54 protein-coding genes, 1 tRNA gene and 1 riboswitch (1 of these 56 running past the window's edge) are annotated in these 55,829 nt (G+C 71.6%); of the genes, 33 read left to right on the forward strand and 22 right to left on the reverse strand.

Going from position 1 to position 55,829, the window contains the following annotated elements; all coding sequences use genetic code 11:
* Positions 1–363: 363 nt before the first annotated feature.
* Positions 364–879: a hypothetical protein gene (locus HAV39_RS37560; RefSeq protein ID WP_191843914.1), complete on the forward strand. Its 516-nt coding sequence runs from the start codon at positions 364–366 to the stop codon at positions 877–879.
* 78 nt (positions 880–957) lie between these two features.
* Here HAV39_RS37560 and HAV39_RS37565 read toward each other — a convergent pair whose 3' ends face one another.
* From HAV39_RS37565 to hppD, 5 genes are all read right to left on the reverse strand, one after another.
* A complete protein-coding gene (locus HAV39_RS37565; RefSeq protein ID WP_191843915.1) occupies positions 958–2,220 on the reverse strand; it encodes an outer membrane protein assembly factor BamB family protein in 1,263 nt (420 codons plus the stop codon).
* A 162-nt stretch (positions 2,221–2,382) separates the two neighbouring features.
* A complete protein-coding gene (gene hisC / locus HAV39_RS37570; protein ID WP_191843916.1) occupies positions 2,383–3,450 on the reverse strand; it encodes a histidinol-phosphate transaminase in 1,068 nt (355 codons plus the stop codon).
* Positions 3,447–4,388 (reverse strand): RDD family protein, encoded by a 942-nt coding sequence (locus HAV39_RS37575; protein WP_191843917.1) that lies wholly within the window; start codon positions 4,386–4,388, stop codon positions 3,447–3,449. Before HAV39_RS37575 ends, hisC begins: the two co-directional genes overlap by 4 nt.
* 9 nt (positions 4,389–4,397) lie before the next feature.
* Positions 4,398–5,087 (reverse strand): RDD family protein, encoded by a 690-nt coding sequence (locus tag HAV39_RS37580; RefSeq protein WP_191843918.1) that lies wholly within the window; start codon positions 5,085–5,087, stop codon positions 4,398–4,400.
* Between the two features lie 110 nt (positions 5,088–5,197).
* Positions 5,198–6,367 carry a 4-hydroxyphenylpyruvate dioxygenase gene (hppD, locus tag HAV39_RS37585; RefSeq protein ID WP_191843919.1) on the reverse strand — a complete coding sequence of 390 codons (1,170 nt, stop codon included), beginning with the start codon at positions 6,365–6,367 and terminating at the stop codon, positions 5,198–5,200.
* Positions 6,368–6,549: 182 nt separating this feature from the next.
* Between hppD and HAV39_RS37590 the strand changes: the two genes are divergently transcribed.
* The 6 genes from HAV39_RS37590 to HAV39_RS37615 all read left to right on the forward strand — a co-directional run bounded on the left by HAV39_RS37590 (position 6,550) and on the right by HAV39_RS37615 (position 12,649).
* Positions 6,550–7,041: a sigma-70 family RNA polymerase sigma factor gene (locus HAV39_RS37590; protein ID WP_239120791.1), complete on the forward strand. Its 492-nt coding sequence runs from the start codon at positions 6,550–6,552 to the stop codon at positions 7,039–7,041.
* Positions 7,041–8,249: a hypothetical protein gene (locus tag HAV39_RS37595; protein WP_191843921.1), complete on the forward strand. Its 1,209-nt coding sequence runs from the start codon at positions 7,041–7,043 to the stop codon at positions 8,247–8,249. The genes HAV39_RS37590 and HAV39_RS37595 overlap by 1 nt, the downstream gene beginning before the upstream one ends.
* 12 nt (positions 8,250–8,261) lie before the next feature.
* Positions 8,262–8,741: an Lrp/AsnC family transcriptional regulator gene (locus tag HAV39_RS37600; protein ID WP_239120792.1), complete on the forward strand. Its 480-nt coding sequence runs from the start codon at positions 8,262–8,264 to the stop codon at positions 8,739–8,741.
* 47 nt (positions 8,742–8,788) lie between these two features.
* Positions 8,789–10,108, forward strand: coding sequence for an outer membrane protein assembly factor BamB family protein (locus HAV39_RS37605; RefSeq protein ID WP_191843922.1), 1,320 nt, complete (start codon positions 8,789–8,791; stop codon positions 10,106–10,108).
* A 31-nt stretch (positions 10,109–10,139) separates the two neighbouring features.
* Positions 10,140–11,813, forward strand: coding sequence for a fumarate hydratase (locus HAV39_RS37610; RefSeq protein ID WP_191843923.1), 1,674 nt, complete (start codon positions 10,140–10,142; stop codon positions 11,811–11,813).
* A gap of 314 nt (positions 11,814–12,127) precedes the next feature.
* Positions 12,128–12,649, forward strand: a complete 522-nt coding sequence (locus tag HAV39_RS37615; protein ID WP_191843924.1) for a hypothetical protein — start codon at positions 12,128–12,130, stop codon at positions 12,647–12,649.
* Positions 12,650–12,917: 268 nt separating this feature from the next.
* On the opposite strand, the gene HAV39_RS37620 is transcribed toward HAV39_RS37615, so the two are convergent.
* Complete coding sequence (locus tag HAV39_RS37620; RefSeq protein WP_191843925.1) at positions 12,918–13,535, reverse strand: helix-turn-helix domain-containing protein; 618 nt, start codon at positions 13,533–13,535, stop codon at positions 12,918–12,920.
* A gap of 42 nt (positions 13,536–13,577) precedes the next feature.
* Between HAV39_RS37620 and HAV39_RS37625 the strand changes: the two genes are divergently transcribed.
* The 4 genes from HAV39_RS37625 (at position 13,578) to rlmB (ending at position 17,705) form a co-directional block, all read left to right on the forward strand.
* Positions 13,578–14,294: an HAD family hydrolase gene (locus tag HAV39_RS37625; RefSeq protein WP_191843926.1), complete on the forward strand. Its 717-nt coding sequence runs from the start codon at positions 13,578–13,580 to the stop codon at positions 14,292–14,294.
* 25 nt (positions 14,295–14,319) lie between these two features.
* Positions 14,320–14,985, forward strand: a complete 666-nt coding sequence (locus tag HAV39_RS37630; RefSeq protein WP_191843927.1) for an HAD family hydrolase — start codon at positions 14,320–14,322, stop codon at positions 14,983–14,985.
* A 180-nt stretch (positions 14,986–15,165) separates the two neighbouring features.
* A complete protein-coding gene (gene cysS / locus HAV39_RS37635; RefSeq protein ID WP_191843928.1) occupies positions 15,166–16,581 on the forward strand; it encodes a cysteine--tRNA ligase in 1,416 nt (471 codons plus the stop codon).
* Complete coding sequence (gene rlmB / locus HAV39_RS37640; RefSeq protein ID WP_191843929.1) at positions 16,581–17,705, forward strand: 23S rRNA (guanosine(2251)-2'-O)-methyltransferase RlmB; 1,125 nt, start codon at positions 16,581–16,583, stop codon at positions 17,703–17,705. Before cysS ends, rlmB begins: the two co-directional genes overlap by 1 nt.
* A gap of 120 nt (positions 17,706–17,825) precedes the next feature.
* Here the strand turns inward: rlmB and HAV39_RS37645 are convergent, their stop codons facing one another.
* Positions 17,826–19,217, reverse strand: coding sequence for a class II fumarate hydratase (locus tag HAV39_RS37645; RefSeq protein ID WP_191843930.1), 1,392 nt, complete (start codon positions 19,215–19,217; stop codon positions 17,826–17,828).
* A 105-nt stretch (positions 19,218–19,322) separates the two neighbouring features.
* Positions 19,323–20,414, reverse strand: a complete 1,092-nt coding sequence (locus HAV39_RS37650; RefSeq protein WP_191843931.1) for an ABC transporter ATP-binding protein — start codon at positions 20,412–20,414, stop codon at positions 19,323–19,325.
* Between the two features lie 266 nt (positions 20,415–20,680).
* Here HAV39_RS37650 and HAV39_RS37655 point away from each other — a divergent pair.
* Both HAV39_RS37655 and HAV39_RS37660 read left to right on the forward strand, forming a co-directional pair.
* Positions 20,681–20,753: transfer RNA gene (locus HAV39_RS37655), tRNA-Thr, on the forward strand.
* A 112-nt stretch (positions 20,754–20,865) separates the two neighbouring features.
* On the forward strand, positions 20,866–21,678 hold the full coding sequence (locus HAV39_RS37660; RefSeq protein ID WP_191843932.1) for a hypothetical protein: 813 nt from the start codon (positions 20,866–20,868) through the stop codon (positions 21,676–21,678).
* Positions 21,679–21,690: 12 nt separating this feature from the next.
* Here the strand turns inward: HAV39_RS37660 and HAV39_RS37665 are convergent, their stop codons facing one another.
* A complete protein-coding gene (locus tag HAV39_RS37665) occupies positions 21,691–21,987 on the reverse strand; it encodes a hypothetical protein (RefSeq protein ID WP_191843933.1) in 297 nt (98 codons plus the stop codon).
* A 197-nt stretch (positions 21,988–22,184) separates the two neighbouring features.
* Between HAV39_RS37665 and HAV39_RS37670 the strand changes: the two genes are divergently transcribed.
* On the forward strand, positions 22,185–22,475 hold the full coding sequence (locus HAV39_RS37670) for a hypothetical protein (RefSeq protein WP_191843934.1): 291 nt from the start codon (positions 22,185–22,187) through the stop codon (positions 22,473–22,475).
* A gap of 113 nt (positions 22,476–22,588) precedes the next feature.
* Positions 22,589–23,005: a DUF3224 domain-containing protein gene (locus HAV39_RS37675; RefSeq protein WP_191843935.1), complete on the forward strand. Its 417-nt coding sequence runs from the start codon at positions 22,589–22,591 to the stop codon at positions 23,003–23,005.
* Between the two features lie 233 nt (positions 23,006–23,238).
* Here HAV39_RS37675 and HAV39_RS37680 read toward each other — a convergent pair whose 3' ends face one another.
* The gene (locus HAV39_RS37680) at positions 23,239–25,047 is read right to left on the reverse strand and encodes a hypothetical protein (protein ID WP_191843936.1); all 1,809 of its coding nucleotides are present in this window, start codon (positions 25,045–25,047) and stop codon (positions 23,239–23,241) included.
* A gap of 165 nt (positions 25,048–25,212) precedes the next feature.
* On the opposite strand from HAV39_RS37680, the gene HAV39_RS37685 reads away from it, so the two are divergent.
* Entirely contained in the window at positions 25,213–26,997 is a 1,785-nt protein-coding gene (locus HAV39_RS37685) for a potassium channel family protein (protein ID WP_191843937.1), read from the forward strand.
* Here the strand turns inward: HAV39_RS37685 and HAV39_RS37690 are convergent.
* Complete coding sequence (locus HAV39_RS37690; RefSeq protein WP_191843938.1) at positions 26,909–27,673, reverse strand: phospholipase A2; 765 nt, start codon at positions 27,671–27,673, stop codon at positions 26,909–26,911. The two genes, HAV39_RS37685 and HAV39_RS37690, sit on opposite strands and share 89 nt — an antisense overlap.
* Positions 27,674–27,909: 236 nt before the next feature.
* Entirely contained in the window at positions 27,910–29,202 is a 1,293-nt protein-coding gene (locus tag HAV39_RS37695) for a DUF4032 domain-containing protein (RefSeq protein WP_120317361.1), read from the reverse strand.
* A gap of 122 nt (positions 29,203–29,324) precedes the next feature.
* Here HAV39_RS37695 and HAV39_RS37700 point away from each other — a divergent pair, with 122 nt between their 5' ends.
* From HAV39_RS37700 to HAV39_RS37710, 3 genes are all read left to right on the forward strand, one after another.
* A complete protein-coding gene (locus HAV39_RS37700; protein WP_191843939.1) occupies positions 29,325–30,647 on the forward strand; it encodes a trypsin-like serine peptidase in 1,323 nt (440 codons plus the stop codon).
* Between the two features lie 161 nt (positions 30,648–30,808).
* Positions 30,809–31,483 (forward strand): phosphatase PAP2 family protein, encoded by a 675-nt coding sequence (locus HAV39_RS37705; protein ID WP_191843940.1) that lies wholly within the window; start codon positions 30,809–30,811, stop codon positions 31,481–31,483.
* Positions 31,484–31,612: 129 nt separating this feature from the next.
* Positions 31,613–32,830 (forward strand): APC family permease, encoded by a 1,218-nt coding sequence (locus HAV39_RS37710; RefSeq protein ID WP_191843976.1) that lies wholly within the window; start codon positions 31,613–31,615, stop codon positions 32,828–32,830.
* 3 nt (positions 32,831–32,833) lie between these two features.
* Here HAV39_RS37710 and HAV39_RS37715 read toward each other — a convergent pair whose 3' ends face one another.
* The 7 genes from HAV39_RS37715 to HAV39_RS37745 all read right to left on the reverse strand — a co-directional run bounded on the left by HAV39_RS37715 (position 32,834) and on the right by HAV39_RS37745 (position 38,321).
* Positions 32,834–33,157 (reverse strand): type II toxin-antitoxin system PemK/MazF family toxin, encoded by a 324-nt coding sequence (locus HAV39_RS37715; RefSeq protein WP_191843941.1) that lies wholly within the window; start codon positions 33,155–33,157, stop codon positions 32,834–32,836.
* Positions 33,154–33,486, reverse strand: coding sequence for a hypothetical protein (locus HAV39_RS37720; protein WP_191843942.1), 333 nt, complete (start codon positions 33,484–33,486; stop codon positions 33,154–33,156). Before HAV39_RS37720 ends, HAV39_RS37715 begins: the two co-directional genes overlap by 4 nt.
* A gap of 9 nt (positions 33,487–33,495) precedes the next feature.
* Entirely contained in the window at positions 33,496–34,443 is a 948-nt protein-coding gene (locus HAV39_RS37725) for a 1-aminocyclopropane-1-carboxylate deaminase/D-cysteine desulfhydrase (RefSeq protein WP_191843943.1), read from the reverse strand.
* A 33-nt stretch (positions 34,444–34,476) separates the two neighbouring features.
* On the reverse strand, positions 34,477–35,322 hold the full coding sequence (locus HAV39_RS37730; RefSeq protein WP_191843944.1) for a class II fructose-bisphosphate aldolase: 846 nt from the start codon (positions 35,320–35,322) through the stop codon (positions 34,477–34,479).
* Complete coding sequence (nagA, locus tag HAV39_RS37735; protein WP_191843945.1) at positions 35,322–36,410, reverse strand: N-acetylglucosamine-6-phosphate deacetylase; 1,089 nt, start codon at positions 36,408–36,410, stop codon at positions 35,322–35,324. The genes HAV39_RS37730 and nagA overlap by 1 nt, the downstream gene beginning before the upstream one ends.
* Positions 36,407–37,339 (reverse strand): ROK family protein, encoded by a 933-nt coding sequence (locus HAV39_RS37740; RefSeq protein WP_191843946.1) that lies wholly within the window; start codon positions 37,337–37,339, stop codon positions 36,407–36,409. The genes nagA and HAV39_RS37740 overlap by 4 nt, the downstream gene beginning before the upstream one ends.
* A gap of 106 nt (positions 37,340–37,445) precedes the next feature.
* Entirely contained in the window at positions 37,446–38,321 is an 876-nt protein-coding gene (locus HAV39_RS37745; RefSeq protein WP_191843947.1) for an SIS domain-containing protein, read from the reverse strand.
* A gap of 188 nt (positions 38,322–38,509) precedes the next feature.
* Here HAV39_RS37745 and HAV39_RS37750 point away from each other — a divergent pair, with 188 nt between their 5' ends.
* The 11 genes from HAV39_RS37750 (at position 38,510) to HAV39_RS37800 (ending at position 50,822) form a co-directional block, all read left to right on the forward strand.
* Positions 38,510–39,295, forward strand: coding sequence for a DeoR/GlpR family DNA-binding transcription regulator (locus HAV39_RS37750; protein WP_191843948.1), 786 nt, complete (start codon positions 38,510–38,512; stop codon positions 39,293–39,295).
* Positions 39,296–39,416: 121 nt separating this feature from the next.
* Complete coding sequence (locus tag HAV39_RS37755; protein ID WP_191843949.1) at positions 39,417–40,409, forward strand: ABC transporter ATP-binding protein; 993 nt, start codon at positions 39,417–39,419, stop codon at positions 40,407–40,409.
* 64 nt (positions 40,410–40,473) lie between these two features.
* Complete coding sequence (locus HAV39_RS37760) at positions 40,474–41,460, forward strand: ABC transporter permease subunit (RefSeq protein WP_191843950.1); 987 nt, start codon at positions 40,474–40,476, stop codon at positions 41,458–41,460.
* A 152-nt stretch (positions 41,461–41,612) separates the two neighbouring features.
* Positions 41,613–42,014 carry a DUF3263 domain-containing protein gene (locus HAV39_RS37765; RefSeq protein WP_191843951.1) on the forward strand — a complete coding sequence of 134 codons (402 nt, stop codon included), beginning with the start codon at positions 41,613–41,615 and terminating at the stop codon, positions 42,012–42,014.
* 99 nt (positions 42,015–42,113) lie between these two features.
* The gene (locus tag HAV39_RS37770; protein ID WP_191843952.1) at positions 42,114–44,957 is read left to right on the forward strand and encodes an alpha/beta fold hydrolase; all 2,844 of its coding nucleotides are present in this window, start codon (positions 42,114–42,116) and stop codon (positions 44,955–44,957) included.
* A 132-nt stretch (positions 44,958–45,089) separates the two neighbouring features.
* The gene (locus HAV39_RS37775; protein WP_191843953.1) at positions 45,090–45,986 is read left to right on the forward strand and encodes an ABC transporter permease; all 897 of its coding nucleotides are present in this window, start codon (positions 45,090–45,092) and stop codon (positions 45,984–45,986) included.
* A 190-nt stretch (positions 45,987–46,176) separates the two neighbouring features.
* Complete coding sequence (locus HAV39_RS37780) at positions 46,177–46,458, forward strand: hypothetical protein (RefSeq protein ID WP_191843954.1); 282 nt, start codon at positions 46,177–46,179, stop codon at positions 46,456–46,458.
* Positions 46,448–47,197 (forward strand): hypothetical protein, encoded by a 750-nt coding sequence (locus tag HAV39_RS37785; RefSeq protein ID WP_191843955.1) that lies wholly within the window; start codon positions 46,448–46,450, stop codon positions 47,195–47,197. The genes HAV39_RS37780 and HAV39_RS37785 overlap by 11 nt, the downstream gene beginning before the upstream one ends.
* A 193-nt stretch (positions 47,198–47,390) precedes the next feature.
* A riboswitch (SAM riboswitch) is annotated at positions 47,391–47,504 on the forward strand.
* 10 nt (positions 47,505–47,514) lie between these two features.
* Positions 47,515–48,795: a threonine synthase gene (gene thrC / locus HAV39_RS37790; protein WP_191843956.1), complete on the forward strand. Its 1,281-nt coding sequence runs from the start codon at positions 47,515–47,517 to the stop codon at positions 48,793–48,795.
* A 105-nt stretch (positions 48,796–48,900) separates the two neighbouring features.
* Entirely contained in the window at positions 48,901–49,950 is a 1,050-nt protein-coding gene (locus HAV39_RS37795; protein ID WP_191843957.1) for a GNAT family N-acetyltransferase, read from the forward strand.
* Positions 49,951–50,024: 74 nt separating this feature from the next.
* Positions 50,025–50,822, forward strand: coding sequence for a hypothetical protein (locus tag HAV39_RS37800; protein WP_191843958.1), 798 nt, complete (start codon positions 50,025–50,027; stop codon positions 50,820–50,822).
* A 6-nt stretch (positions 50,823–50,828) separates the two neighbouring features.
* On the opposite strand, the gene HAV39_RS37805 is transcribed toward HAV39_RS37800, so the two are convergent.
* Both HAV39_RS37805 and HAV39_RS37810 read right to left on the reverse strand, forming a co-directional pair.
* The gene (locus HAV39_RS37805; protein ID WP_239120793.1) at positions 50,829–51,560 is read right to left on the reverse strand and encodes a TetR/AcrR family transcriptional regulator; all 732 of its coding nucleotides are present in this window, start codon (positions 51,558–51,560) and stop codon (positions 50,829–50,831) included.
* 21 nt (positions 51,561–51,581) lie between these two features.
* Positions 51,582–52,031: a hypothetical protein gene (locus tag HAV39_RS37810; protein WP_191843959.1), complete on the reverse strand. Its 450-nt coding sequence runs from the start codon at positions 52,029–52,031 to the stop codon at positions 51,582–51,584.
* Positions 52,032–52,141: 110 nt separating this feature from the next.
* On the opposite strand from HAV39_RS37810, the gene paaN reads away from it, so the two are divergent.
* Complete coding sequence (gene paaN, locus HAV39_RS37815; RefSeq protein ID WP_373311814.1) at positions 52,142–53,785, forward strand: phenylacetic acid degradation protein PaaN; 1,644 nt, start codon at positions 52,142–52,144, stop codon at positions 53,783–53,785.
* Positions 53,786–53,884: 99 nt separating this feature from the next.
* On the opposite strand, the gene HAV39_RS37820 is transcribed toward paaN, so the two are convergent.
* Positions 53,885–54,652, reverse strand: a complete 768-nt coding sequence (locus HAV39_RS37820; RefSeq protein ID WP_191843961.1) for a serine hydrolase — start codon at positions 54,650–54,652, stop codon at positions 53,885–53,887.
* A gap of 321 nt (positions 54,653–54,973) precedes the next feature.
* On the opposite strand from HAV39_RS37820, the gene HAV39_RS37825 reads away from it, so the two are divergent.
* Both HAV39_RS37825 and HAV39_RS37830 read left to right on the forward strand, forming a co-directional pair.
* Entirely contained in the window at positions 54,974–55,177 is a 204-nt protein-coding gene (locus HAV39_RS37825) for a cold-shock protein (protein ID WP_033342363.1), read from the forward strand.
* Positions 55,178–55,336: 159 nt separating this feature from the next.
* Positions 55,337–55,829 carry the 5' portion of a hypothetical protein gene (locus tag HAV39_RS37830; RefSeq protein WP_191843962.1) on the forward strand. Its footprint extends 491 nt past the window's final position, so the window shows 493 of its 984 coding nt (coding positions 1–493); its start codon is at positions 55,337–55,339; the stop codon falls past the right edge of the window.

The raw sequence follows: 55,829 nt of genomic DNA on the forward strand, positions 1-55,829 counted from the left end.
GCAACGGGGACGTTGTGGGAGAGTAGGACGCCGCCGGACAAACATCGCTGTTCAAGGCCCACCCCTCACGGGGTGGGCCTTGACGCGTATCCAGACCCTTTTCGGGCCCCTCACGGGGCCCTTTTTCGTGCCCGCTATCCGTGTAGCGCCGGCTGGAGGTGATCGCTGTTTCGTGTCAGAACCTGTGGCTGAACCACGGATCTCGACGCGAAACAGCGATCATCCTTAACCGACAGCGAGGCGCACCCTGCCGGTGGCCGTCTTCGGGACTGGGGCAGAATCTGCGGAACCCGGTGCGCTGCCCGGGAGGCTGGTGTCGGACGGACCGGATCTTCGGCGTCCGACGGGGAGGACCGGGATCTGATGGGCTACGAGCTGCAGGCCGTCATCGGCGCCGAAGCAGTCCTGCGCAGGGTCGCGGCGCAGCAACCTGGTGCGGTCGTCGTCCCGCTCCGGCAGGGATTCGCGCTGATCCCCATGACGGATGAGCTGTTCGACTCCGCGACCGACGGCGGCCGCGGAGACGGCCTGAGGTTCGCCAAGCTTCCCGGCGGCTTCGAACGGGTGCTGGCTGACTGGTCCACCGCCGGCCCGTTGGGATATGTCGAGGCGGGTTACGCCGGCGGTGTGGGTACGCAGCGGGCGGCGTTGTGGGCGGATGGCGACCTGGCCATCGGGCCGATGTTCGTCGACGTGAACGAGCCCTTCCCGGCCATCGGCAGTCCCATCTCGCAGGTGCTGGCGCACCTCGGCGCGACCCGTCGGCGGCGTGACCCCGACGAGTTCGTGGCCGTCGGGCTGGACCGCTGCCGGAACACCGAGGCATGGCTGGCCGTCGACCGCTCCGTGACGCCTGAGGTCGCCAGGTCACGTCGCTGACAAGGTCACCACGTAGCCGTGTCCACGACACGCCGCCGAACCGTGCCCTAAGTTCATGATCAACCCGGTGGGGGGTGGTCAGGAGGCGGCGAGGAGGACGGGGCGGGGGCTGAGGTAGTAGTCGTCGTCGGGAGCGGTGACGGGGGCGCCGGGGATGGTGCGGACGAGGACCAGGTAACGGCCTGAGGTGTGCACCTGGGCGAGGTCGTATGCGGTGTCGGGCTCGTAGTGGAGCTGCAGCGACGCGCGCGACAGTTCTTTGCCTGAGGCGGCGCTGATCGAGACCAGCGTGTGGTCCGGGGCGAGCAGGAGCACCCGGTCGCCGGAGGCCGCCAGCAGCCGCGGCGGTGTGGTGTCCGCGGCCGGTGGCTGCCAGGTCCAGCGCAGCTCACCGGTGTGGGGGTCACGGCCGTCCAGGCGGGTGACCGCGGCCGGATCCGGTGCGGTGGCGGCGATCCCGCCGGCGAGGACCGCACCCGGGGCCGCCAGCGGCGGGGACGGTTCGGCGTCCGGTCCGGTGAGCAGGCGACCCTCCGCGCCGGCCGGTCGGGTGAGGCGTGCGCCCTGGCAGCGGGAGTGGCCGACGGCGCAGGACACCGGCTCGACCGCGGTGACGCCCCCGTCCAGGTCAGGCAGTGCCGTGCCGGTGGCGGCGTCGAAGCGCCGCACGATGCCCGCGCAGGTGTCGTGCACCAGGTACTGCTGAGCCGAGGTGAGGTCGACGCCACGGCAGTCCGCGGCCCCGGGCGCGGCCACCTGCCAGCGCCTGGCCCCGGTGGCCGGGTCGTATGCCGTCACGTTGCCGGGGCCGGCGACGATGACGGCGCTGTCGGTGGTGAACAGGCCCGGCGGCTGGTAGACGGTCGAGGCTCCGGTGCGCCGGCCGGTGTAGGCATCGCCGAAGGTTTCGGCACTCACCTGCCAGGCGATCGTGCCGGTGCGGGCGTCCGTGCCGACGAGTTCGCCGTCCGACCAGGAGCTCACCACGACGGGGTTGCCCCCGCCGACCGCGACCACGCCGACCAGCTGCGCGGGCCAGCGCCGCAGCGACCACAGCGCGCTGCGCTCGTACTTGAAGTTCGGTGGCGCGTCGGCCCAGACCTGGCGCTTGGTGGCGAAGACCCGGATCCGGTCGTCGAGCACGAGCGGGGCGGAGACCAGCACGCCGATCGGACCCGGGGCAGGGATGACCGGCTGGGGGTAGGGCTTGCGTGCCGGCGTCACGACCTCGGCCGGGCCGAGCACGCGCCAGGCCACCAGCCCGGCGGCCCCCAGCAGCGCCACCGAGACTGCGCCGATCACCGCGAGCCGAGCTCCGCGGGGCAGGGTCCGCCACCTCATAGCTGCACCCTATTACGGGGGCCTGGCCGCATTCCGAGGGCGTTCGACCAGGTGGCGGGCGGGCGATTCAGCATGCCGCGGCCATGGCGTCCGTCACCGGAAACCGCCCGGTGCAACGGAAGAGCGCCGCCGGCCCCGGCGGCGCTCTTCCGTGCGTCCGGATCAGACGAAGTACTTCTCCGCGGCGTGCAGCAGCGCGTCGTTCTCCTCGGCGGTGCCGATGGTGACGCGTACGCCGTCGCCCGCGAACGGGCGCACGATGACGCCCTCGGCCTCGCAGGCTTGTGCGAACGGCACCGACCGCTCGCCCAGCGGCAGCCACACGAAGTTGGCCTGGCTGGGCGGCACGCCCGGCAGCAGCTTCGCCAGCGCGATCTGCACCCGGTCGCGCTCGGCGATGACCAGGTCGCAGCGGCGGCGCATCTCCTCCTCGGCGTCCAGCGCCGCCAGCGCCGCGGCCTGGGCGGCCATGCTGGTGGAGAACGGGGTGACCACCTTGCGCACCGCACCGGCCACCTCGGGGTGCGCCACCAGGTAACCGATGCGCAGGCCGGCCAGGCCCCAGGCCTTGCTCAGGGTGCGCAGCACCGCGACGTTGGGCCGGTCGCCGTAGACCTCGACGCCGTCCGGCACCGCCGGATCGGTGACGAACTCCTTGTACGCCTCGTCGAGCACGACGAGCACGTCGTCGGGCACCGCGGCGAGGAACTCGTCCAGCTCGGCCTTGCGCACGCTGGTGCCGGTGGGGTTGTTCGGGTTGCAGACCAGGATCAGCCGGGTGCGGTCGGTGATCGCGGCGGCCATCGCGGCCAGGTCGTGGCCGTGCTCGGCGGTGTTCGCCACGCGCACCGAGGTCGCCGCGGTGGTGGCCGCGATGATCGGGTACGCCTCGAAGGAGCGCCAGGCGTAGAGCAGCTCGTCGCCGGGCAGGCAGGTGGCCCGCACCAGGTGCTCGGCGAGCGCGACGGAGCCGCAGCCGGTCACCACGCGCTCGGCGGGCACGCCCAGACGCTCGGCGAGCCGGTCGCGCAGCGCGACCACGCCCATGTCGGGGTAGCGGTGCACGTTCGCGACGGCGTCGGCGACGGCTTCGACCACGCCGGGCAGCGGCCCGTACGGCACCTCGTTGCTGGCCAGCTTGATCGCGCCGGGCACGGAGCGGCCGGGCACGTAGTTCGGCAGAGCGTTCAGGTCGGGCCTGGTCAGGCCGCGCTCAGATCGTTCGCTCATGGTGTGCCTCTCTTCTCGGTACGGACCGGGTCGGGCAGGCGCACCACGTAGGTGCCCGCCGAACGGTCATGCCAGGCCAAGCGCTGCTGGCGGTCGAACAGGATGAAGACGACGTCAACCATTTGAAGTATGACGAAGCAGGGGCCGCAGCAGGAGAGCAGCAGCAGCGGCATGGCCAGCGGGCTCCAGCGCCGCCAGGCCCGGCCCACGCCGAGCGGGTCGAGGTTCTCGGCCCGTACGACCTTGATGCGGGCGAGTCTCTTGCCCAGCGTCTGCCCGGTGTGCGCGGTCGCGGGCACCTCGTAGGCGAACCACAGCGCGAGCGCGATCAAGATGATCACGAGCAGCAGCGCGTCCATCTGCGCCGGCCGCTCCATGTCGAGCGGCAGCTTGCCGGTCTCCAGGTACTTGTCGCCGATGGACTCGGCGAAGGGGATGTACGCCTTCAGGAACAGGTAGATGAACCAGCCGTTGACCACGGCGTTCAGCAGCACCAGCGCGATCGTGTCGACGATCCGGGCGACCAGCCGGGCCCCGGGGGTGGCCAGGGGCAGGCCGTGCGGGCGGACCGGGGGCTGGGGCACCGGGTGCGGCCAGCCCGGCGGCAGGGGCCGCATGCCAGGGCCACCGGGCGGCATGCCGCCGTGCGGGATGCCGGCCGGCGGGAACACCGGCGGCACGGCGCCGTCCCGGGCACCGCTGACCGGAGGCGTCTGCTGCCCCGGGTGGCCCTGCTGTCCCGGATGTGCCGGGTGGCCCTGCTGCCCCGGGTGCGCCGGCGGCGCGGCGGGCGGCGGGGGCGGGGGCGGCGCGGCGGGCGGCCCGTCCGGCGGTGTCGCGTCGGCGGGCAGGGGCGCGCCGAGCCAGCCCTCGCCGTCCCAGTACCGCTGCGTGCTGGGATCGGCGGGGTCCTTGTACCACCCAGGACTGATCGTCATGACAGCTATTTAACCGACCTTCACCACGACGGTCTGCGCCGCCTTGTCATGCAGGCACTGTTGGAGCGGTTTGTCCCACAGCTGCCAGAACCCGTCGAGGTAGCTGAAGAACGGCACGAAGAGGCCCGCCACCCGCTCCACGGCCCAGCGCTTGGTCAGATCGCCCCGGGTCAGCGCCTGGCCGGGCTGCACCTTGATCACGCGCAGCTTGAGCACCCGCTTGCCGACGGTCTCGCCGCCCTTACGCAGCTGGTACTCGACCAGGTACAGGTAGGTGAGCAGCAGATTGATCAGGAACAGGGCACCGATGAAGGCGAACATGATCCCGAACATGCCGAGGATCTCCGACGGATCGGGTTCGCGGTAGGGGTCGCCGTAGGAGCTGTTCGTCTGCGTCGCCGTCCAGTCCATCACCGCGAACAACCACAGGAACATCAGCGGGAACGTGAAGATCATGCTGACGGCCGAGACGATGACGCTGTCCAGGATGAAGGCGAGCAGGCGCTCGCCGAAGCCGGCCAGCGGCTGCCCGCTGGGGGCGAGCGGGACGGCCACGGGCGACCAGGCACCCGGCGGCGGAGGCGGGGGCACCCAGCCGGTGGGCTGCCCGGCCCACGGACCGGCCGGGCCCTGCGGCGGGACCGGGCCGCGCAGGTGCACCGGGTCGGCCGGCGGCGGGGGCGAAGAGGGGGAGGTCATGCGCGACATCCTTCCATGTCCTCGCAGCCGTCGAGGGTGCGCGCGCAGCAGGGGACAAGGGGCGCCAGCCTCGGCATACGCCTCGGCCGGCGCCCCTGCCCGGGTGGTGGTCAGAGGTTGCCGCGGGTCTCCTGCTCGCGCTCGATCGCCTCGAACAGGGCCTTGAAGTTGCCCTTGCCGAAGCCGAGCGAGCCGTGCCGCTCGATGAGCTCGAAGAAGACCGTCGGGCGGTCCTGCACCGGCTTGGTGAAGATCTGCAGCAGGTAGCCGTCCTCGTCCCGGTCGACCAGGATCTTGCGCTTCTTCAGCTCCTCGATCGGGGCGCGCACGTTGCCGATGCGGGCACGCAGCTCCGGGTCGTCGTAGTACGAGTCGGGGGTGGCCAGGAACTCCACGCCCGCCGCGCGCATCGCGTCGACGGTGGCCAGGATGTCGTTGGTGGCCAGCGCGATGTGCTGCGCGCCCGGGCCGCCGTAGAACTCCAGGTACTCGTCGATCTGCGACTTCTTCTTCGCGATCGCCGGCTCGTTGAGCGGGAACTTCACCTTGCGGGTGCCGTTGGCGACGACCTTGCTCATCAGCGCGCTGTAGTCGGTGGCGATGTCGTCGCCGATGAACTCCGCCATGTTCGTGAAGCCCATGACGCGGTGGTAGAACTCCACCCACTCGTCCATCCGGCCCAGCTCGACGTTGCCGACCACGTGGTCGACGGCCTGGAAGAAGCGCTTGGGCGAGCCCGCGGCGACGGCCGCGGAGCGGTCCACGAGCGGCTCGCGCCCCACGAAGCCCGGCGCGAACGGGCCGGTGTAGCGGGAGCGGTCGAGCAGGGTGTGCCGGGTCTCGCCGTACGTGGCGATCGCGGCGATGCGCACGGTGCCGTGCTCGTCGGTCTCGTCGTACGGCTCCTGCAGGCCGGTCGCGCCGTGCTCCACCGCGTACGCGTACGCGGCGTCCACGTCGGGGACCTCGAGCGCGATGTCGGTGACGCCGTCGCCGTGGCGGGCGTGGTGGTCCGCGCCGGGAGCGGCCGCGTGCACCGCGCCGCGCAGCACGAACCGGGCGCTGCCCGAGGTCAGCACGTACTCGGCGTAGTCACGGTAGCCCTGCTCCGGGCCGCGGTACGCGACCAGCGTCATGCCGAACGCGGTGGAGTAGTAGTGGGCCGCCTGCTTGGCGTTGCCCACGAGGAAGGCGATGTGGTCGACACCCTTCACGGGGAACGGGTCGGTCATCTGCTCCGGCGACGCGTGGGTGGCGGCCGGGTGCGCTACAGCGGTCATGCGCAAAGATTTACCCAGCTCCGTGACCTGGGCAACTGTCTCGTCCATCACTGATCAGATTGCGCAGAACGACCGGTGAACCGGCTGGATGGCTGTACAAAATGAGCAGTTATCAAATCGTTATCAAGCCTTGTCATGCTCGGGCGGCTCCGGAGCGTCTCCCCGGTGACCAGGGGAGAGGCATGGACGACTTTGCAGAGTTCTACCTCAGTGGCAAGGACACGGTGTTCCGCGCGGTGCTCGCCGCGGGCGGCGACCGCGCGGGGGCCGAGGACGCCGTCGCCGAGGCGTACGCCCGCGCGTACGCGCGCTGGGAGACCGTGCGGGAACATCCGAATCCGCTCGCCTGGGTGCTCCGGGTCGCGCTCAACGTACGGCGCTCGGTCTGGCGGCGGCTGCGTCGGGAGGTGCTCGGGGATCCCCCGGAGCAGTCCGCCGCCGGGCTCGAACCCGACGGCGGGTTGCGCCGCGAACTGGCCGGGCTGCCCCGGCGCCAGCGCGAGGTGGTCGCGTTGCGGCTGCTGGCCGACCTGAGCGTCGCCGAGACGGCCGCACTGCTCGGCGTCACCGAGGGGACCGTCAACACCCATCTGCACCGCGCCGTGCAGGCCCTGCGGCACCAGCTGCGACCGGCCCGGCGGGTCGCCCACGAGCCCATCCCGGAGGTGGCGTGATGACCGTCGACGACCTGCGCACCCAGCTCACCGAGGAGTACCGGCCGGAGCGGCTCACCGTGACCGTGGCGGACGTCCGCCGCCGGGCCGAGCGGGGCCGCCGCCGGAGAGCGGCGTGGGCCGCCGCCGGTGTCGCCGCCGCCACGATCGGCGTGCTGGCCTGGCCCCAGGGCGCCATCCCGAGCAGCGCGCCGCTCACCACCCCGCAGCCGAGCGCCGACTCCTGGAGCACCTCGTACGACGAGCAGTGCCGGGCGGGTTGGGCGGCGCACCCGCAGAGCAAGGGGGCACCGCTGCCCCCGCTGCGGTTCGACCTACGGGACAAGGGACGTGGCCTGCGCATCTACACCGACGGCGAGCTCGTGGTGGACTGCGCGCGCCGGGATCTGGGCACCCCGGCGAAGGTCGAGATCCTGTCCGCGCGCGGGCTCGCCGTCTTCTCGACCGCCGTCGACGGCACGCTCGCCGACGCCGGCGACGGACTTCCCCGGTTCGCGGGGCACGACAGCCTCATCGCCAACGGCTACGACAGGGCCGGCTACCTCGTCGGGCGGGCGCCTGCCGGCACGGTCCGGGTCGACGCCGTCGACCCGGACGGCACGGTCCACCAGGCGCGGCTGTCCGGCGGCCTGTTCGTGCTGTGGGCACCGGACGGCGGGTTGACGGAGGCGACGGTGCGCGCCTACACCGCCGACCGGGTGATCGTGGAGACGCCGCCGCACTGGGGCGGCGACCGTACGACCGGCGGGGTCGCCGAGATCTGCGCGGATCTCGCCGCGACGTCCCTGCGGCAGGCGGGGCTGGCCGCCCTGCCGCCGTGGCGGTTCACCTGGTCGGCCGGCGAGCAGAGCGTCCTGCTCTACGCCGGGGGCAGGGACGTGCTCTCCTGCCGGCAATCGGCCTCGTCCCTGGTGCTGGCCGTCGCGGTGGCACCGGCCGGCACCGGGCCGTGGCAGCCGATGCAGAGCAGCTCCGGCGGCTCGTCCGGTCGGGGCTGGCTGATCGGCCGGGCGCCCGACGGCGCGGTGGGCGGCGTCGCGGTGCTGGCCGACGGGACGGCGGTGCCGCTGGAGCTGTCCGGGGGCTGGTTCGGGGCCTGGTGGCCGATCGCGCCCGGGGATTTCGCGCGCCCGGCCCGGGTTGAAGTCACCACCGCCACGGCGGTGTGGACCGAGCAAGGCGGACAGGTCGCACAGCGTCCCCGGTGACATGATGGGCCGGTGACTGCCACCGTGGACGAGCTGGACGTACGCCTCGTCGAGCTGCTGGCGGCCGAGCCGCGGATCGGCGTGCTGGAGGCCTCGCGCCGCCTCAAGGTGGCGCGGGGCACCGTGCAGGCGCGGCTGGACCGGCTCGTCGCGCGCGGCGTCATCAAGGGCTTCGGCCCGGAGCTGGACCCGGCGGCGCTCGGCTTCGGCGTGACCGCGTTCATCACGCTGGAGATCCGGCAGAGCGGCGGCCACGACCCGGTCGCCGCGCACCTGTCGACGATCCCCGAGGTGCTGGAGGCGTACACCATCACCGGCGGCGGCGACCTGCTCTGCCGGATCGTGGCCCGGTCCAATGCCGACCTGCAGCGGGTCATCGACGAGATCGTGTCGTACGACGGGATCCTGCGCGCGTCCACGTTGATCGCGCTGGCCGAGCAGCTGCCATATCGGACGCTGCCGCTGGTGGGGAAAGCCGCCCGACACGGGTGAATCGGACAGTCACTCACGTTTGAGGTTTTCGTGGCTACTCTGGCCGGATGGCTCAGGGTAGGGCTGGCGCAGGCTGGCTCGTGGCAGTGGCCGTGGCGCTGACCGTGCTCGTGAGCACCGGCGTCTGGAACCCGTTCCCGGACCTCTGGACCTGGATCAACACGAGCGGCCCGGTCGCCGATCCGATGCCGCGCTGGCAGGAGCGGCTCGGCGGCACCCCGCAGACGGTCACGCTGACCGACGACTACGTCGTCGTCGAGCACCGGGACTCGGTCGAGGCGCTCAACCGCTTCACCGGCCGGCGCAACTTCTCGACCGAGGCGGACTGGTCGGCGGTCGCCGGTCCCGCCGACAAGCCGGTCATCGTCGCTGGAAAGCTGCTGGTCAAGGGATATCAGGTGCTCGACCCGCGGAGCGGGGCGGTGGTCTGGCGGGACGGGGAGGCCTCCGCCGTCTGGACGTACCGCGACGAGATCGTGGACGTGGCCTGCCGTACGCCCAGGGATTGCGAGGTCTCGGGCCGCGCTCCCGCGACCGGCAACAAGACCTGGTCCACCGGCCTGCCCGGGATGGGGTTCGTGCTCTTCGCCGACAATCCGGAGCTGCTGGGCACCAGGCCGATCGAGTCGGACCGGATCGCGGACCGCCACGAGCCCGGCACCCGTCCCGAGCTGCTGGCCTTCCCGATAGACGGCAAGGTGTACGTCGTCGACCCGCGCCGGTCGGAGGCGCGCCTGGACCCCGCGCTGGAACCGGGCCGCCGGGACCGGGTCACCGTGGCGGGCGGCCGGATCGTGCGCAGCACCGCGACCCCGCGCGACGGGGGCTGCGACGTCGCCGTCACCGCCCTCGACGCGGTGAGCCGGCAGCGGGTGTGGCACCTGCCGGCCGGGCAGCACCTGCGCACCTTCGACGGCGGCGGCTGCGATCAGCGGCGCCTGCCCGCGGGCACCGACAGCGTGCTTGTCGGATTGACGATCGACGGCCGGGAGCAGCTCATCGAGGCCGGGTTCGGCGAGCAGGTGCTGCTGTGCGCGGCGGGCGAGCACATCCTGGGGGTCACCGGCGGGCTGGCGCTGGTGCGCTCCGCGGACGGCCGCAGGCTGAGCGCGGTGGTGCCCGACGGGAGGAACCCGGCCAAGCCGAAGGCGCTGTGGCACCGCAAGATCAGCCCGGAGGCGTCGGCGGCGCTGCGGGGCACCGTGGTGGTGGTGTCCGACCGCGGCCCGAACCGGGTGATCGCGCTGAACCCGGAGGACGGCAAGGTCCGCAAGGAGGTCAAGTCCGACGCCGAGGTGCTCGCGGCCGACGACAAGGGCCTGCTGCTGGGCCAGCGGCGTGATCTCGGTTACCTCCCGTTCGATTAGCCAGGGCGCGAATTCTGCGGCCCGATGGCACATGAGTACCCTTTTTCGCGTGACTGACTTCGCCTACTCCTCGCTGCTGCCTCTGGGCGCGGACACCACCGACTACCGCCTCGTCACCGACGAGGGCGTCGACGTCGTGAGCGGGCCGGGTGGGCGCAAGTTCCTCACCATCGAGCCGGAGATCTTCACCCAGCTGACGGCCGAGGCGATGCACGACATCGCGCACTACCTGCGCCCGGCGCACCTGGCCCAGCTCACGTCGATCATCGACGACCCGCTGTCCTCGCCGAACGACCGTTTCGTCGCCAAGGACCTGCTGCACAACGCGAACATCGCGGCCGGCGGCGTGCTGCCGATGTGCCAGGACACGGGCACCGCGATCGTGATGGGCAAGCGCGGCCGGCACGTGCTGACCGACGGCGACGACGAGGCCAACATCGCCCGCGGCGTGTACGAGGCGTACACCAGCCTCAACCTGCGCTACTCGCAGCTCGCGCCGCTGACCACCTGGGACGAGCGCAACACCGGCACCAACCTGCCCGCCCAGATCGAGCTCTACGCCGAGGACCCGGACGGGCACCCGGACGCGTACAAGTTCCTGTTCATGGCCAAGGGCGGCGGCAGCGCCAACAAGTCGTACCTCTACCAGGAGACGAAGGCGCTGCTCAACCCCGCCTCGTTCATGCGTTTCCTGGACGAGAAGCTGCGCCTCATCGGCACCAGCGCCTGCCCGCCGTACCACCTGGCGATCGTCATCGGCGGCACGTCGGCCGAGCACGCGCTCAAGACCGCGAAGCTGGCCTCGGCGAAGTACCTGGACAACCTGCCGTCGGCGGGTTCGATGCTGGCGCACGGCTTCCGCGACGTCGAGCTGGAGGCCGAGGTCCTGGAGCTGACCCGCAACTTCGGCATCGGCGCGCAGTTCGGCGGCCGCTACTTCTGCCACGACGTGCGCGTCATCCGGCTGCCCCGGCACGGTGCGTCGTGCCCGGTCGCCATCGCGGTCTCCTGCTCCGCGGACCGCCAGGCCCTCGCCAAGATCACCCCTTCCGGCGTATGGCTGGAGCGGCTGGAGACCGACCCGGCCCGCTACCTGCCCGAGGTCACCGCCGAGGACGTCTCCGACGAGGTCGTCAAGATCGACCTCAACCGGCCGATGGCGGAGATCCGCGCCGAGCTCGCCCAGCACCCGGTGAAGACGCGGCTCTCGCTGTCCGGGCCGCTCGTCGTCGCCCGTGACATCGCCCACGCGAAGATCGCCGAGCGCCTCGACGCGGGTGAGCCCATGCCGCAGTACCTGCGCGACCACGCCGTCTACTACGCCGGACCGGCGAAGACCCCCGAGGGGTACGCGTCGGGCTCCTTCGGCCCGACCACGGCCGGCCGCATGGACGCGTACGTGGAGAAGTTCCAGGCCGCGGGCGGCTCGTACGTGATGCTGGCCAAGGGCAACCGCAGCGGCCAGGTCACCAAGGCCTGCCAGGCGTACGGCGGCTTCTACCTCGGCTCCATCGGCGGCCCCGCCGCCCGGCTCGCCCAGGACTGCATCAAGAAGGTCGAGGTCCTGGAGTACGCGGAACTCGGCATGGAAGCCGTCTGGAAGATCGAGGTCGAGGACTTCCCCGCCTTCATCGTCGTCGACGACAAGGGCAACGACTTCTTCGCCGAAACCTCCAAACCCACCCTCACCATCGGCCGCCGCTGACCCGTCGCGCGCAGCGCGCGTTGATCGTCGGACTTGCCTGGCACCTGTGCGTATCTTGATGCGCCTTTCGCACAGGTGCCTGGCAAGTCGAGGGATCTAGGGGCGCCAGCCGCGGGAGCGGAGGGCGCTCGCGGACGACGCCGGCGAAGTCGGTGCGCATGCGGCGGCTGGTCACGTGCAGGACGATCCAGCGGGTGCTGCAGTTCGGGCCGGGGCAGTCCGGCCCGGACCAGGCCCAGCCGGAGGCGGGATTCCTGGGGTGACTCGGCCCGGCCGTCGGCGAGTGCGAAGGCCTTGGCCGCCCGGGCTGCGCCATGCCGCCCGAACCGGCTGCGGGCCAGCTCGCCCAACTCGGCCGCGATCACGAGCTTGGCGTGCAGCAACGCGTCGATGATCGTGACCGCGGGCACGAGTCCCAGCCGGAGCACGAGATCCCAGCACGTCCGCAGCGGCCGGGTGACGGGGTGCCCGCGGTGGACCTCGACCTCGTCGTCCCCGAGCAGCATGCGGTGGACCGTCGCATGTTTGCGCTGGTTGAGTCGGGTGCCCGCAGGCACCACCAGGTGTACGGGGTCACCGAAGGCGGCGGCATGCACGACACCGTGCAGCCACGCGGTGGACGGCCCGGCGAAGTAGGCGCGAGATGGCAGGTCCAGCGCGAACGCGCGGCAGCTCAGCTCATGGTCGCGATCGAGGCGGCTGTCGGCGAAGACGTTGTAGCCCAGGCTCGTCCAGTTGTCGCCGCGCAGTTGCTCGGCCGTCAGCAGTCCCTCCCGCAGGGCGTCGGACCCGCGGAACACCTGCCAGGCCAGTCGCCTGGGTCGATCGACACGTAACACGCCGCACAGCCTGCCCCAAATCCACGATCCCTGTGTACGACCCTGTGGATAACCGGCCGCACCACTGTGGATAACCATGTGGATCGCCTGTGGACACCTGTGGACGACGCCCGACCGCCCACCTCCCCGCGCCCCGCTCAAGGTCACTCGACTTGCCTGGCACCTGGGCGAATGGCGCTTCAAGATACGCACAGGTGCCAGGCAAGTCGGACGATCTTGGCCCGCGGCCCGGGGCCTACGGCGGGCGGGTCGGGCGGCGAGGGGGTCAGGTGAGGGCGGCGGCGATGGTGGTGGCGGCGGCTACGACGAGGGGGCCGACGGTGGGGGTGTCGAGGGGGGCGAGGGCGACCACGCCGACGGAGGCGCGGAGGCCTTCCACGTGGTGGATGCGGGCGGCGATGCCGTACGCGCCGGGTTGGAGTTCGCCGGTGGAGACGGTCCAGCCTGCGGCGTCGGAGAGGATGGCGCGGCCGGCGGCGCCGGAGGCCAGCGGGTGCCGGGAGCCGGTGCGGTAGGCGACGTGGAACATCGTCGAGCTGGGTTCGACGACGGCGACTGCGACCGCCTCGTCGCCGTCGGCGACGGTGAGGTGGGCCGTGGCGTGGACCTGGTCGGCCAGGCGTCGCAGGGCGGGCAGCGCCGCGTCGGCCAGCAGCGGCTGGGCGCGCCGGGCCAGGTGCAGCAGGCCCAGGCCGAGCCGCAGCCGCCCGCCGGAGTCGCGGCGCACGAGCGAGTGCTCGGTGAGTGTGGTGACCAGCCGGTACACCACGGCGCGGCCGACGCCGAGGCGGTTGGCGGCCTCGGTGACGGTCAGCCCGCCGGGGGTGTCCGCGACCAGGGTCAGCAGGCGCAGCCCACGGTCGAGCGTCTGTGCGGTGTCCACGGGCTAAGCGTAGGCGTCGACGGTGGTGACTAGAGTGGCGGAGTGATCAAGGCAGTGGTGTTCGACGCGGACGAGACGTTGCTCGATCTTCGCCCGGCGATCGACTACGCGCTGGAGCAGGTGCTCGGCAGCCTGCGGCTGCTCGCGCCGGACCTGGCGCCCACCCGGGAGCAGATGCGCGACGACTGGTCGGCGGTCTTCGCCGAGGACCCCGAGGCGCCCGTCCCGCACATCCGGCGGGAGTCGATGCGCCGTACGCTGGCCCGCTTCGGCATGGAGCAGCACCTTAACCACCACTGCGACCTCTTCTTCCACTTCCGCTACCAGCAGACCCGGCCGTTCCCGGACGCGCTGGCCACGCTGGCCCGGCTGCGGGAGTCGTACCTGGTGGGTTATGCGACCAACGGCAACTCGACGGCGGACCGGTGCGGGCTGGGCGGCGAATTCGCCTTCGAGTTGTACGCCCACCAGGGCGGCCTGCCGAAGAAGCCCGCGCCGGAGTTCTTCGCCGCGGTCGCCGCCGCCGCGGGCGCGAAGCCGGGCGAGATCGCGTACGTGGGCGACAACTACCACCACGACGTACAGGCACCCGCTGCGGCGGGGATGCGTACGGTGTGGGTCAACCGGGCCGGGCACGAGCTGCCCGGCCCCGTCGTCCCGGATCTGGTGATCGAGCGCCTGGCACAGCTGCCGGACGGGCTGTCCCGTCTCGCGACATGGGACGGCGTACCCCCTGCGAGTGACGGTGCAGGGCGCTGACCTGCGGTTCCGCTAACGTGTACCGATGATCACAACAGTCGCCTTCGACGCCGACGACACGCTGGTGGACATCCGCGCCGCCGTGACGGCGGGCCTGATCGCGGTCACCGCCGCGGTGGCCGACCCCGCGCTCACCCTGGAGCTGTTCGCGGCCGACGCCGAGGAGCACTGGACGCTGCTGGCCGACCACCACGCCCGCGACATCCGGGCCGCCGCGATGCGGCACACCCTGGCCCGGGCTGGGCGGGAGCACGAGCTGGACCGGTGGCTGGAGCTGTTCTTCGAGGTGCGGTACGCGAACTCGCGCCCGTTCGACGGGGTGGCCGCGGTGCTGGACAAGCTGAGCCGCGACTACCGGCTCGGGTACGCCACGAACGCCAACAGCCTGGCCGACCGGTGCGGGCTCGGCGGGCGGTTCGCGTTCGAGTTGTACGCGCTGGAGAACGGGGTGCCGAAGAAGCCGGCTCGGGGCTTCTTCGACGCGGTGCTCGCCGCCGCGTCGGCGCAGCCGCACGAGGTGGTGTACGTCGGGGACTCGTACGACCATGACGTCGCCGGGGCGGCGGGCGCCGGTCTGCGTACCGTCTGGCTGAACCGTGCCGGTGCCCCCGCACCCGGACCGGTCCGGGCCGACGTGGTGATCGCGGACCTGGCCGAGCTGCCCGACGCGGTGGCGGCGCTCAACAACTGACTCGGCGCTCCACGCGCCCTGCCACCACGCCGGCATGATCGACGGCGTCAGGGGTGGCGGTGATGGGAATCACCGGCACTGACGGCCGTCAGTATCGAATCGGCGGCGATCCGGATGAGGTTGCTGCGTTGCGGTGGCTGCAGTCGCAGCGGATCGCCGCGCATTGACTATCCTTGTGCGGTGACGTTGAGACTCTTTGACACCGCGACCAGACAGGTGCGCGACTTCGTGCCGCGCGTTCCCGGTCAGGCCTCCGTGTACCTGTGTGGTCTCACCGTCCAGTCCGGCCCGCACATCGGCCACCTGCGCTCGGGCGTCAACTACGACGTGCTGCGGCGCTGGCTGCTGCACGCGGGCTACGACGTCGTGTTCGTGCGCAACATCACCGACATCGACGACAAGATCCTCGCCAAGTCGGTGGAGCAGGGTCGCCCGTTCTGGTCGATCGCGTACGCCAACGAGGTGACGCTGGCCGCCGCCTACCGGGCGCTGAACGTGCTCGCGCCGACCTACGAGCCGCGCGCCACCGGGCACGTGCCCGAGATGCACGAGCTGATCACCGAGCTGATCGAGCGCGGCAACGCGTACCCGAGCAACGACGGCAGCGGCGACGTCTACTTCTCCGTCGGCTCCTTCGCCGAGTACGGCGCCCTGTCCGGGCAGCGGCCCGACGACATGCTGGCCGCGCCGGACGGCCCGGAGCGGGCCAAGCGCGACCCGCGTGACTTCGCCCTGTGGAAGGGCGCGAAGTCCGCGGAGCCCGACGACGCCGAGTGGCCCTCGCCGTGGGGCCGCGGCCGGCCCGGCTGGCACATCGAGTGCTCCGCGATGGCCAAGCGCTACCTGGGTGCGGAGTTCGACATCCACGGCGGCGGCCTCGACCTGGTCTTCCCGCACCACGAGAACGAGCAGGCGCAGTCGCGTGCCGCTGGGCTGGCGTTCGCCCGGTTCTGGGTGCACCACGGCCTGCTCAACCTCGGCGAGGCCAAGATGAGCAAGTCGCTGGGCAACGTCATCGACCTCGACTCGGTCGTCGAGCACGGCATCCGGCCCGTCGACCTGCGCTACTACATGCTGGCCCCGCACTACCGGGCCCGTATCGACTTCAGCTGGGGCGCGCTGGAGGAGGCCGCGACGGCATACCGCCGCATCGAGGGCTTCGTGCAGCGGGCCGTGGAACTCGTCGGCGTGGTCGAGCCGACGGCGCTGTGCGCCGACTTCACCGCGGCCATGGACGACGACCTCAACACCTCGGCCGCGCTCGCGGCCCTGCACGAGGTCGTCCGCGAGGGCAACACCGCGCTGGCCGCCGGGAACGACAAGGCCGCCGCGGGCGCGCTGGGCAGCGTCCGGGCCATGCTCGGCGTGCTCGGCATCGACCCGCTGGACGCCGCCTGGGCCGACAGCAAGGGCGGCAGCGGCATGCGCAGCACGGTCGACGCGCTGGTCGCGCTCGCCCTGGAGCAGCGCACGGCCGCACGCGAACGTAAGGACTGGGCCGCCGCGGATGCCGTGCGGGATCAGCTGAAACAGGCCGGAGTCGTGGTGGAGGACACCCCGCACGGTCCACGCTGGACGATCGGAAGTGAACTGTAATGCCGGGCAACTCGCAACGCCGGAACATTCGCCAGGTGAGCAAGAAGAGCGCCGCCAAGGGCACGGGCGGCAAGGGCAAGGACACCCTGAAGGGTCGTGGCAAGACCCTGCCCGCCGACGAGCGTCCGTGGCACAAGGGTTACTCGGGCACCGAGAAGCTGCCCTCGAAGACCGCCTGGAAGCAGGACAAGGAGCGCAAGGCCGCCGCCGCCGAGGGGCGTGCCCCGAAGATCGGCAAGCCGGGCAGCAAGGACACCACCTGGGGCCGCGGCAGCGGCGGCAAGGGCACCCCGACCCGGCGCACCCCGGCCGGCCGCGGCGGCGCACCCGTGCGCAGCGGCCCGCGGGTCGCCCCGGGGCGCAAGTCGATGACCCCGAAGGACGCTCCCGAACTGCTCGTCGGCCGTAACCCGGTGGTCGAGGCGCTGCGCGCGCACGTGCCCGCGACCGCGCTCTACGTGGCCCAAGGGCTCGACATCGACGAGCGGATCACCGAGACGGTGCGCACCGCGGGCGACCGCGGCATCCCGATCCTGGAGATCAGCCGCGCCGAACTCGACCGGCTCACCGGCGGCGTGCTGCACCAGGGCATCGGCATCCAGGTGCCGCCGTTCGCGTACGAGAGTTTCGAGGACATGCTCGCCGCGTCCATCGAGCACCCGGAGCCGCTGCTGGTGGCGCTGGACGGGGTGACCGACCCGCGCAACCTCGGTGCGGTGATCCGGTCGGCGGCCGCGTTCGGTGCGCAGGGCATCTTCGTGCCCGAGCGGCGTGCCGCGGGCATCACGGCGACCGCGTGGCGGACCAGCGCCGGCGCCGCGGCCCGGCTGCCGGTGTCGCAGGTGACCAACATGACCCGGGCGCTGAAGCAGGCGCAGTCGGAGGGCTTCGTGGTCGTCGGGCTGGACGCCGACGGGGAAGCCGACCTGTACGAGCTGGAGGCGGCCGTCGGGCCGCTGGTCGTGGTGGTCGGGTCCGAGGGACGCGGCCTGGGCCGGCTGGTGGGGCAGACCTGCGACATGCGGGTGGGCATCCCGATGGTGTCCGAGGTCGAGTCGCTGAACGCCTCCGTGGCCGCGGCTGTGGCCCTGGCCGAGGTCGCCCGCCGCCGCCGGGCGGCGTGACCGTCCACCACCCCGGCTGCTAATCGACGTTGGCCTATCTGATCGAGTTCGATCTACGAAAACTCGATCAGATAGGCCAACGTTTATCTGTGCTGGGCCGCGGGCGCGGGGCGGTCCGGGTCAGTCGGGCTGGCGAGTCATGGCGAGCACGTCGAGGGCCGCGTCGAGCTGCTCCTCGGTGAGCTTGCCCGCCTCTACGTGGCCGCGTTCGACCACGACCTGTCGGATGGTCTTGTTCTCGGCGAGGGCCTGCTTGGCGACGGCCGCCGCCTCCTCGTAGCCGATGTGCCGGTTGAGCGGCGTCACGATCGACGGGGAGCCCTCGGCGTACAGGCGGGCCACCTCCTCGTTGGCCTGCAGGCCCACGATGCACTTGGCGGCGAACAGGCGGCTGACGTTGGCCAGCAGGGTGATGGACTCCAGCAGGTTGCGGGCCATCACCGGGAGCATGACGTTGAGCTCGAAGTCGCCCTGGGAGCCGGCGAAGGCGACCGCGGTGTCGTTGCCGATGACCTGTGCGCAGACCTGGCGGACGGACTCGCAGATGACCGGGTTGACCTTGCCGGGCATGATCGACGAGCCGGGCTGCAGGTCGGGGATGCGCAGCTCGCTGAGGCCGGCGCGAGGGCCGGAGCCCATCCAGCGGACGTCGTTGGCGATCTTGTAGAGGCTGACCGCGGCGGTGCGGAGCTGGCCGGAGAGCTCCACCAGGGCGTCACGGGCGCCGTGCGCCTCGAAGTGGTTCTCGGCCTCCTTGACGGGCAGACCCGTGTTCGCGGCCAGCCGGCGGTAGACCTCGCGCCGGAACTCGGCGCTCGCGTTGACGCCGGTGCCCACGGCGGTGCCGCCCAGCGGCAGCTCCGCGACGTGGGGCAGGGTCGAGGCGATGCGCTCGGCGGCCCGGTGCACCTGCTGGGCGTAGCCGGAGAACTCCTGGCCCAGGGTCACCGGCGTGGCGTCCATCAGGTGGGTCCGGCCCGACTTCACCACGTGCGCGAACTCGCCGGCCTTGCGCGACAGCGCGTTCTCCAGCTCCAGCAGCGCCGGGCGCAGCTCGTACGCCACCAGCCGCAGCGCGGCCAGATGGATCGCCGACGGGAACACGTCGTTGCTCGACTGCGAGGCGTTCACCTGGTCGTTCGGGTGCACCGCCCGGCCCAGGCGCTGCCCGGCGAGCCGGGCCAGCACCTCGTTCATGTTCATGTTGGTCGACGTGCCCGAGCCGGTCTGGAACACGTCGAGCGGGAAGTGCGGCGCGAAGTCGCCCTCGGCGATCTCGCGGGCCGCGGACGCGATCGCGCCGGCGGTCTGCGCGTCCAGGTCCCCGGTGGCCGCGTTGGCCTCGGCCGCCGCCGCCTTGATCTGGGCAAGGGCGATGATCAGGGGGTACGGGAGGGGAGTCCCCGAAACCGGGAAGTTCTCAATGGCCCGCTGGGTCTGCGCGCCCCACAGGGCGTCGGCGGGCACCCGGACCTCGCCCATCGTGTCGTGCTCGACTCGATACTCCGTCATGGCTCCATGCTTACCCCCTGAAGCACGGGTAACCGAAGATCGGCACGCAGATCACAAAGAAGGGGCAGGACCATCCGGCCCTGCCCCTTCGGTGTCGCTGATGCGTCAGATGCGCACGCCGGAGGCGGCGTGGAACGCGTGGTGGCTGCCCACCACGGGCTTGACGAACACGGTGTCGCCGAGGCTCGGCATCGCCTGGCGGGTCGTGGTGACCACGAACCGCTCCTCGCCACCGTTGATCGCGGCGTGGCCGTACACGTTCGCGTTCGCGCCCAGGTCCTCGACCAGGTCCACGACGATCGGCATGCCGCCCTCGCTCGCGCCCACCAGGTCCGAGTCCTCCGGGCGGAAGCCGACGGTGACCTGGCCGTTGCCACCCTCGGCCTGAGCCAGGGCGACCTGCTCGCGGGTCAGCGGGAGCACCATCTGGCCGAACACGGCACCGGCGTCGGTCAGCTGAACGGTCTTGATGTTCATGGCCGGGGAGCCGATGAAGCCCGCGACGAAGACGTTCGACGGCCGGTCGTACAGGGCACGCGGGGTGTCGCACTGCTGCAGCACACCGTCGAGCAGCACGGCGACGCGGTGACCCATGGTCATGGCCTCGACCTGGTCGTGCGTCACGTACACCGTGGTGATGCCCAGCTGCGACTGCAGCGTGGCGATCTGCGAACGGGTCTGCACGCGGAGCTTGGCGTCGAGGTTCGACAGCGGCTCGTCCATGAGGAAGACCTGCGGCTCGCGCACGATGGCGCGACCCATGGCGACACGCTGGCGCTGACCGCCGGAGAGCGCCTTCGGCTTGCGGCTGAGGTACTCCTCCAGCTGCAGCATCTGCGCGGCCTTCTTGACCCGGACGTCGATCTCCGACTTCGGGGTCTTGCGCAGCTTGAGCGCGAACGCCATGTTCTCGTACACCGTCATGTGCGGGTAGAGGGCGTAGTTCTGGAAGACCATCGCGATGTCCCGCGACTTCGGCGGGAGGTTCGTGACGTCCTTGTCGTTGATGTAGATCGCGCCCTGGTCGACGTCCTCAAGACCGGCCAGCATCCGCAGGCTGGTGGACTTGCCACAGCCGGACGGGCCGACGAGGACGAGGAACTCGCCGTCGTTGATCTGGAGGTCGAGCTGGTCGACGGCGGGGCGGTCGGTGCCCGGGTAGATCCGGGAGGCCTTCGCATAGGTGACGGTAGCCACGGGGGTGTGTCCTTCCACCGGCAGGAACGTGCCGGACGATCCGAGTGAAAGTGAAGTGCCGGCCACGTTTGCACGAACCCGGCGTTCGCCAAAGTAACCGCGTAACGCCGTGTAAACAAGCCCGTGGATCATCCAGTGGAACGCGCCTGCCAGGCAAAACGGACGGTATGGTGATGATCGGTACGAAACTCCGGGGAATCCGGTAGCGAACCTGGTGCTCCCGCCGCGTACCATCGCTGGGTACGGCCGCTCCTCGGGCCGTGCATGCCGGCCTGGCGCAATTGGTAGCGCACCCGACTTGTAATCGGAAGGTTAGGGGTTCAAGTCCCCTGGTCGGCTCCGAGAAAGACCAGGTCGATGCCCAGAACCCGACAGCGGGTCTGGGCATCGACGCTTCCCCGGCCCGTGCTGACAGCAGAAGTGCACAGCAACGTCAGTCTGGAGCCTGGCCATGCGCGTCCTGGCAGCCACCGAGCCTGGCGAGGTCGGCGTGCCGTCCGAGGACTGGTGCGCTGCCGCAGCAGGCCTCGTCGTCGTGCTCGACGGCGCGACGGCCCGCACCGCGACCGGGTGCATCCACGGCGTGGCCTGGTACGCGCGACATCTCGGCGCGTGCATCGTCGACATGGCCGGCGACCGCGACATCCCGTTGACGGGCGTTCTCCGGGCTGCCATCACGGAGACCGCCCAGGCGCACCTGCACACGTGCGACCTGACCCACCCCGGGACGCCTTCCGCCGGCGTCGGCATCCTTCGCGATACCGCGGATCACTGGGAGTACCTGGTACTGGGCGACGTCAGCGTCGCCGTCGCGGCGGCGGCGGCGGGGGAGAATGTCATCAGCGACGAGCGGGTCGGCGCCACCGCACCCGACGAGCGGGCCGAGGCGAACAGGTACCTGATCGGGTCGCCCGAGAAGCGAGCCGCGTTGCTGCGCATGAAGCGCGGCGAACTTGCCGCGCGCAACCGAGTGGGCGGCTACTGGATCGCTGCGGCCGACAGCGCGGCCGCTGATCACGCCATCACCGGCACCGTACCGAAGCCTGGGATCAAGGCGATGTCCGTGCTCACGGACGGTGCCGTTCGTGCCGTGGAGTTCGGGCTCCTGGACTGGACGCAGGTCTTCGCCGTCCTGCACGACAGAGGTCCGGGAGAGCTGCTGCGGATCGTTCGCGAAGCGGAAGAGTCCGACCCGCTCGGCGTTCGCTGGCCCAGGAACAAGAAGAGCGACGACGCGACCGCCGTCTACCTGCCATCGCCGTAGCTGCGGGCAGGGTCACACGGATGCTGCGAACGGTCCGCTGTCTTCGATCCCGCCAAAAATCACGGTCGCGCCGCCTCGTGCGGCAACCGCCTCCTCCCATCCGGGAGGTATGGGCATACCAAGGCGAGGGAAGACGTAGTCGGTCCGGTCAGGCCCAGGTCCGATGATCATGCAGATAACGCTGCGCGGTACGAGATACCAGCCGTCCATGGACGCCTCGGCGGGCTGTTCAATGAACAGTCGGACGGCGGCGACGCCTTTGCTGAGTTCATAGCGGACGAGTTTGGGATCGAGTGACACGTTCGGCATGCCGAACATGATCGCCTAGTCCGCTTGTTCTCGCAGGCCCGGTGCTGTCTCTCCCCAACTCGGCCGGCGACAGGGATCACCGGGATCCTCTCGGCCCGTCGCCGCCTCAGAAGCTCGCCGGAACGACGACTTGTAGCGGGATGACAGGATCAGACATCGACAACCGGCGACAGCGGTGCGGGCCGGAGGGCATACGCGTGAACGTCAGAGAGTCCCTCGGCACCATGGGTTTCGGCGTCTTGCTGAGCATCTTCGGCTTTCTGTCCGTCGCCAACCTGTTCGGCGTGGCCGACGCATACGCCAGGGAGACGCTGTACCGCAATGCCTTCCTGAAGAAGTCCGGAGTGTGGAAATCGATCATCGAACCCGATGACGCCGACTGGCAGGCTGCCCGTCGCTGGTCCCGCGTGGTCGGCCGCATATTCGTGACGGCCGGAATCGTGATCCTGCTCGCCGGAACAGGAAGCCTGATCTGGGCTCTGGTCTGATCAATCGAGTCCTGCCGGCTGCCACGCCGTTGCTGTACAGCAGCGACGTACGGCTCAGGTCCCTGTCGCGAATCTTCAAGACCGCCCCGGGCACCCGGAAATACGGTTCGGGCATGACGGATCCGAACAGCTCAGCTCCGGCCACCGCGCGGACGCTCACCGCCGAGTTCGAGGTCACCGGCTGGGACCCGAGCGTCTACGACGAGCCGGCCGAAGGCCCGGCGCTCGCGCGGGTCACGGTCCGCAAGAACTTCCGCGGGGCCGTCGACGGTGCCAGCGTCGCCGAAGTGCTCACCGCGGCCGGCCCGGACGGCCGCGGCTATGTCGCCTCCGAGCGCTTCACCGGCAGCATCGACGGCCGGGCAGGCACGGTGGTCTTCCAGCACTGGGGGCTCGACGACGGCAATGACCCCCGGACCTTCGGGCACATCGTGGCCGGCTCGGGGACCGGACAGCTCGTCGGGCTCGCCGGAGAGATCACTTTGGTGCATGACGAGGCCGGTGCCCGCGTGACCCTCGTCCTGCGCTGAGCGCAGTGCGTCACGCGAACGGGATGGCGTGGGCTGACCACGCTCGGGCCGCTCGGACAGTCGTGCGCTCACGCTGACCCTGCTGGACGCGAGCGGCAAGGTCGTCGCGGTCGCGAAGGACGTGCCGGCGGTGGGCACGGTGCTGCCGAAGGTGCCGTGACCGGCGGGAGAGTGCTGGTGGACGCGCGAGGGGGCGGATGCGACACGCATCCGCCCCCTCGCCCGTACCCCTGTCAGACGAGCGTGTCGCTCTCCAGCGGCAGCAGGCCCGCGGCGGTGCCGACCAGCGGCAGCGCGCGCAGCACCTCCATGGAGGTGGCCATGTTGCCCAGGATCGGCAGGTCGTTGACGAGCGGCAGCTGACCCAGCAGGCTGCCCACCGGCAGGCCGCCGGCTCCACCGGCGCCGCCGGTCAGGCCGCCGGTGAGGCCGCCCAGCAGCGGCAGCTCGCCCAGGCCGGGCAGGCCCGCCTCGGTCGTCGCCGACTCCGCGTACTCCGCGTCCTCGCCCGCGATCGGGCGCTCGGTGGCCCGGTGCCGGCCGACGTGCTGCGGCTGAGCGGGCGCGGGTGCGGGCACGGGCGCGACGAGCTGCTGGCCGACCGGCAACTGCGTGTCGACGGCCGGTGCGGGGTTCAGCAGGTTCGCACCGCGGCCGGGGCTGATGCCGTTCAGCCCGCCGGTGATCTTGCCCAGCGCGTCGCCGACGAGCGGCAGCGAGCCGACCACGGGCAGCGCGGTGCCGGGCTTGCCGCCCTGCACGATGCCGCCGGTGAGCATGCCGCCGACGACCGGGATCTTGGTGACCGTGTCCAGGCTCAGCTTGCCGTTGGCCAGGTCGCGTACGCCGGGCAGCTGCTTGGCGATGTCACCGACGACCAGGATGCTGTCCAGCGGGCCGCCGTTGCCGAGCACGCCGTCGAGGATCGGCAGCTTGTCGACGAACGGCAGGCCTTCGGCCGTGGGCAGGCCCTCGGTCGCGAGCAGGTCGGCACCGACGTTCTTCTGACCCATCGCGTCGGCGATGAGCGCGGGCACGATCTGCGAGGTCGCGTCGGCGACCTGCTGGGACAGCGCCGGGTCGAGCGTGATGCCCTGGCTGTCGGACGGGTCGAGCGCGTCCACGTCCATCAGCGGGTCGACGACGTCCTGGCGTGCCAGCATGTCGGTCGGCATGCTGCGGGGCGCTTCGTCGACCCACTCGCCGAAGGTGTCCTGGGCGGTGTCGCCGGCGGCTGAGACCGGCGCGGGCGCCGGCTCGGGCTGGAGCCCGGCCAGGTCGTTGCGCTCGCCGGTCAGGCCGCCGGTGAGGCTGCCGAGCGGGTCGGCGGCCTGGCCGCTGCCGTTGAGGCCGCCGCTGAGCCCGCCGGTCAGGTCGCCCAGGCTGCCGGTGAGGCCGCCGAGCGGGCCGTCCCCGCCGGTCAGACCGCCGGTCAGGCCGCCGAGCGGGCTGCTGCCGCCGCCGAGGAGTCCGCCCAGGGTGCCGCCACCGTCGGGGCCGCCCATGAGGCCGCTGGTGAGGCCGCCGAGCGGGCCGTTGGTGAGGCCGCCGAGCGGGCTGCCGCCGGGCTGCGCGCCGAGCAGGCCGCCGAGCGGCCCGCCGGAGAGCATGCCGGTCACGCTGTCCAGGCCCGGCAGGCCCTCCTCCTTGGCGGCGCCGTTGAGCAGGCCGGTGCTGTTCAGCAGGCCGGTGCTCGGCAGCGCGCGGGTCAGATCCGGCACCTTGCCGGTGAGCGAGATGTCCTGCACCCCGGGCGCGTACGCGGTGACGCCGAGGTCGCCGGTGCCGCGCGTGATCGAAAGCGGGCCTTCTGCGAGCAGCCCTGCGTTCAGCCTCGTGTCGGGCATGTCGAGCGACAGGCCGAGGTCGTGCAGGCCGCCCGTCGGAGAGAAGAGGTCGGCCACCAGCCCTCGCATGGCCTGAAGATCGGCGGTCGGCTGGGCCTCGGTGACCGTTTCAGCGTGCGCGACGCCATTGCCGAGAAGCATGACGCCGCCCGCCACGCCCACGGCGCCGACGGCACGGTAGAACCACTTGTTCATGTCCATCCATTCGATTGCTGACCGGTGCACCCCGAACCGCAGGGTGCTGCTTGGTGCATTCGTCTGAAGGAGCAACGACTAAAAGGGGCATATCGTCGCGGGAAAGGCATGTCCGGCGATCCCTCAGGGGTGGTACGGGTGGTGCGTGGTCGATAGCATCCGGGCGTGCTCACCCCCTCCTCGGTAGTGGCCAACCTCCGCCGTGCCCGCAACAACCACTTCGTGATCAACGGCTCTGACGGCCTGGCGTACCGCCTGGCCGAGCAGTTGACCACGCGCTACGGCGTGGACGTGGTGGTGCTGATGACCGCCGATCAGCGGCGCGACGCCCGTGACTTCGGCGAGCTGCCGCGGGTGCGCGTCGTGGTGGTCGAACGCGTCGACGAACGCGCCCTGGTCAAGGCCGATGTCGCCACCGCGATCGGGCTCGCGTTGACGGTTCAGGACGACGTCGGCAACATCCACGTCGCGCTGCAGGCCCGGGACCTGGTGCCGGGGCTGCGGCTGGTGGTCCGGATGTACAACTCCCACCTCGGCCGCGGCATCGAGGAACTGCTGGGCAACGCCCGGGTGCTGTCCGACGCCGAGATCGCCTCGCCGGCCCTGGTCGCGCTGGCCCTCGACGAGGTCAACGCGGTGCCCCTGCCCGTCGGCGGCCGCACCCTCGTGGTGGCCCGGCGCACGGACGTGGCACCCGACGACGTGGTCTGCGGGCTGGTGGACACCACCACCGGCGGCACCGCGCCGGACCTGCTGCCCGCCGACCCGGGCCGGGCCGACCTGGTGCTGGCCGAAGCGCGGGTGAGCAGCGGGGTGGCCGACAGCGTCGCCGACACGGTGAACACCGTCGCGCGCACCGTACGCCGCAACGCGCGCCGCTGGCGGCTGCCCGCCGTCGTGGACACCGCGAAGACGCTGATCTCACGCCAGTTCCGCATCGCGGTCGTGGTGGTGCTGCTGATCCTGGTCGGGGCCGGTTTCGCGTTCGCGCGCACCCGGCCGGAGGTCGCCTCGTTCTGGGACGGCGTCTACGTCACGCTGGTCAACGCGCTCGGCGGCCCGCAGCTCGAAGCGGACATCCCGGGGTGGCAGCAGGTGCTGCAGCTGCTCGTCGCACTGGCCGGGCTGGCCCTGGTGCCGCTGATCACCGCCATGGTCGTCGAGGGCGCGGTCAATGCCCGGCTCGCGGTGGCGCAGGGACGGCTACGGCTGCCCGAGGAGGGCCACGTCGTGCTGGTCGGCCTGGGCAACGTCGGCACCCGGGTGCTGCGGTTGCTCTACGACCGGGACGTCCCGCTCGTCGCGATCGACGTCAAGGAGGAGGCGCGCGGTGTGCCACTGGCCCGTGAGCTGGGCGTGCCGCTGATCATCGGCGACGCGAGCCGGGAGAGCACGCTGCGCTCGGCCCACGTGCAGAACTGCCGCGCGCTGATGACCCTGGCCAGCAACGACGTCATCAACCTGGAGGCGGCGCTGCACGGCCGCAACCTGCAGCCGAAGCTGCGGGTGCTGGTCCGGCTGTTCGACGGCGACCTCGCCGCGCGGGTGCGCAAGACGTTCAGCATCCGGTTCACCCGGAGCGTGTCCTACCTGGCCGCGCCGGCCTTCGCCGAGGCGCTGATGGAACGCGAGGTCATCGGCACCATCTCGGTCGAGCGCCGGGTGCTGCTCGTCGCGGAGGTCGTGGTCGGCACGGGCTCGGTGCTCGCCGGACAGCGGGTGGCCGTCGCGGACACGGCCGGAGCGGTACGCGTGATCGCGCTGGCCGAGTTCGGCGAGCCCCGCCCGCTGTGGCGGCCCGCGCCCAACCGGGTGCTCCAGGCTCGCGACCGGATCACCGTGGTGGCCAGCCGCGACGGTCTCAGCCGGCTGATGCGCCAGGCCGCCGGAAACGGCGCGGACGACGACGCGGACCCGGTCGAGCAGGGAGCAGACGCGAGCGCGCCGTGACCAGGCAGCCGCCACCGGCCAGGGTCAGCATGACGAGGCCTGCGGTGCGGGGCAGCCCGGACGTGTCGACGGGCGGCCCGGAGACCTGCCGCCACGAGTTGAAGCCGACCCCCGCGGCGAACAGGGTGACGGTCGCGTCGCAGCTGGCCGGCGTCGAGTCGGCGGCACACTGCACCCGCAGGTCGTGGTCGAGCAGCAGGTCGATGTCGGCGCGGGCCGCCGGATCCAGCGGCGCGCCCCGACGCTGGGCATACCGCAGCAGGTCGTAGCCGAAGTCGTGGGCCTTGCAGGCCGTCGCGAAGTCGAACGGGCGGCCCTCGCCGGGCACCGAGCACGAACCGGTCGGGTTGATCACCCGGAGCGAGCCGTCGGCCAGCCGTGCGGTGCCCGGGGTGTAGTGCATGACCTGCGGGAAGTCCTCCGGCACGGCGGACAGGTCGCCGGCGGGCAGTGCGTGGATCATGTGGGCCGCGGCGACGTCCGCGCTGACCTGCGCGTTGCCCGGGGTCGCGACGGTGAGCGCCGCCGCGATGCCGACGCCGAGCACCAGCAGCGAACGCAGCCAGCCCGGCAGCGGCCGACGGCCGGCGGACGGCAGGCGGCGTGCCCGGCCGTCGGGCCCGGCCCGTTCGGCGGAGAGCCTGGCGAGGGCGGCCAGGCGCGTCCGTGATCGCATCGTTGCGACCCCTTCGCTGCACGCGGCCCGACGGGTTGCCACGCCGCTCGGCAGAGCGGCGCGTCCGGACCGGGCAGCCACGCTACCTGCGGTTTCGCTGATCGCCCAGCGGGTCACCCACCCGTGTTCCATAGACGGTCGCCTATTACGTCGAGAATTTGTAGATCAAACTCGATGTCATAGGCCACCGTCTATGGAAAAAGGAGCGGCGCGGGGCGGGCCAGGTGGCCGCGAGGTCAGCGGGTGGTGGGGTCGGGTTCGAGGTCTTCGTCGTCGACTATGTCGTCGTCCGGGATGAGGTCGGGGTCGGGCTCGTCGTCGGGGTCGTAGCCGAGGACGGCCTGCTCGTCCGGGCGGTGGACCAGGACGTCGTTGAGGAACGACTGCACCGCGGGCGCCAGGCCCACGTCGCGGCCCGCGGTCTCGCTCAGCGTCCAGCGGTGCTCGATGATCTGCACGAACAGCTCCGGCGGCTCCAGCTTGCCGCGCAGGTGGGCCGGCACCGCGCGGATCACCGGCTCGAACACCTCGGTCAGCCAGCGATGCGCGGCCTGGGCCTCGTCGGGCAGGTCCTCGGACTCGGCCCGGTACGCGTCGAGGTCGTTGAGCAGCGCGCGGGCCTGGTTCTCCTCGGCGTCGAGGCCGGTCAGGCGGAGCAGGCGGCGGGTGTGGTGACCGGCGTCGACGACCTTCGGGCGCAGCATGATGCTGCGGTGCCCGCCCTCCTCGACGACGGACATCGACACCTCCTCGACGTCGAAGCCGAGCTCGTTGAGGCGGCGGATGCGCTTGTCCATCTGGCGGCGGGTATCGGTCTCGACGGCCTGCTCGTGGGTCAGCTCGTGCCACAGCGTCTCGTAGCGGCGCACCACCTCGTCGGAGACATGCTCGGGGTCGATGCCCTCGTGCAGCAGGCCGGCGGCCTGCAGGTCCAGCGCCTCGCCGAAGATGTTGGTGCGGGCGATCTCCAGGTCCTCGCCGCGCTGGCCGGGGGACAGCCGCAGGTGCAGCTGGCCGGTCTCGGCGTCGACCAGGTACGCGGCGAACGCGCCCGCGTCGCGGCGGAACAGGGTGTTGGACAGCGAGCAGTCGCCCCAGAAGAACCCGAGCAGGTGCATCCGCACCAGCAGTGCGGCGAGCGCGTCCAGCAGCCGGTTCATGGTGTCGGGGCGCAGCGTGTGCGAGAACAGCGCCCGGTACGGCAGGGAGAACTTGAGGTGCCGGGTGACCAGCACCGGTTCCAGGTGCTCGCCGTCGGCGGCGACCCGGTCGGCGACGATCGCGACCGCCTCGACCGAGGGAGCGCTGATCCGCTCCAGCGCGCGCAGCAGGTCGTACTCCCGCTCGGCGATCTTCTCGCGGGTCTCCTTCACCGCGTACACGGTGCCCTGGAGTTTGACGAAGCGGACCACGTGCCGCGAGATGCCCTGGGGCAGCGCGACCAGGTGGTCGGCCGGCCACTCCTCCAGTGGAGTGGACCAGGGTAAATCGATCAGGGCAGGGTCGACTAGGGCCGAGGTGATCCGCACGCGAACAGCCTACGGATTGGCCCACACCTGCCGCGAATCCTCTTTTCGGCCGAGGCACCGGCCACAGTGCTGCGTCGTTGCACGTAGGGAGCTTGTCCGGAGTCGTTCAGGAGGCTGGTCGCATGCGCCGTACGGTCGCGCTGGTGATGGGAATCTCTGCCGTGTTGGCGCTCACCACGGCAGCGGGCGCCGCGGTGCTCGGCGAGGGATCCCCACCCGCAGCCGGGCCGGATGCCGCCCGCTCGATGGTCACCGCGGTGCAGGGGGCCGCGTCCCCGGCCGCGGGCGAGGTCGTCGCCCCGGTCGCGGCGAAGGGCAAGGACGCGACGGTACGCCAGGCCGGCCGGGCCGAGGCGGGCCGGCTCGAAGCCGCCCACGCGGTGCTCGGCTACCTCGACGCGGACCGCAGCGCCACCCTGCGCTACCCCGGGGCCGAATACGTCAAGGTGCACTTCTCGCAGCTGCTGCTGCTGCCCGGCGACTACCTGACGGTCAGCGACCCGAAGCGGACCGAGGTGCACCGTATCGACGGCGACGCGGTCGGCTCGGTGCTCGGCACCGCGGGCCGCTGGGCGATGTCGGTCACCGGGGACACCGCCCTGGTCGAGCTGCACAGCTCGAACCTCGACCTGCTCGGGCTCGGTGGAGCCGTGGCGCGGCTCGGCGTCGTGATCGACAAGGTGAGCCGCGGGCACACCGAGCCGGAGCGGGCCGCCGCGTCGGAGTCGTACCAGCGGGCCAAGCGGGACGCGGCGCGCACCGGCCGCGAGGAGACCGTCTGCGGCTCCGACCAGAAGGCCGACGCGGTCTGCTACCGGACCACCGAACCGGTGGTCTACCGGCGCTCCAAGGCCGTGGCCCGCATGCTGATCGGCGGCGTCGAGCTGTGCACCGCCTGGCGGGTCGGGCCGCGCAACCTGCTGCTGACCAACAACCACTGCGTCGCCGACAAGAGCGAGACCACCGACGTCGAGGTGTGGTTCAACTACCAGTGTGCCGAGTGCGGCGGCTTCGACGTGTTCCGGCCGACCAAGGTGTGGCTGAGCGAGCTGGTCGCCACGGACCGCACCCTCGACTTCAGCCTGTTCTCGGTGACCGACTTCGACCTGGTGCAGAAGTTCGGCTACCTGGAGCTGGACCTGCGCCGCCCGGACAAGGGCGAGGAGCTCTACATCCCGCAGCACCCGGCCGGTGCGCCGGCCATGGTGGCCGTCAGCAGCGACCGCGACCGGGCCGGCAACTGCGCGGTGGAGGACAGCGACTACGACGGGTACGCCAAGGACACCGACATCTCCTACTACTGCGACACCGAGGGCGGCTCGTCCGGTTCGCCGGTGCTGTCCCGGCGTACGGACAAGGTCATCGCACTGCACCACTTCGGCGGCTGCCCCAACTCCGGCGTCCGCATGGAACTGATCGACAAAAAACTCGCCGACCTCCTCTGACACCCCGCCCCCTCGCGGTGATCATGAACTTGTGGCAGGGGTCGTCGGCGTGTCGTTGCCATAACTTCATGATCACCTGGGGGTGCGGCCGAGGTGGAGATCGTGTGGTGGGGTGGTGCAGGCATGCCGGGGTCGCCGGGGCGGTCAGGCATAGTGGGCCGGTGCGGATTCCGACGCGGCGGCTGAGCCGGTTCGACAGCTGGTGGTGGGACGTCACCCTGGTGGCGGTGCTGGCGCTGATCACGGTGCTGGCGGCGCGCGGCGTGACAGAAGGGCTGGACCTGGGCGTACGCGACTGGGTGCAGAGCCACCAGCCGGGCTGGGTGCACGTGATCGCGCGGGCGCTGAACTACCTCGGGCAGGGCTGGCTGGTGATGTGGATCATCACCGGATCGCTGACCGTCACGCTGCTGGTGCGCACCCGGGACCTGCGGGTGCTGCTGCCGGGGGTGACCGGGTTCCTGCTGACGTACCTCACCATCGGGCCGCTGAAGCTGTGGACGCACCGGGACGCGCCGAGCAGCGGACTGCCCAACGCGGTGGAGCTGTTCAACCCGCTGGCGGTGGTGTACTCCAACTCGTACCCGTCCGGGCACGTGGTGAACGCGATCGTGTGGTGGGGCGTGATCGTCATCCTGGCCTCGCGGCTGTGGCGGCTGCCGCCGACGCTGGTGCGCTGGATGCGGGTCGCGCCGCCGGTGATCGTCCTGTGCACGACGACGTACCTGTCGCACCACTGGGTCACCGACGGGCTGGCCGCGCTCGCCCTGGGCCTGCTGCTGGACCGGATCATCCACCGGATCGACTGGGACGCGATCCTGCCGCCCGCCCGCTGAAACCGCGCGGCATTCATGCTGACCTCGGCGTTCCCTGGTGGAACGTTAAGAAGGTGCCCTTCCTGTACACATAGCGTTAAGAAGGTGCCCTTCCTTTATTCAATGGGGGCGGGCTAGCCTGCGGGCGTGATCTCGACGTTGGCGCGGCGGCTGGGGTTCGGTGACGCCGTCGTCATCGGGCTGGGGGCGATGCTCGGCGCCGGGGTGTTCGTCGTGTGGGGTCCGGCGGCGGCGGCCGCGGGCACCAGCGGGGCGTTGCTGACGGCGCTGCTGATCGCGGCTGTGGTGGCGGCGTGCAATGCGACGGGGTCGGCGCGGCTGGCCGCCCGGTATCCGGAGTCCGGTGGCACCTACGTCTACGGGCGCGAGCAGCTCGGGGCGTTCACCGGGTTCCTGGCGGGGTGGGCGTTCGTCATCGGCAAGACGGCGAGCTGCGCGGCGATGGCGCTGACCATCGGGTACTACCTGTGGCCCGCGTACGCCCGGCCGGTCGCGGTCGGCGCGGTCGTGGTGCTGACCCTGATCAACATTCGCGGGGTCGCCAAGACCGCCGCCGCGACCCGGGTGCTGGTCGCGATCACGCTGCTGGTCCTGGTCACGGCGGTGGCCGTGGGACTGTGGGGCGGCGGTGCTCCGGAGGCCGGGGCGGTCGGTCCGGCGGGGCCGTTCAGCGCGGCGGGGCTGCTGTTCTTCGCGTTCGCCGGGTATGCCCGGATCGCCACGCTCGGCGAGGAGGTCCGCGACCCGGCCCGCACCATCCCGCGGGCTGTGCCGGTCGCCCTCGGCGTCGTGCTCGTGGTCTACCTCGTCGTGGCGCTGACCTGCCTGTCCGTACTCGGGCTGCCAGCGCTGGCCAGGTCCACCGCGCCGCTGGCCGATGTGGTGGCCGCGGCCGGGGTGCCCGGCCTGGTGCCGGTCGTGCGGGTCGGTGCGGGCGTCGCGGTGTGTGGGGTGCTGCTCAGCCTGCTGGCCGGGGTCGGGCGGACCATCCTGGCCATGGCCCGGCGCAGCGACCTGCCGAGCCGGCTGTCCGCGGTGCACGAACGGTACGCGACCCCGTGGCTCGCGGAGCTGACCGTCGCCGTGGTGATCATCGCGGTGGTGCTGGCCGCCGACGTACGCGGTGCGATCGGCTTCTCCAGCGTCGCGGTGCTGACCTACTACGCGATCACCAACGCGGCCGCGTGGACGCTCGGCGGCCCGAAGCACCTGCGCGCGGTGGCCGCACTCGGGCTGATCGGCTGCGTCGTGCTCGCGATGACCCTGCCCGAGCCGACGGTGCTGGCCGGGGCCGGGATGCTCGCCGTCGGCGTGCTCGCCTACGCCGTCAGCCGCCGCAAGGGCTGACCGTCAGCGCGCCAGCGCGGCGCGCAGCCCCGCGTTCACGGCGGCCATCGTGTACGGGCCGAGCGCGCCCGCGGGCGGCGGCAGTTCGTCGCGCCAGAGCTTCTCGACGTCGTCGCAGAGGGCCCAGCCCGCGAGATCTCCGCAGTCCTGTCCCAGGAGGACCACGGTCTCGATGCGGGTGTTCCGGTTCGTGGTCGTGATGCGCACGGCGAGCACGGTGGTCAGCGCGCGGTTGCGCCGGTTGTTGCTGACGACGGCGAACGGTTTGCGGCCGAGCTCTCCACCGAGGTCGACGAAGTAGACCTCGCCGCGGACCGGAGCCCTCATCGGCGCTCGCCGGAAGCCGCGGACTCCTCGGCCGTCCACTCCGCCACCGAACGGGCGCGGCGCTCCCGGTGGGCCGCCCGCTCCGCTGTCGCCTGGCCGTTGTGCCAGGTGGCCATGTGCTCGTAGCCGATCTCCAGGCAGATGTCGCGCAGGGTGGCGTCGGCGACGTCGAGCATCGCCCGCAGCCGTGCGCCCTCGCTGGTGAGGTCGGGCGTCTGCCCGCGCTGCGCATACCAGAGTTCCAGGGCCTTGCGCAGCATGGACTCGGTGCCCAGCTCATGCACCGTGTCGGCGACCCCATCGGTGACGGTGACACTCAAGCGCTTCATTGCACCAGGCTATGCACCACCATATGGTGCGTCAAGCGGTGCGGAGCCGGTGATGACCGCGGCGAGGCGGGTGCCCGGCCGGAAGGCGCCCTGTTCGGCCAGGTCGAAGAGGGCGGCCAGCAGCTTGCCGGTGTAGACCGGGTCCAGGGCCAGGCCGTGGCGGCGGTGGAAGTCGGCGACGAAGGCGTCGAGCCGCGGGGTGCGCTTGGCGTACCCGCCGAAGTGGTGGTCCAGGCCGATCCGCCAGTTGCCCGTCGGCGCGCCGAACGCCTCCCGTTGGAGCTCGGTGACCTCGTCGGCCAGGAAGCCCGCGCCCTTGAGCACCGCCACGCCGAGCGCGGTCTGCGTTCCGGTCAGACCGCCGGCGAGGCCGGCGAGGGTGCCGCCGGTGCCGACCGGGCAGCAGAGCACGTCGAAGTCGACCTCGATCTCGGTGGGCAGTTCGGCGCAGCCGCGCACCGCGAGGGCGTTGCTGCCGCCCTCCGGGATCACGTAGCAGTCGCCCCAGGTGCGCCTCAGCTCGGCGAGGACGGCGTCGGTGTGCTTGCGGCGGTAGGTGTCGCGGTCCAGGTAGGCCAGGGTCATGCCCTGGGCGGCGGCGTACGCCAGGGACGGGTTGAGCGGGAGGTGCTGCTCGCCGCGCACGATGCCCACGGTGCGCAGCCCGTGGCGGCGGCCGGCGGCGGCGACCGCGCGCAGGTGGTTGGAGTAGGCCCCGCCGAAGGTGAGCAGCGTGCCGAACCCCTGCTCCCGGGCCGCCGCCAGGTTGTACTTGAGCTTGCGCCACTTGTTGCCGGGCAGCTCCGGATCCACCAGGTCGTCGCGCACCAGCAGCAAGGTCACCCCGGCCCGGTCGAGCCGCTCGTCACGCAGCTCGCAGACCTCCGGCGCGGGCAGCCGCCCGGCCCCGGGCGAGAGCGAGGCGGGCGTGGCCGGTGGGCGGTCGGAACGGGTCACGCCCACCAGTCCACGCCTGTTCGCCGTGCCGGTCTAGAGCAGGGTGAGGAAGTGCCGGACCGTCGCCGACATCGCGTCGCGGGCCGGGCGCAGGTATTTGCGCGGGTCCACGAGTTTCGGATCGCCGGACAGGACCTCGCGGACCGCACCCGTGGCGGCGATGTTCAAGGCCGTGCCGATGTTGACTTTGACCAGGCCGCCGGTGACGGCGCGGCGCAGCTCGGCGTCGCCGACGCCGGAGGAGCCGTGCAGAACCAGCGGCACCGTCACGGCCTGGCGCAGGGCGGCGATCAGGTCGTGGTCGAGGGCGGCGTCGCGGCTGGTCATCGCGTGGGAGGAGCCGACCGCGACGGCGAGCGCGTCCACCCCGGTCTCGGCGACGTACGCGGCGGCCTCGGCCGGGTCGGTGCGCGCGCCCGGGGCGTGCGCGCCGAGCGGCGGCGCGCCGTCCTTGCCACCGACGGTGCCCAGCTCGCTCTCCAGCCACAGGCCGTGCTCGTGGCAGAACTCCGCGGCCGCCCTGGTCGCGGCCACGTTCTCCGCGTACGGCAGGGTCGAGGCGTCGAACATGACCGACGAGAATCCGTGCTCGGGCGCCTGGTGCAGCAGCGCGACCGACTCCACGTGGTCCAGGTGCAGCGCCACGTCGACCGAGGCCAGCTCGGCGACCGCGCGGGCGGCGGCGCTGATCGGGCCGAGCCGGCCGCCGTGGAACTTCACCGCGTTCTCGCTGATCTGCAGGATGACCGGGCGGCCCGCCGCGGCGGCCCCGGCGGTGATCGCCTCGGCGTGCTCCAGGGTGATCACGTTGAACGCCGCGACGCCGGTCCCGGCGGCGGCCGCCTCGGCGACCAGCTTCCCGGTGGAGACCAGGGCCATCAGATCCACTCTCCCGACTTCATGACGCGGACGACGCGCAGCTCGGCGTCCAGCTCGACGAGGTCCGCGCGCAGGCCGGGGCGCAGCGCGCCCAGCTCGTCGGCCAGGCCGATCGCGCGGGCGGGGGTGGTCGCGGCCATCGCCGCCACGTCCGTGACGGACAGTCCCGCGCCGAGCGCTTGGCGCACCGCGGCGTCCATGGTCAGGGTGCTGCCGGCGATGCTGCCGTTGGCCAGCCGGGCGACCCGGTCGGCGACGGTGACGGTGAGGCCGCCCAGGTCGTACTCGCCGTCGGGCATGCCGGCCGCGGTCATCGCGTCGGTGATCAGCGCGGACCGCGCGCTGCCGGCGCTGTGCGCGGCGAAGGCCAGGGTGCCGTCGTGCAGGTGTACGCCGTCGGCGACCAGTTCGCAGACGACCGTGGGCGAGTCGAGCAGCGCCACGATCGGGCCGGGCTCGCGGTGGTGCACCGGGCGCATGCCGTTGAACAGGTGCGTGCCGACCGTCGCGCCCGCGTCGACCGCGGCCATGACCTCGGCGTACGACCCGTCGGTGTGCCCGACCGCGGCGACCGTGCCGTGCTCGGCCAGCAGCCGGATCGCGTCCAGCGCACCCGCCCGCTCCGGCGCGATGGTGACCATGCGCAGCGAGCCTTCGGCGATCTTGAGAATCTCGGCGAGCTCGTCGAGCGACGGGTCACGCAGGAACTCGGGGTTCTGCGCGCCGCAGCGCGCGTGCGACAGGTACGGCCCCTCGAAGTGCACGCCCGCCAGCACGCCCTCGGCGACCAGCGGCGCGTACGCCAGCACCGCGTCGCGCATCAGCTCGAACGGCGACGACACCAGGCTCGCCAGCATCGTGGTGGTGCCGTGGCGCAGGTGGAACGCGGCCGCCTCGCGGGCCTGCGCGGCGTCGCCGGTGGTGAAGGTGAACCCCCCGCCGCCGTGGTTGTGGATGTCCACGAAACCGGGCAGGACCCACCGGTCCGGGGCCGACGAGCCGGGTTCGACAGATGCGATCCGGTCACCGGCCAGGTGCAGTGAACCCTCGACGACACCGTCCGGGGTGACGATCCGTCCGCTGATCATGAACTCTCCTCGAGCAGGTCCAGGGCGATCAGGGCGGCGCCGAGGCTGCCGGATTCGTCGCCGAGTTCGGCGCGCACGATCTCCGGCACGCGGTGGAAGGTGACCTTCTTACCCAGCGCGTCGCGCAGCGGGGCCAGCAGGGTCTCGCCGGACTCGGCCAGGCCGCCGCCGATGACGACCAGTTCCGGGTCGTACAGCGCCTGGCCGGTGAGCAGCCCGTCGGCCAGCGCGTCGACGGTCTCCGCCCACACCTGGTCGGCGTGCTTGTCGGTGCCGAGCCGCCCGGCGACCTGCGCCGCGGTGGCGGGGCTGCCCGCGAGTTCGGCGTAGCGGCGCTCGACCGCGCTGGCCGACGCCAGCGCCTCCAGGCAGCCGCGCAGGCCGCAGCCGCAGAGCGGGCCGCCGGGGCGGACCACGATGTGGCCGATCTCCCCGGCCGCGCCGTGCGCGCCCGACATGACCGTGCCGTCGACGACGTGCGCGGCGGCGATGCCGGTGCCGATCGGCACCACCAGCACGTGCTTGCGTCCCCGGCCCGCGCCGAGCCGGGCCTCGGCCAGGCCGCTGGCCCGCACGTCGTGGCCGACCGCGGTGGGCAGGCCGGTGCGCTCGACGATCTCGCGGCGCAGCGGCACGTCCCGGAAACCGATGTTCGAGGAGTACGTCGCGATGCCGTTGGCCTCGTCGACGATGCCGGGCACGACCACGCCCGCGCCGACCGGCCGCCAGCCGCGCTCGGCGGCGGTGGCGGCCAGTCCCGCGGCGACGTCGAGGATGGTGCCGAGCACCGCCTGCGGCCCGCGCTCGCGTCCGGTGGCGTGGCGCTCGGTGTGCCGCACCCGGTGGGCGACGTCGACCAGAGCACACTTCATGCCGGTGCCGCCGACGTCGATCGAGACGACGACGTCATCAGGCTGGTGCGCGGTCATGCTTGCTCCTCAGAACCTGCGATCGGGTCAGGCTGACTCATGCCTTCTCCTCGCTCCGCTCGTCGGCGGCATTGTCGAGCCTGCTGACTCGCTTGCTGGCACTCGCTCATGACAGCACTACCGAGCGGGTCAGGTGGCGGGGGGTGTCGGGGTTCAGGCCCTTGTGCTCGGCCAGGGCGACGGCGAAGCGCTGCGCGACGACCAGGTGGGCGAGCGGGTCGAGCGCCGGGTCGTGGACGAAGGCCGCGCCGGTCGCCTCGACGTCCTCGCGCAGGCCGGGCGGGACCTCGCCGAAGGCCCACACCGCGCGGCCGGTGGTGCTGATCGAGATCGGGCCGTGCCGGAAGTCCATCGCCGGGTACGCCTCGGTCCAGAACGTCGCCGCCTCGCGGCACTTCAGCGCGGCCTCCTGGGCCAGGCCGTTGGTCCAGCCCCGGCCCACGAAGGTGACCTGCTCGACGGTCGCCGGGTCGAGCGGCAGCGGCAGGTCGAGGGCGCGCTGCGCGTCGTCGGCGGCCTTGGCCAGGTCCTCGCCGAGCGAGGCCCGCAGCAGGGTGAGCGCGCTGGTGGCGAAGCGGGTCTGCACGACCGACCGCTCGTCGGCCCAGGGCATCGCGATCACGTCGCGGGCCAGCGTGACCGCTGGGGTGTCCACGTCGCCGACCAGCACCGTCGACCGGTCACCGGCCTTGCGCAGGATGTCGAGGACCTCGGTGGTGGTGCCGGACCGGGTGATCGCGATGATCCGGTCGTAGGGCCGCTCTACCGGGAACTCACTGCCGGCGAAGGCGTCGGTCTCGCCCTGGCCGGCGGCCTCGCGCAGCGCGGCGTACGCCATGGCCATGAACCAGGAGGTGCCGCAGCCGACGACGGCGACGCGCTCGCCGGCGCGGGGCAGCGCCCCGGTCGCCTCGGCGGCCTGCGTCACGGCTCGTCGCCAGAGGTCAGGCTGGCTGTTGATCTCTTCGGCGACGTACGTCATGAGGCGGGCCCTCCAAGCAGGCGTGCGCGTAACGGCTCGAAAGTACGGGTTTTCGCGCGCTATTCTGCGCGACGCCTCAGTCGATGGCAACTCAAGAGTCACATACGCGCAGCACATCGCGTTGCATGGGCCGGTTTCGCGCACTAGTGTGCACGCATCCGCTCAGAAATCGCGCAAACGGAGGATCGGTGGACCGGTACGCCCGCTGGAACGCGCTGCTGGAACTGCTCACCGAGTCCGGCCGGGTGACCGTCGAGGAGGCCGCCGAGCGGCTCGACGTCTCGCAGGCCACCATCCGCCGCGACTTCGACCAGCTCGCCCAGCAGCAGATGATCACGCGTACCCGGGGCGGGGCGGTCGCCAGCGGCGTCTCGTACGACCTCCCGCTGCGCTACAAGACCGCCAAGCACTCGGCCGAGAAGCAGCGCATCGGCACCGCCGCGGCCGCGCTCGTGCAGCCCGGCATGGTGGTCGGCCTCAACGGCGGCACCACCACCACCGAGGTGGCCCGGGCCCTGGCCGTGCGCCCCGAGCTCAACTCGGTCTCCGAGGGCGCGCAGCTCACCGTCGTCACCAACGCGCTCAACATCGCCAACGAGCTGCTGGTCCGGTCCCGGATGAAGATCGTGGTGACCGGCGGCGTGGTGCGCCCGCAGTCGTTCGAGCTGGTCGGCCCGCTCGGTGGCGGCATCCTGCGCGAGGTGACCCTCGACCTGGTGCTGCTCGGCGTCAACGCGATCGACGTGACGCTCGGCGCGGCCGCCCACCACGAGGGCGAGGCGGCGATGAACTCGCTGATGGTGGCCCGGGCCAAGCGCGTGGCGATCATCGCGGACTCGTCCAAGCTCGGCAGCCACGCGTTCGCCCGGATCTGTCCCGTGGAACGCATAGAAACCCTGGTCACCGATTCCAATGCCGATCCCGGCGCGGTCGCCGCGTTCCGCGAAGCGGGCCTCAACGTCATCGTCGCCTGACACCTTTCCGTAGGGGCTTCCCTACGGGGTGCGGTTGTGAAGAAACCGGGAAGATCAGGGCTGCGTCTCAGGGTGCATACCCCGTAGGGTGCGGAAGTCACTGATACCTAGGAGGTCGCCCGTGACCGCTGTCTTGGAGATCCAAGGCCTGCGTAAGACGTACCGAGCCCGGGGTGGCCCCCGTCGGGCGCTGGACGGCTTCGAGATGTATGTGGAGGCCGGACAGGTCCACGGCTTCCTGGGGCCCAACGGCTCCGGCAAGACCACCACCCTGCGTACGCTGCTCGGCCTGATCAAGCCGGACAGCGGCGAGATGCGCATCCTCGGTCACGAGCTGCCCCGGCTGCTGCCCGAGGTGGTCGGCCAGGTCGGCGCGATCGTGGAAAGCCCGCAGTTCTTCGGGCACTTCACCGCGCGCGACACCCTCTCGCTGCTGGCCGACGCGGGCAACCTGCCGCAGTCGCGGGTCGACTGGGCCCTGGAGCTGGTCGGCCTGCGCGAGCGGGCCAAGGAGCGCGTCAAGACGTACTCACTCGGTATGAAGCAGCGGCTGGCGGTCGCGTCGGCGCTGCTCAAGCAGCCGAAGCTGCTGATCCTCGACGAGCCCGCCAACGGCCTGGACCCGGGCGGCATCCGCGAGATGCGCGACATGATGGCCACGCTGTCGGCCGGCGGCATGACCGTGGTGCTGTCCAGCCACATCCTCGGCGAGATCCAGCTGATCTGCGACAGCGTCACCATCATCTCGCTGGGCCGCCGGGTCGCGGCCGGCCCGGTCGCCGAGGTGCTGCAAGCGCACTCGTCGGGTCAGGTACGGGTCGCCCTGGAGACGCCGGCGGACCTCAGCGCCGCCGCCCAGGTGCTCATCGCCGGCGGGTTCAACCTGCAGGCGCACGAGGACCACCTGCTCATGTCCGGCGTGGACAAGCCGGCGCTGGTCGCGCGGCTGCTGGCCGAGCGGCAGCTCTACGTCAGCGAGCTCACGCCGGTGACGGCCGACCTCGAAGACGTGTTCCTGGAGCTGACCGGCACCGCCCCGGTGCCCGGCCAGGTCCGCTCGGTCGATCAGAGTGTGCGGCCGGAGCTCACGCCGCAGAACGGGGGCAACTCATGAGCGAGCTTTGCGAGCGAATCAGCGGGCTCGGCGATGCCGCCGACGAGCGCATCGAGGAGAAGGCATGAGCTTGGTTCGCGCTGAGCGGCGGCGGTTCTTCAAGCGCCGGCTGACCCGCTGGGTGTTCCCGATCGGCCTGCTGCTGCTGGTGACGATCGCGTCGATCCTGTTCGCGTTCCACTCCAAGCCGACCGCCGAGGCCCGGGCCAAGGGCGAGACGGCGGCCGAGGCGATGTACCAGGAGCAGGTCCGCTACTACGAGCAGTACAAGCGCGAGTGCGGTGAGAAGTGCCCGGAGGACGGCTGGACCGGGCCGCAGCGGTCCGACTTCCGGGCCGAGGACTTCATGCCGCCGTCGTTCAACTTCAAAGAGATGTACGGCCAGCTGTTCCTGGTCTGGGCGGCCATCATGGCGATGGTCGCGTTCCTGCTCGGGGCGTCGTTCGTCGGGGCTGAGTGGGCCTCCGGCTCGATGATGAACCTGCTGACCTGGCGGCCGAAACGGATGAAGGTGCTCGGCACGAAGCTGGCCGTGATGCTGGTGTCGGTGGCCGCCCTGTCCGTCCTGGCGCTGGGCGTCTGGACCGGCATCCTGTGGGCGGCCGGTGAGCTGCGCGGCACCACCGAGGGCCTGACCCCGGGGGTGTGGCAGTCGTTCGGCCTGACCGCGCTGCGCGGGCTGGGCATGATCCTGGCGTTCGCGGCGCTCGGCTTCGGGCTGGCCTCGATCGGCCGCCACACCGGCCTCGCGCTGGGCGCGGCGCTGGGCGTGGTGATCGTCGGGCAGGTGGGTCTGTCCATCCTGTTCCAGATGGTCCGAGTGCCGTTCTGGGAGCAGTACCTGGTGCCGATCCACATCTTCGCCTGGATGAACAAGGAGATGAAGCTGACGGACTGGAGCTCGCCGGAGACGGTCTGCGACAACGCGGGCAACTGCAACCCGCCGGAGCTGCTGATCACCTGGCAGGACAGCGGTTCGATGGCGCTGGGGCTCATCGCGGTGGTACTGGTGCTGGCCTTCTGGCAGATGCGCCGCCGCGACATCAGCTGACCCACGGAGCAAGGCATACGGCCGGGCGGCCGGGGTATCGGACTCCGGCCGCCCGGTCTCTTTTGTGGCACAGCAACCCTGATCACAGGTCTTTCGTTGATCACGACAGCGCACCTAGACTCGTGGGACATGGCCCGCGGGGAGGGGACAAGATGGAGCAGATCAGACAGCGTTCGCGAGCCGACGGCAGCGACCTGGAGGAGCTGCCCCTGATCCCGGCCCCCCGGCGCGAGCCGTCGCCGGTCGACCTGGCGCCGCCCGTCGAGCGCGACGACGAGGTCGACTCCGACCTGCCCGTCGCGGTCGTGGTCACCGAGGACGAGGCGCTGTCCGAGCGCGACCGGCACATCCTCGCCTTCGAGAAGCAGTGGTGGCGCCATGCCGGGGCCAAGGAGCAGGCGATCCGCGACCAGTTCGAGGTCTCCGCGACGCGTTACTACCAGCTGCTGAACGCGCTGCTCGACAACCCGGCCGCGCTGGCGCACGAGCCGGTGCTCGTCGGCCGGCTGCGGCGGCTGCGCGGCAGCCGGGCCCGCACCCGCAGCACGCGATAGAAGGCTGAACACCACCCGCACGCCGGCTGAAAGAACTCTCAGCTTGCGTGGGGGTTGTCCCCGATGGGTCGACGGGTGTCGCGCCGTACTGTGGCGGTCATGCGCGCGCTCGCGGCCCGAGTACGGGCGAAGATCAATAGACGGTGGATCGCCGGCGGCGTCGGCGTGGTGCTGCTGGCCGGCCTGGCGGCCTGGGCGGTGTGGCCCGAGGACCCCGGCTACCGCACGGTCGACGAGCGAGTGTCGGTGCGCACCGGCCCGCTCGGCGACCAGGAGGTCAGCCTCGACACCCGGCTCTACCTGCCCGACGGCGCGTCCGCGGGGAACAAGGTGCCCGCGCTGCTGCTGGCGCACGGGTTCGGCGGGACCAAGGAGAGTGTCGCCCTCGACGCGCAGGACCTGGCCGGGCTCGGGTACGCGGTGCTCACCTGGACCGCGCAGGGCTTCGGCGCGAGCACCGGGCAGATCCACCTGAACTCCCCGGACTACGAGGTCCGCGACGCCCAGCGGCTGCTCGACCACCTCGCCGAGCGGGACGACATCCAGCTCGACGGGTCCGGTGACCCGCGGGTCGGCGTGCTCGGCGGCTCGTACGGCGGCGCGCTGTCGCTGCTGCTCGCGGCGCAGGACCAGCGGGTCGACGCGATCGTCCCGATGATCACGTGGAACGACCTCGGCAAGTCGCTGTTCGCGCAGTCCGCGGCCACCACCGACGACGGTGTGTTCAAGCAGGCCTGGGCCGGCGTCTTCTTCAGCTCCGGCATGTCCGGCGGTCGCGGCGGCGGTGGCGGCCTGGACCTGGAGTCGCTCGGCGCGAACGGCGGGGCGCCGGGTGGGGGCGCGGGCGGCGAGACGCCGGGCGCCGGTCCGGCGAACCTCAACCCGCAGTGCGGCCGCTGGGCCGCCGACATCTGCGAGACCTACCTGCGCGTGGCGGCCGCCGGACGGCTCGACGCGAACTCGCGCGAGCAGCTGGCGCAGCGCAGCCCGGCCGGGGTGCTCAACCGGATCAAGGCCCCCACGCTGCTTGTCCAGGGTCTGGCCGACTCGCTGTTCCCGCTGACCGAGGCCGACGCCAACGCGCGCGGCATCGCCGCGAACGGCACGCCGGTGCGGGTGGCCTGGTTCAGCGGCGGCCACGACGGCGGCGACGGCCCGCAGTCCGACGCCGACCGGTTGAAGTTCCTGACCGCGCAGTGGTTCGACCACTACCTCAAGGGCAACGGCGCGGCGCCCGCGACGAGCTTCACCTACTCGCGCATCACCGGGCTGGACGCGGTGGACCGGGGCACCATGGCGACCGGCTACCAGATCACCGACTATCCGGGGCTGACCGGGCGCAGCGCTGTGCAGGTGCCGGTGAGCGGCGGTCCGCGTACTGTCGCGAACCCGCCCAACGGCACCCCGGCCGCGCTGTCCTCGCTGCCCGGAACGGGGTCGGGCGCGCTGTCGAGCTTCGTCAACGGCGTCGTCAGCGACCTGCCCGGCCAGCACGCGCGCTTCGAGTCGGCGCCGCTGGAGCAGGCGGTGAGCGTGGTCGGCACGCCCAGCGTGCAGATCCGGGCGGCGTCGCCGACCGGTGAGGCGGTGCTCTACGTCAAGCTGTACGACGTCGACCCGAACGGCTCCGCGGCGCTGAGCATGGGCCTGATCGCGCCGGTGCGGCTGACCGGCCTGCCCACGTCGATCGACCAGGCGCGGCCGGTGCAGGTGACCCTGCCGGGCATCGTCCGCGAGTTCGAGGCGGGCCACCGCCTGCGGATCACCATCGCCACCGCCGACCAGTCCTACCTTGGCCTGGCCGCGCCGGTCGACTACACCGTGGCGGTCGGCCCGGCCGACGGTGGCGGGATGGTCACCCTGCCCACGACCCCCGGCACCCCGATCGCCACCGCCGACGCGCTCTGGCTGTACGTGCTGCTCGGCCTGCTCGCGCTGCTGGCCCTCGGGCTCGCGATCGTGATCGTGGTGGCCCGGCGGCGGCACCGGCGGGTGGACCACTCGGTCTCCGCCGCGCACGCCGACACCCCGCTGTGGGTGCGCGGCCTGCGCAAGACGTACGGCGACTTCGTGGCCGTGGACAGCATCGACTTCACCGTGGAGCGCGGCCAGGTGGTCGGCCTGCTCGGCCCGAACGGCGCCGGCAAGACGACCAGCCTGCGCGTGCTGATGGGGCTGACCCAGGCCACCGCAGGCGAGGTGCTCATCTTCGGCCACCGGCTGGCCCCGGGCGCCCCGGTGCTGTCCCGGATCGGCGCGCTGGTCGAGGGTCCGGGCTTCCTGCCGCACCTGTCCGGCGAGCAGAACCTCGCCGCATACTGGCGGGCCACCGGGCGGCCGTGGGAGGAGGCCCGCTTCGACGACGCGCTCGCCATCGCGGGCCTCGGCGACGCGGTCAAACGCAAGGTCAAGAACTACAGCCACGGTATGAGGCAGCGCCTGGCCGTCGCCCAGGCCATGCTCGGCCTGCCGGAGCTGCTGGTGCTCGACGAGCCGACGGACGGGCTCGACCCGCCGCAGATTGCCGAGATGCGCCGGGTGCTGCAGCGATACGCCTCGGACGGCCGGGCCGTGCTGGTCTCCAGCCACCTGCTGGCCGAGGTCGAGCAGACCTGCACCCACGCGGTCGTGGTGCACAAGGGGCGGGTCGTGGCGTCCGGCCGGGTCGACGAGATCGTCGGGGACAGCCCGACCACGCTGCTCGACGTGACCGACATCGACCTCGCCAGCAAGACCCTGGACCGCCTCGACGGGGTCACCGGATACGCGGTCGACGGCGAGCGCACGCTCGTGGTGGACCTCGGCGACGTCAGCCGCACCGACGCGGTGTCCGCGCTGGTGCGGGCCGGGGTCGGCATCGACCGGGTCACGCCGCGCCGGCGGCTGGAGGACGCGTTCCTGGCCCTGGTGGGCGACTCGACGGCGGGAAGCGGGGACCGGTGAGCGAGCGCAGCGAGCGAATCAGCAGGTTCGGACATGCCGCCGACGAGCGCAGCGAGGAGAAGGCATGAGTGAGCAGCGCGAGCGAATCAGCAGGCCTGATCATGCCGCCGACGAGCGCAGCGAGGAGAAGGCATGAGCGTGGAACTGAAGACGGGACGGGCCACGACGCAGGCCGACGGGGCCGCGGCGGGATACCGCGCGGGCCGCACGCTGACCTACGCCACCGAGTTCGCCCGGCAGTGGCGGCGCAAGCGCACCCAGCTCGCCCTGGGTTTCATGGTGGTGCTGCCGGTCATCCTCCTGATCGCGTTCGAGCTGGGCGGCAGTGACGACGACGGCCGCTCCGGCCGGGGCCAGTTCTCCCAGCTGTCCGACGCGGCGATCTCCGGTGGGCTGAACTTCGCGATGTTCGCGCTGTTCGTCTCGGCGAGCTTCCTGCTGGTCGTGGTGGTGGCGCTGTTCCACGGTGACACGGTCGCGGCCGAGGCCAGCTGGGGCAGCCTGCGCTACCTGCTGGCGGTGCCGGTGCCGCGGGCGCGCCTGCTGGGCGTCAAGCTGGCGGTCGCGCTGAGCTACTCGGCGCTGGCGATCCTGACCCTGCTCGGCACCGCGCTGATCCTGGGCACTGCCCGCTACGGCTGGCATCCGCTGCAGTCCGGCATCGCCGCGGAGATCCCGGCCGGTGAGGGCATGCTGCGGCTGCTGGCCACCGCGGGCTTCCTGGGCATCAACATGCTGGTCGTGGCGGGGCTGGCGTTCCTGCTGTCGGTGCTCACCGACGCTCCGCTCGGGGCGGTCGGCGGCGCGGTGCTGCTGTACATCGTGTCCTCGATCCTGGACCAGATCACGGCGCTGGGCGAGCTGCGCAACTTCCTGCCGACGCACTTCGCCCAGGCCTATCTGGGACTGCTCACCACGCCGATGCAGTTCGACGACATCATCAAGGGCACGATCTCCGCGGTCTGCTACTTCGCCGCGTTCTGCGCCCTGGCCTTCTACCGCTTCTCCCGCAAGGACGTCGTCTCCTGACCCGTCCGCCGCGCTTTTCATAGACGGTGGCCTATCACATCGAGTTTTCGGGGATCGAAGTCGATGTGATAGGCCACCGTCTATTTTGATGAGGGGGCCGGGAGCGCGGCCGGTCGGCGACGCCGGATCCTGACATTGCGCTTACACGGCGGGCGCTCCGGTCTGACGTGGCGTGGGCAGAGTGCCTCTCATGAGACGTGCCATCGCCATGACGGCCCTCGCGGTCGCCCTCGGGGTCGCGCTGACCGGGTGCCGCGGGGGCGGCGACCGTGACGCGCTGCCGCCGGCCGGGTCGGACACCGGGAGCACCGTCGCCACCACCCCCGCGCCCCCGCCGAAGACCGCCGCGCCCGCCGCTCCGGCCGCCGCGGTGAGCCAGGCCGACAAGGACCTCGCGGAACTCGACAAGCTGCTGGCCGAACTGGACGGGCAGCTGAAGAAGGCAGAGGAGAGCCCGAACGATGAGGACTGACATGCTGATCCGCCGTGGCCTGCTGTTCGCTGCCACCACCCTGACGGCCGCCGCGCTCGCCTCCGCCACCGGGGTGCCCGCGCAGGCTGCGGCTCCCGCCGCCGGGGTCGCCGTGCAGGCAGCCGACCAGGCCGCGAACCTGGCCAACGCCAAGAAGCTGACCACCGTACGCATCGACGGCCGGCTCGCCCTGCTGCGTGCCGAGGGGGTGGCGATCCGCAACGCGGCGCGCCTGACCGACGCCCACCAGGCCGCGCTGCAGAAGACCCTCGACGCGGACATCGCCGGCCTCACCGAGCTGCGTGCCAAGGTCGCGGCCGAGACCACGCTCGAGGCAGTCCGGGTCGACGCCCGCAGCATGGTCGAGGACTACCGGGTGTACCTGCTGGTCCGTCCCCAGGTGCACCTGACGCTGGCGGCCGACGTGGAGTCCGCGGCGCTGACCCGCCTGCGCACCCTGCACGGCAAGCTCGCCGAGGCCGTCACCGCGGCCAAGTCCGCGGGCAAGGACGTCGGCGACGCCGAGGCCAAGCTGGCACACCTGAAGTCCGAGCTCGACGCGATGGAGTCCGCCCTGTCCGGCCTGGTCGAGGACCTGCTGGCCGTCCAGCCCGGCCCGGACGCCACGGCGATCAAGGCCAAGACCACCGCCGCCCGCGCCGACGTCCGGACCGCCCGCACCCACCTGCGCGCCGCCGCCACCGACGCCAAGGCCGTCCGCGACCTCCTCAAGCCCTGACGGAGGACGATCGCCCCGCGCCGGCTGGACGAGGGGCAGGCCGGCAGGCCATACGCCCGCGGGTCGCGACGGTCTCCCCACCGTCGCGGCCCGCCGGTTCTCGCCGCGGTGAGGGGTGAGGTCTGCATCTCATCCGCTGGGAACGCTGGAAACGGCGATCGCGGTTCTGATTAACTGCAAAGCACAACTGAATACCTCATCCAGAGGAGCTGAGGGACACGGCCCGACGACGCTCCGGCAACCACCATCGATGGCAGGTGCCAACTCCGTCCGGCGGGCCAGATCGGTGACGCCGGGAAGATGAGAGGAAACATCTCATGACGTCTGCCGTCATCGCGCCCCTCGGTGTCGATTCCCCCGCTCGCGGCCTGGAGTGTCGCGGCTGTGGCGCCCGCTTCCCGCTCGCCGCCCAGCACGCCTGTTACGAGTGTTTCGGCCCGCTCGAGGTCTGGTATGACGCGGACGCCCTGGCGAAGGTGACCCGCGCGCAGATCGAGGCGGGGCCGCAGAACATCTGGCGCTACGCGGGCCTGCTGCCCGTCGGCCAGCACGCCGCCGACCGGGTGACGCTCAACCCGGGCCTGACCCCGCTGGTGCGCGCCGACGCGCTCGCCGCCGAGATCGGCCTGCGCGCCCCGCTGTGGGTGAAGGACGACTCGGCCAACCCGACGCACTCGTTCAAGGACCGCGTGGTGTCGGTGGCGCTGACCGCCGCGAAGGCGCTCGGCTTCACCCGCTACGCCTGCGCGTCCACCGGCAACCTGGCCAACTCGGTCGCCGCGCACGCCGCCCGCGCGGGCGTGCCCTCCATCGTGTTCATCCCGCACGACCTGGAGCCCGGAAAGATCATCACGACCGCGGTGTACGGCGGTGACCTGGTCGCCATCGAGGGCTCGTACGACGACGTCAACCGGCTGTGCTCGGAGCTGGTGGAGACCGACGAGTTCGAGGACACCGCGTTCGTCAACGTGAACGTGCGCCCGTTCTACGCCGAGGGCTCCAAGACGCTGGGATACGAGGTCGCCGAGCAGCTCGGCTGGCGCATCCCGGCGCAGGTGGTCATCCCGATGGCCTCCGGCGAGCTGCTCACCAAGATTGACAAGGCGTTCGAGGAGCTGGTGTCGTCGGGTCTGGCCGTCGCGCCCGAGGGCGGCTGGCGGGTGTTCGGCGCGCAGTCGCTGGGCTGCAACCCGATCGCGACCGCGCTGCACGCCGGCACCGACGTGATCACCCCCGTGAAGCCGACCGGCATCGCGAAGTCGCTGAACATCGGCGACCCGGCCGCCGGGCTGTACGCGCTGGAGGCGGTGCGCCGCACCGGCGGCTGGATGGACTACGCCTCCGACGACGAGATCCGCGACGCGATCCGGCTGCTGGCTCGTACCACCGGCGTCTTCGCGGAGACCGCGGGCGGGGTGACCGCCGCGGTGACCGCGAAGCTGGTCGCCGCCGGCAAGCTGGACCCGGACCTGGAGACGGTCGTCTTCAACACCGGCGAGGGCCTGAAGACGCTGGACGCGGTGGCCGAACTGGTCGGCCCGACCTACCGGGTGAAGCCGTCGCTGAAGGCCGCCCGCGAGGCGGGTCTGCTCGGCTAGCTCCTCGAAACCTCCGAGGCGCTCCTGCTCGCAGGGGCGCCTCGCTTCGTCGTGCGCGGGGAAAACGGGGTGCGGTGCGGGGAGGGGCGGAGGACGCTGGCGGGCATGAGTCTGCGTATCGCCCCCGTCGGCGTTGACGATCCCGCTTCCATCGACGCCTGGGTGGAGGTGATGGAACGGATCCAGGAGTACGAGTTTCCGTATCTTCCGCGGCGGACCCGGCGGATGGCCGAGTTGATGCTCGAACACGCGTTTCCGGCGCGCGTCGTGGAGCATCGGCTGGCCTGGCTGGACGGCGAGCCCGCGGGACGGCTCGAGGTGTCGCGGATGACGGAGGAGAACCTGAAGCTCCTCTTCTTCACGATCGAGGTGGTGCCGCGGTTCCGGCGGCGGGGAGTGGGCCGGGCGCTGTTCGGCGAGGTGCTGGCGTACGCCCGCGAGCACGACCGCACGGTCCTGGTGACCAGCGGCTCGCTGTCCATGCCGGACCTGCCCGCGCCCGACGAGGCCCCGGCGGCGTTCGCGGCGGCGTTCGGGTTCACGAACACGCTGCCGGAGCTGCAACGTCGGCTGACGCTGGCGGAGGTGGACGAGGACGTGCTGGCCGGCATGCTGTCCGCCGCGCAGGCCAAGGCCGCCGGCTACCGCCTGGTGCGCTGGCGGGATGCGGCCCCCGAGGAGCTGGCCGAGGGCGTGGCCTACCTGGAGTCCCGGCTGATGACCGACGCGCCGACCGGTGACCTGCCGCTTGAACCGGAGAAGCCGGACGTGGACCGCCTGCGCCGGTTCGAGGAGGCGGTCGCGGCGCGCGGGCGCCGCACGTTCCACACCGGGGCGATACACGAGCAGACCGGCGCCCTGGTCGCCTGGACCACGATCTCCGCGGACGAGGAGACGCCCCGGCATGCCTGGCAGCAGATCACCATCGTGGACCCGGCCCACCGCGGCCACCGGCTCGGCGCGCTGGTGAAGGTGGAGAACCTGCGCTTCTTCCGGGCCGAGATGCCGCGGGTCGAGGTGGTGGACACGTTCAACGCGGCGGCGAACGGCTTCATGGTCTCGATCAACGAGCAGATGGGCTTCCGCAAGCTCGCCGCCTTCCAGAACTGGCAGCTCGACCTGACGAAGGACGGCTCAGCCGAATCGGTGGAGTAAAACGGTCTATTTGCCTAAAACGGACTGACCGTATGCCCGGCACCCGACGGGTGTCGTGATCGTTGATCAGGGACATGAGGCCTCGATTGCTCGTGTCCCTGATCGCCGCCCTCACCGTCGTGCCCGCGGCGCTGGCCGCGCTGACCACTCCCGCCGTGGCGCTCGCGCCGCCCGCGGGCGGCACGCTCACCACCAAGGTCTTCGCGACCCGGGAGGGCCTGGTCGGCTGGAAGACCGCGAACGGCCACAAGATCACCAAGCGCGACTGGTTCGCCGCGCTGCCCTCCTGGCGCGGGCTGTCCGACCGCGGCGAGGGCGACAAGAGCGTCCGGGTCTGCCACGAGGGCAACGACCGGTGTGTGTTCCTGCCGGTGTGGGACGTCGGCCCGTGGAACACCAAGGACGACTACTGGGCCGACGACCGGCACATGTGGGAGAAGCTGCCGCGCGGCAAGCCCCAGGCGCAGGCGGCCTACCAGGACGACTACCACGACGGCGAGGACGAGTTCGGTCGCGAGGTGCTCAACCCGGCCGGTATCGACATCGCCGACGGCGCGTTCTGGGACGGCCTCGACCTCGACGACAACGACTGGGTCCACGTCACCTTCCTGTGGACCGGCGAGGGCGACCGGGGTGTGATCGACACCGACGGCGGCGAGTGGCTGCGGGTGCGCTCGGCGCCGAAGGTCAAGGCCGACCTGCGCGGCGGCGCGGGCGAGTACGCCCAGGTGCCGATCCGGTGCCAGGTCAAGGGCGACAAGGTCAAGGGGACGGTGCGCACGACCGACCTGTGGAACCGGGTCGGCGACGGCATCTACGTCTCCCACGCGTACGTCCGGCTGATCGACGGGGCCAAGCCCCGCAAGTGCTGAGCGGCCTCACCCGGCCGCGTGCGGCCAGAGGGCGTCCAGCAGGTTGAGGCCGCGGGTGGTCAGCGGCTTGAAGATCTTCATCCGGGACGCGCCGACGAGGTACTCCAGGTACGGCACGGCCAGATCCACCACCGCACGGGTGCGGCGCTGGCCGGGCGTGGTGTCGTGCACCCAGTACACGACCAGGCCGAGCTGGGCCAGCCACAGCAGCTGCGGCAGCCGGGCCCGCAGCTGCGGGTCCATCTTCGTCTCGGTGCTGTCGACCAGGCGGTGGAAGATGCTGGTGGCCAGCTCGCGGGCCTCGCTCGACTCCGCGCTGAACGGGCTCACCGGCGAACCGGGCACCGCCGCGATGCCGATGAACCGGCCCGCGAACGCGTGGTGCGGCGCCCACACCTCGATGCCCTCGCGCAGCATCGCCGCCAGCCGGTCGCCGAAGGACGTGCCGCTGCGCAGGATCGGCTCGACCCGGGCCAGGTGCTCGCGCTGCAGCTCCAGGTAGAACTCGGAGACCAGCGCCTCCTTGGCGGGGAAGTAGTAGTAGGCGTTGCCGACCGAGACCCCGGCGTCGGCGGCGATCGCCCGCATCGTCGTCTTCTCGTACCCGGCCTCGCCGAACAGCCGGATCGCGCTGGCCACGATCGCCTGGCGGGTCTGCTCGCCCCGGGACGTGTCAGCGGCCCGTCCCCGGGCCGCCTGCTCGGCGGCGGGGGACGAGCCGTTGTCGGTGTGCGTCACGCTGCCCACGCTAGCGGTGGCTCACGCGGTCGGGGTCAGTCGGCGGGCATCGGCCTGCCGGTCCGCCGGTCGATCGGCGGCCTGCCGGGTCAGCGCGGCTGCCGGGACCGGGTATGCCCGGGTCAGCGGCCCCTGCATCTGCCGGCGGAGCCGGCCGAGCAGCAGCACGGTGCCCAGGTGCACCACGACCAGCGCGAGCGTGATGATGCCGATCTTGGTGGCGAGCGTCTCGACCGCGTCGACGGGGCCGGTCACCTCGTCGTACGTCTTCATGGCGATCGCCATGTAGCCGAGATTGAGCAGGTAGAAGCCGACCACGAGGAACTTCGTGACGGCGGCGGCGAGCTCGCCGGTGGGCAGCACGTCGCGCAGGAACGCCTGTCCGTGACGTTGCAGGGTGTGGCCGACCCAGAGGGTCAGCGCGAGGGTGGCGGCCGCGTAGGCCAGGTACACGGCCAGCTTCGGGTCCATGTCCCATCTCCGGTTTGAACGTGTTCAACTTGCGGACGTTCTCATGCTGACACACGACTTGAACATGTTCAACTGTGGCTCCGCTCACCTCGTCGGGCATGATGAGGGGCATGACTGTCACCACCACGGACCTCTTCGCCACCCATGAGGAGCTGCTGAACAGCGCGCTGCGGGCGATCACCGAGCGCGGCTACTGGTCGGCGTACCCGGAGTCGCCGAGCCCGAAGGTGTACGGCGAGACCGCCGCCGCCGACGGCAAGGCCGCGTTCACCGCCCTGCTGGGCAAGGATTTTCCGCTGGACCAGCCCGCCGACGAGTGGGTGGCCCCGGAGCAGTCGCCGTTCGGCATCCCGCTCGGTGTGCGATACCCCCGGACCAGCCCTGACGCCCTGATCGCCGCCGCCAGGGCCGCGCTGCCCTCGTGGCGCGACGCCGGGCCGCGCGTGCGCGCCGGGGTGTGCCTGGAGATCCTCGCCCGCCTGCACAAGCGGGTGTTCGAGCTGGCCAACGCGGTGCACGCGACCACCGGCCAGGCGTTCGTGATGGCCTTCCAGGCCGGCGGCCCGCACGCGCTCGACCGCGCGCTGGAGGCGGTCGCCTACGGCTACGCCGAGCAGACCCGGCAGGTCGGCTCCGTGGTGTGGACCAAGAAGGCCGACACCCTGGCCAAGACCTACCACCTGGTGCCGCGCGGCATCGGGCTGGTCATCGGCTGCAACACCTTCCCGACCTGGAACTCCTGGCCGGGCCTGTTCGCCTCGCTGATCACCGGCAACCCGGTGCTGGTCAAGCCGCACCCGGGCGCGGTGCTGCCGCTGGCCATCACCGTGCAGGTCGCCCGCGAGGTGCTGGCCGAGGCCGGGCTCGACCCCAACACCGTGCAGCTCGCGGTCGACACCCGCGAGGCGCCGATCGCCAAGGACCTGGCGCTGCGCCCCGAGGTCCGGCTCATCGACTTCACCGGCTCCACCGCCTTCGGCGACTGGCTGGAGGACAACGCCCGCCAGGCGCAGGTCTACACCGAGAAGGCCGGCGTCAACACCGTCGTGATCGACTCGACCGCCGACTTCGCCGGCATGTGCCGCAACCTGGGCTTCTCGCTGACCCTGTACAGCGGCCAGATGTGCACCACCCCGCAGAACCTGCTCATCCCGGCCGGCGGCATCGAGACCGAGGCCGGGCACAAGAGCTTCGACGAGGTCGTGGACGGCATCGCGGGCGCGGTCCGCGCGATCACCGCCGACCCGGCCAAGGCCGTCGAGTTCACCGGCGCGATCGTCAACGGCGACGTGGTCGACCGCATCGAGGCCGCCCGCAAGATGGGCGACGTGGTGCTCGACTCGGCCGAGCTGGCCCACCCGGCGTACGCCGGCGCGGTGGTGCGCACCCCGATGATCGTGAAGGTGACCGACGGCTACGGCAGCGAGTGCTTCGGCCCGGTGACCTTCGCGGTGCCGACCGAGTCGACCGCCGACAGCATCGGCATCTTCCGGGAGACGGTCGGGGAGAAGGGTGCCATCACCGCGGCGGTCTACAGCACCGACGAGTCCGTGCTGGACGCGGTCGAGCAGGCGGCGATGGAGGTCGGCGTGCACCTGTCGGCGAACCTGACCGGCGGCATCTTCGTCAACCAGTCGGCGGCCTTCTCCGACTTCCACGCCTCCGGTGCGAACCCGGCCGCCAACGCGGCGCTGACCGACGGCGCGTTCGTGGCGAGCCGCTTCCGCATCGTCCAGTCCCGCCGCCCGGCCTGACCGCCCCGCGTTCGCGCGGCTCCGCAGCCTGGGCAGTAAGGAAGGGCACCTGCTACGACGCATAGCGTCGTGAAGGTGCCCTTCCTTCGTCTCGGCAGGTCAGGGGAGGGCGGGTTTGAGTTGCTCGGCCACGGAGGCGCAGAGGTCGCGGCCGTGGTCGAAGCCGAAGCGGGCCGGGTAGCGCAGCAGGACGCTCATGCTCCACTTGTCGGTGACCGCGAGGCAGGCCATGTGCCACAGCTTGTCCTCCGTGCGCAGCAGCCAGCCGTTCTTGATGGCGATGGTCGCCGCGACCTCAGGCGGGAACACCGCCCGGGGCCCGAAGTCGCCGACGCCGCGCACCAGGCGCATCTGGGTCAGCAGCCAGTCCGTCCAATGCGGTCCCGCCGCCCGGCCGTCGGCCACGCAGGCCCCCAGCCGTGCCACGTCGCGCGCCGAGACCTCGGTGTTCGACCAGTAGCCGTCGATCTTGTAGGGCTTCGACTCGGTCAGCCCGCAGATCTCGACCATGCGCTCGATGCCGGCCCGGCCGCCGTTGCGCTCGTAGAACTCGTACGCGGCCTTGTTGTCCGAGTCGCGGATCATGATGATCAACCGGTTCAGACTGCGCTCGTCGGGGTAGTCGGTGCGGCGCAGGAAGTCGGCGGCGAGCCACACCTTGATCAGGGACATGGTGTCGCTCGTGGCGTCCAGGTTGGAGGAGCCGGCGATCTGGCCGGTGCGCCGGTCCAGCATCGCCCAGCTGGCGAAGCCCTCGGTGTCCAGTCGTACGGGGGGAAGTTCCAGCCGGGCGGGTGACGCCGACTCGCGGTCCTGGGAGCCGCCCGGCGGCGCCGCATTCGTGCCGTGGTGCAATGCCCATTGCATCGCCCCACCGATCACGAGTAAGGCGACGGCGCACACGCCCGTCGCTACGAGGGGCATGAAAGCGGCCGGCAGACGGCGCGAACGGATGCGGCGGCGGTAGTCCACGTTCCACCCAACCCCCCGGTGGCCCGCCCGGTCACGCGATAGAGCGCGCTCATGGTCAGATTGCCGACTGTCGAACTGTAATGGGAGCATTACAGGTCCGTTTTGGGGCTGTGCGAGGGTACCGGTGCTCGTGTAGCGTGCGAGGACGGCTGACAACACCAGCCGGGGGTGGCCCGCTGAGGACCGCCCAGCTTTACAGAAGTGAGGAAGTGCACCGTGGCACAGGGCACCGTCAAGTGGTTCAACAGCGAGAAGGGCTACGGCTTCATCGCGGTCGACGGAGGGCAGGACGTGTTCGTCCACTTCTCCGCGATCGAGATGGACGGCTACAAGGCGCTCGACGACGGTCAGCGCGTTGAGTTCGAAATCGCCCAGGGCCAGAAGGGCCCCCAGGCTGAGAAGGTCCGGGTCATCGCCTGACCGCTTGGCCATCAAAGCTTGAGTAGAACGGAAAGGGCTCTGATCCCACAGGATCGGGGCCCTTCCAGCTGTTCCGGGGTGGTCGGCCAGAGCAGGGGACAGCGGGGTGCGCGCGGGCGTGCCACACTGGGCGACCCTTCGCCCTGAGCTGGAGCGCGCATGTCCGAGTCGACCCCGAACCCGTACGACGCGGGCGGACCGCTGCCCGCCGAACAGGGTTTCCGGCCGCCCGACGAGGCATACCGCGAGGCCATGCCCGACTTCGGCGCCGAGCACGACCCGCTGGTCAACCCGGAAGCGCAGGGATTCAGCGGCTGGAGCTTCCGGGTGGGCGGCGTGCTGCGGCGCGGCTGGCAGCAGCTGCTCGTCATCTTCGCGCTCAGCCACCTGCTGCCGACCGTCGTGTTCGGTGCGCTGGCCCTCGCCGGTGTGGTCGCGAGCGGCGGGATCGACCTGGCCGGCCTCGGCCGCACCGGGGGCGAGGAGCTGATCGCCGCCCTCGGCGCGACCGCGGCCGCGTACGTGGTGGTGGTGCTGATCCTGCAGATGCTCGGCTACGCCGCGGCCACCCACCTCGCCACCCGTCAGGCGGCCGGGCTGCCCGTCACGGTCGGCGAGGCGATGCGCTACGGGCTGCGCCGCATGCTCGGCC

The organism is Catellatospora chokoriensis (assembly GCF_011297315.1).
GTDB classification, from domain to species: domain Bacteria; phylum Actinomycetota; class Actinomycetes; order Mycobacteriales; family Micromonosporaceae; genus Catellatospora; species Catellatospora citrea.

Bases quoted from the DNA above. Each gene is read 5' to 3' on its own strand.
- HAV39_RS37775 (WP_191843953.1), top strand. From the start codon at position 45,090: ATGAGCGTGGAACTGAAGACGGGACGGGCCACGACGCAGGCCGACGGG.
- HAV39_RS37730 (WP_191843944.1), bottom strand. From the start codon at position 35,322: ATGGCCCTGGTCTCCACCGGGAAGCTGGTCGCCGAGGCGGCCGCCGCC.
- HAV39_RS37745 (WP_191843947.1), bottom strand. From the start codon at position 38,321: ATGACGTACGTCGCCGAAGAGATCAACAGCCAGCCTGACCTCTGGCGA.
- rlmB (WP_191843929.1), top strand. From the start codon at position 16,581: ATGCCGGGCAACTCGCAACGCCGGAACATTCGCCAGGTGAGCAAGAAG.
- HAV39_RS37565 (WP_191843915.1), bottom strand. From the start codon at position 2,220: ATGAGGTGGCGGACCCTGCCCCGCGGAGCTCGGCTCGCGGTGATCGGC.
- HAV39_RS37715 (WP_191843941.1), bottom strand. From the start codon at position 33,157: ATGAGGGCTCCGGTCCGCGGCGAGGTCTACTTCGTCGACCTCGGTGGA.
- nagA (WP_191843945.1), bottom strand. From the start codon at position 36,410: ATGATCAGCGGACGGATCGTCACCCCGGACGGTGTCGTCGAGGGTTCA.
- HAV39_RS37575 (WP_191843917.1), bottom strand. From the start codon at position 4,388: ATGACGATCAGTCCTGGGTGGTACAAGGACCCCGCCGATCCCAGCACG.
- HAV39_RS37770 (WP_191843952.1), top strand. From the start codon at position 42,114: ATGCGCGCGCTCGCGGCCCGAGTACGGGCGAAGATCAATAGACGGTGG.
- HAV39_RS37740 (WP_191843946.1), bottom strand. From the start codon at position 37,339: ATGACCGCGCACCAGCCTGATGACGTCGTCGTCTCGATCGACGTCGGC.
- HAV39_RS37560 (WP_191843914.1), top strand. From the start codon at position 364: ATGGGCTACGAGCTGCAGGCCGTCATCGGCGCCGAAGCAGTCCTGCGC.
- HAV39_RS37580 (WP_191843918.1), bottom strand. From the start codon at position 5,087: ATGACCTCCCCCTCTTCGCCCCCGCCGCCGGCCGACCCGGTGCACCTG.
- HAV39_RS37645 (WP_191843930.1), bottom strand. From the start codon at position 19,217: ATGACGGAGTATCGAGTCGAGCACGACACGATGGGCGAGGTCCGGGTG.
- HAV39_RS37610 (WP_191843923.1), top strand. From the start codon at position 10,140: ATGAGTACCCTTTTTCGCGTGACTGACTTCGCCTACTCCTCGCTGCTG.
- paaN (WP_373311814.1), top strand. From the start codon at position 52,142: ATGACTGTCACCACCACGGACCTCTTCGCCACCCATGAGGAGCTGCTG.
- HAV39_RS37690 (WP_191843938.1), bottom strand. From the start codon at position 27,673: ATGCGATCACGGACGCGCCTGGCCGCCCTCGCCAGGCTCTCCGCCGAA.
- HAV39_RS37700 (WP_191843939.1), top strand. From the start codon at position 29,325: ATGCGCCGTACGGTCGCGCTGGTGATGGGAATCTCTGCCGTGTTGGCG.
- HAV39_RS37665 (WP_191843933.1), bottom strand. From the start codon at position 21,987: ATGCCGAACGTGTCACTCGATCCCAAACTCGTCCGCTATGAACTCAGC.
- HAV39_RS37605 (WP_191843922.1), top strand. From the start codon at position 8,789: ATGGCTCAGGGTAGGGCTGGCGCAGGCTGGCTCGTGGCAGTGGCCGTG.
- HAV39_RS37660 (WP_191843932.1), top strand. From the start codon at position 20,866: ATGCGCGTCCTGGCAGCCACCGAGCCTGGCGAGGTCGGCGTGCCGTCC.
- HAV39_RS37785 (WP_191843955.1), top strand. From the start codon at position 46,448: ATGAGGACTGACATGCTGATCCGCCGTGGCCTGCTGTTCGCTGCCACC.
- HAV39_RS37680 (WP_191843936.1), bottom strand. From the start codon at position 25,047: ATGAACAAGTGGTTCTACCGTGCCGTCGGCGCCGTGGGCGTGGCGGGC.
- HAV39_RS37820 (WP_191843961.1), bottom strand. From the start codon at position 54,652: ATGCAATGGGCATTGCACCACGGCACGAATGCGGCGCCGCCGGGCGGC.
- HAV39_RS37800 (WP_191843958.1), top strand. From the start codon at position 50,025: ATGAGGCCTCGATTGCTCGTGTCCCTGATCGCCGCCCTCACCGTCGTG.
- HAV39_RS37810 (WP_191843959.1), bottom strand. From the start codon at position 52,031: ATGGACCCGAAGCTGGCCGTGTACCTGGCCTACGCGGCCGCCACCCTC.
- HAV39_RS37780 (WP_191843954.1), top strand. From the start codon at position 46,177: ATGAGACGTGCCATCGCCATGACGGCCCTCGCGGTCGCCCTCGGGGTC.
- HAV39_RS37595 (WP_191843921.1), top strand. From the start codon at position 7,041: ATGACCGTCGACGACCTGCGCACCCAGCTCACCGAGGAGTACCGGCCG.
- HAV39_RS37795 (WP_191843957.1), top strand. From the start codon at position 48,901: ATGAGTCTGCGTATCGCCCCCGTCGGCGTTGACGATCCCGCTTCCATC.
- HAV39_RS37760 (WP_191843950.1), top strand. From the start codon at position 40,474: ATGAGCTTGGTTCGCGCTGAGCGGCGGCGGTTCTTCAAGCGCCGGCTG.
- hisC (WP_191843916.1), bottom strand. From the start codon at position 3,450: ATGAGCGAACGATCTGAGCGCGGCCTGACCAGGCCCGACCTGAACGCT.
- HAV39_RS37765 (WP_191843951.1), top strand. From the start codon at position 41,613: ATGGAGCAGATCAGACAGCGTTCGCGAGCCGACGGCAGCGACCTGGAG.
- hppD (WP_191843919.1), bottom strand. From the start codon at position 6,367: ATGACCGCTGTAGCGCACCCGGCCGCCACCCACGCGTCGCCGGAGCAG.
- HAV39_RS37615 (WP_191843924.1), top strand. From the start codon at position 12,128: ATGCCGCCCGAACCGGCTGCGGGCCAGCTCGCCCAACTCGGCCGCGAT.
- HAV39_RS37720 (WP_191843942.1), bottom strand. From the start codon at position 33,486: ATGAAGCGCTTGAGTGTCACCGTCACCGATGGGGTCGCCGACACGGTG.
- thrC (WP_191843956.1), top strand. From the start codon at position 47,515: ATGACGTCTGCCGTCATCGCGCCCCTCGGTGTCGATTCCCCCGCTCGC.
- HAV39_RS37675 (WP_191843935.1), top strand. From the start codon at position 22,589: ATGACGGATCCGAACAGCTCAGCTCCGGCCACCGCGCGGACGCTCACC.
- HAV39_RS37630 (WP_191843927.1), top strand. From the start codon at position 14,320: ATGATCACAACAGTCGCCTTCGACGCCGACGACACGCTGGTGGACATC.
- HAV39_RS37590 (WP_239120791.1), top strand. From the start codon at position 6,550: ATGGACGACTTTGCAGAGTTCTACCTCAGTGGCAAGGACACGGTGTTC.